Here is a 57,671-nt window from a genome sequence, read left to right on the forward strand (position 1 = left end):
ACAAGAACGCGTTGCGACGACGGCGGCGCCCCTGTCGGATCCACCGTTCTAGGAAAATACCTCGTGCCGGTTTCTGTTTCCGACGAATTCGCTCAGGCGCTTGCCAGCATTTAGGCGCGGATTTGGACCGCCACTAACAACGCTTCGCGTCCCGAGAACAACGTTCCCCGAGAAGCCCCCATCCAGCACTCGCAGTTCCACTTCACGACAGCCACGGAACAGGTAGCGCACGAGACGATGATCGGTATCACTGAGCGCGATCGGGTCGAGCACGCGAACTTCGGGATGTTTGTGACTGAAGCCAATGAGGGGTGTCTCTTCGTCACGCCCACCAAGATACTCGATGAATTCACCCACCGAAGGAATCACGCTCACGCCAAGAATACGCTCCATTTGATCGAGCGCGATGAAGTGATTTTCCCGAGAAGAACTCGCGGTTAGTGCCGAACAGACGGCAAGCTGGAAATTCGGATAACGACTACGCAGGTCGTAGGCGAGAAAGGTTATCTTCGCTTCTGTCCACACGCCCATGAGGCCGATCTGCACAACCTGATCGCGATAGGTGTCCAGCACGGCGGCCAACTGAGCGCCGGTGAAATTACTCAGTGTTGTGGCATCGACAATCGTGAGCCGCTTGTCCTTGTTCAAGTTATCGGCAGAAAAAACGAACTCGGCACCAACGGTGTTTTTAATACAGTGATGACCGAATTGCTCTAGATGACTACGTTGCGTCGGATCAGACGGATCGTGCCAATCCCGCACATGAATGACTTCGAGGACTTGATCTGGCTGCGCATTGGCCCATGCCATCATGCGCGCAACCGGACCCTCGGAAGGGTCCGCGCCGAGAAGACGCAACGATTCGTCATGCCCCACGTGGAGAGCGTTTGGCAACCCGTCAAAACGGCCAATGGGCCCAACGAAATCGTTTTGCAGGCAATCGGTGATAAGAATGGAGCGAGCCGTCGACATATCTAATGACTATTCCGTCGTTTCAAGAACGTTAAGAAACCGATCGATGATATGCAAATGATCCTCGAAGATTGCTACTTCTCGATCGAGCAGTTCGTCAGTCGGAATCCAACGAGCAAACGCCGCGTCGTCGCTCGCTGTTATCGTTGGAAGCGTAGCGATATCCAAATCGAAAAAGAATGCATGCGCAATGGTCCGACCACGAACGCTTCGGTCCGGATGGTCAAACACGGCGTGACCCGTCACAACTTCCTTCAGGACGTCACGCTCGATGCCGATCTTGGTTTCTTCATTCAATTCGCGGATTGTCGCATCGATCAAACGCTCTCTCTGATCGACAAATCCGCCCGGTAACGCCCACTGCCCCTTCCCGGGATGGCGGCCACGCTGGATGAGCAGGATGTGGTTCTTGGCGCGCACAACTGCATCCACCGTAACGAATACCGGCGGATAGGGGGCAACGCTCCACGCCGACTTATACTGCTTCACGGTTTCGTGCTCAGCGGCCAGTTCGGCAAATTCGGCTGATTGTTTGAAATGCTCCAAGAAACTCATGATAGATGGCGGAACCGACGTTTTAACGGATGAAATGTCGGTCACCGAGAACAACGAGCAACGCAAGTCGGTAGCGGAGATATTCGATTCGTTTTCGTGCGAAACGAACTGCCACTCGGGAAAATTCTTTAGATAATAAGACGAGTCATCTTTAGTATGTCCAATGATGCCGACGGTGCTACGAAGGCCAATAGTTGAGGACACTGCCTTGCGTACTGCCGCCTCCCACTTTGCATCATCGTAGTAGTCACGCACCGAGCAGAACACGAGACGTGCAGAGGCCTGCGGCTCCGCCCCGTCTACCGCGGCTCGAATCATTTGTTCCCGTTCTGTATCCGAAAACGGATTTTTGATATTGCGTGCCCGGCGGGCCGAACCGAGCACGACGATGACTTTGTCGGACTGCTCAAGTGCTCGCCGCAGCACTACGAGATGCCCGTTATGGAACGGCTGGAAGCGCCCGATATAAATAAGGTAATCGAAGCGGTTCGTCATTTGCCGACGCTCCCGTAATCCGCGGCAATCGGCATCTGCCGCCCGTTACCAAAGGCCCGCGCCCGACAACGAATAATGGGCGGTGCCTGGCGGCGTTTGAACTCTGCGCGCGCCACCATCTGTAATACTTTTTGTATCAATTCGCCACGCCCGCTATCTCGCAGCTCTCGACTTAGATTGCTCGCACGCTCGTACTCGTCCTTGCGCAAACGAGCACCTTCAATGTGAAGTTTTAGGATTTCATCGAGCACTGGATATGGCGGCAGTGAGTCCGTGTCCCTTTGATTCGGCGCAAGTTCCGCCGACGGCTCTTTGTCGAGAATCGCCCGTGGGATGATCTCGCGATCGTGTAACTCGTTGTAGTAACGTGCCAGCGCATATACCTCGGTCTTATATAGATCGCCGATTAGGTTGAGGCCCCCATTCATATCTCCATAGAGCGTGGCATACCCCACCGACATCTCGCTCTTGTTGCCGGTGGATAGCACTAGGTGACCACAGTGATTCGAGAATTCCATGAGAATCGTGCCACGGATACGGGCCTGCACGTTCTCTTGCGTCAAGCGTGAGGAAGGCGCACCGAAAGCATGATTGAACACCCCGTTGTACGTCTGAAACAACGTACCGATCTCATGACGATAAAGCTGCACATCCAGATTGCTGCATAACGCTTCTGAGTCCTTGACGCTCCCTTCGCTCGAATAAATCGATGGCATCGTAATCGCCTTGACGGCGTCCACGCCCAACGCATCCGCGGCCAACGCAAGCGTGAGCGCCGAGTCGATACCACCGGAGGATCCGACGACGACTCCTTTGAAACCTACCTTGTCTATGTAGTCGCGAAGCCCAAGGAGTATTTGCCGATAGTAAAACTCGGCATCTCCGAGATACTTGGACACCGCATGCTCATATGGAGCGCTGTCATCGAAGAACTTTCCATCGAATCCGATCGTTTGCACCGCCTCTTGGAAGAGAGGAAGCTCGTGAACGACCCCGCTCCTGGGATCGACCAGAAATGACCCACCATCGAAAACGATCTGATCGTTGGCACCAACTTGGTTAACGTAGATCAACGGTATGTTGTGGCGACGGGAAACGGCTGCGAATATTTCATGCCGCTGGCGTTGCTTGCCGACATTCGAGGGACTCGCATTGATGCTAACGACCAGATCGACCTTCGCCTGCGTCAACGTACGGACAGGATTTACCGGGTAGTCTCGTTCCTCGTCGTTCCAACCGTCTTCGCAGATCAGGAAGCCGACGCGCCGACCGTTGATCTCGACGACGGCGGCACGATTCTCGCCCGGCTCGAAGTGCCGTCGCTCGTCGAAGATGTTGTACGTCGGCAGCAATTGTTTGTCGTATGTCAGCTCAATGCATCCATCACGGATGAACAGAAGACTGTTGTGCAACGGTTTGCCGACTCCCGTGTTGCGGGTAACAGCACCGATGACAATCGCCGCCCGCACCTTTTTCGACAGTGCCAGAATCGATGCCAATGCGGCGTCCTGCCGAGATAGAAAATCGGGTTCTTCGACCAGATCCTGTGGATAGTACCCACTGACGGCAAGCTCCGAAAAAACGACGAGATCGGCGTCGGCTGCTTGCTGAATGGTGGTTTTGATCTTGCCGAGATTGCGCTCGTAATCACACAACCTGTAGTTGAGCTGAGCGAGCACAATCTGAATCGGTTTGTTTGTACTCATAAGCTCCTCCCGCTCAGGCAGCTTTCGGCGGCGCAGGAGACTGCACCCCGAAGACCTGCCTGAGATAGTTCACAAATGTTTCGTTATCGCACAACGTTTTACCAGGCGTGTCCGATATCTTGGCCAGGGGATTTCCGTTGCAGCTCACGAGCTTCATGACGATGTTGAGCGGCTCCACGCCGAGGTCATTGGTGAGATTGGTGCCAATGCCGAAGCCAATCTTGGTGCGGTTCGCAAAGCGTCGATACAGCTCGATGGACTTCGGAATATCGAGCCCGTCCGAAAACGTCAGCATCTTGACGCCGGGATCGATGCGCAGCCTGTCGTAATGCGCGATCGCTTTTTCGCCCCATTCGAACGGATCACCCGAGTCGTGGCGCAGCCCGTCGAACAGTTTGCCGAAATAGAGATCGAAGTCGGCGAGGAACGCATCCATTCCGACAACGTCGGTAAGTGCGATACCGAGATCGCCGCGATATTCCTTCACCCAGTTCTCAAGCGCCATCTTCTGGAAGTCGCGTAAGCGATAACCGAAGGCCTGATGGGCCTGCAGATACTCGTGAGCCATGGTGCCGATGGGCACTAGGCCATAGCGACGCGCCATATCCACATTGCTCGTTCCCTTGAACAGTTGTGGTACTTCGTTAGCCAAGGTCGTGACGACTTCTTCATGCCAATCACGATAAGCGCGCCGGCGCGTTCCGAAGTCGAAGACAAGATATGGATGACGATGCGCCGCCTCGTGGCTGAACGCCCTCAACATCTGTACTTTCGCTGCCAGACGTCGCCGACCTTCCGCGAGCAACTTGGCGTTGTCGAACTGGCTGGAATAAACCTCACTCACAATGGCAAGCACAAAAATCTCGAACAACATCACGTGCACGAGCGGTCCACGCGCCGTGATTTCCAACTCATCTGGGTTCGCTGGCGAAACACGTACGTTCAAAAAGCGCCGGCGAAACTGGAAGAGGTCGAGAAAGTCGACGAAGTCGCTTTTTATGAACCTGAGCGTCCTCAAGTACGCGAGCTCTTCCGGTTGGAACCGCAGCGTACACAGATGATCGATCTGTGCCTCAATTTCGTTCTTGAACGAAGCAAGCGATATGTTCGAGCGATTCCGACATTTGAATCGATACTCGCCTTCTGCTCCGGGAAAATGATGCAGATACACCTGGAGCATCGTGAACTTATAAAGGTCGGTGTCGAGTAAACTCTTGATGATTGGTTTTAGTTTCATACATCCTTCCATTCGCTTTTCACCGACGTTCAATTCGCAAGAAAACTCGCCGATGTCGCGGTTCTCATGCCACGTGCGGTTAGTTCCGCCAAGAAATCCTCGCCCAATTTTTCGAAACCACCGACCGAGCTCGTGCAATCGGTTAGCAAGACGAGCTTATGCACATCTTTCGGCGGAAGCTTGTTCGCGATATCACGAACGGTGTTCGCCACACAGTGCGACAGTGCCTCACCGGCGATCACGACCTGGTCGGCCTGCGACAACACTTCGATCAAGCGGCGGTTCAGCTCCGTACCGGGATCGTTCGGATCCGGTACTTCCGCTTGAATAGCCGAATAGTGCTCAGTATTAGGATTCGTTCCCTTAGTAACGAAATCGACGAGCTTGAGCGATTTGCGGGCCCAACGATCCAGTGACGCTTTCACCACTGCGTGTACATTGTGGCCCCAAGAGCCGATCAAGCAGTGTTCCGGCCATACCACCAACAAGTAGCGCTTATTAGCCTCCAACGCTTCGACATAGCTGAGACTGTGTGCCTGTCGTGCTGCATCGCGTGCGCGCCATTTGTCATTTCGGACGTCGTCGGCGGTGATTACAGTGAAGGGTGCCGGCGCGTTTCCGGCGGCATCACTCCACCAAGTTGGGTGCGCGATATCGATCGGATTGTGCGAATCGAGCGTGACATGAATTTGATCGAGCTTGTCGCCGACGCGATCAATGAACGTCGCCAAGCGAGTCATGTCACTATGCGCGCCGGTAACCGGTAACGCCGGTCGCGCGACGGGCTGCGCCTTACCTGCGGCAACGCTCTTGGCATCAACCGGTAATACCGTATCCGGGATATCGCAGAAATCGTTCTGCGGATCGATTACCAGTAACTGAAGTTTTTTGTTATTCATGACATTCCCCCTTTTCTCTTGTTTCACCAACTACTCATTGCGCTGCAAGCACCGGCATCTTTTATGCCGGCATAACCAGGTTCGCCTTTTTTTCGGCGACCCGTATCGTTGCACTTAAGCCGGCCGTGAAAGCGAGATAGTCGGCTTCGACGCCGTCACTGAAGATCACTCCGTTTTCTGCCATTCGTGATGTGAGCACTAACGGTTTGTCACGCGTAATAACGCCATAAACGATGTTGGCGCCGGTAGTCTTGCTCGGCCACGGTTCACGCACGGCATAAATCAACTTGTCCTCGTTCCACGCAAAGCGTCCGCCATTTGGAGGCGGCGTCACTTTCCCGCCAAATCCCTGCACTATTCGCGCGGCACCCGCATAGACAGACCGGAGCCAACCCGTCGACCCGGCACCTGTCGAAATCAGAATGCCGCTCGAGGAATGCTCTTCCGTTTGCTTTCCATGAGCGATCCGGTAACGCGCCGACACATGTGAACGCGCTCCCACAAACAGATCGTTGAACGCTAGCAAGTGCTGACCGTCGTTCAATCGCGCCTCCGCCATCGTGATCGCTTGTACGCGAGCGTTTCCCAATATCGTCGCATTCAGCCCACGTTCAAGCTCACGAATCGTGAAAGGAAGAAGCACGCCTTCGACCTCGTTCGGGTCCGGATTGACCGCGATGATCGGCTGACTCTCCAAATACTTCGCCGTATTGACCACCAGCCCGTCGGGTCCCACTGTAATCACCGCGTCGTCCTCACCGAATGCAAACTGAGGGAGGAACGCGCGATCGATCACTTGATGCTTCACCCCTGACGGTACGAGGCGGCGCACTCCATCCAATGCAGCGTGATAACGCTGATGTGCGGCCTCGATCGGCGCGAAATCCTGTCCAGCGTGCTCGAGGTAAAACTTCGCCTGGCCGGTCGTATTGAAACGAGCAACCAACTCTTCGAGCAACGTCTTGCGTGTCACGATCACGACTTTCTCGCGTCGTGCTCGCAAGACTTTGTTGGGAGATTTCGCAGCAACCGTGTTCACTTTTTATCTCCCATTTTCTTGTTGCCGCTTGCTACCCAACCGACAAGCTGGCCGAGCATGTCAGGCGTGATACTGAGATTGCCGATTTGGCCGCCTGCAGTCGCCCACTCCTTGAGCGCGAGTCCGATTAGTACCTGAGGCTCAAGTTCGCCATAAGGACTGAGCTTCAGTTCTTCGGCCTTGGCGTCTGCCTCTGCGACTGCCAGACGATTCCTTACCTGAGTGTCGACGAGCGCCTTTCTCTGGTTTTCGAGCTCGACATCCGTATCCATTTCACGCTCCTTGATGCGCCGCTCTTCTTCCACCGCGTTGGCGCGGCGAGCGTAAATGGCCTGATCCGCCTTCTGCTGAAGTGCCTCGCGATAATCGGCTTCCAGCGCTTTTTTCATCTCCGGCGTCGTTGCTACAGATGTGAAGTGCAAGCCTTCGATGACCACACCGAACGACTTCAGCATCTGTTCTTCATTCACCTTGGTAAGAACCTTTGCCGCAAGGTCTTTCACCTTGGTGAGCGCTTGCTCTAACGGCAAGTCGAGGACATGTGCACGGGTGGCGGCCTGCACGATATTAATCAACCGATTCGCTAGTTTCTCCGGATCTTTGCTCTTGTAGTTACGAGTCCGCAGATCGATCGTGTAGTCGAGCGACTTGGCTGCCTCACACGGTGCCGTCAACCGATAAGCGAGACTTCCTTGAATCGCGACAGCCTGAAAATCCTTGGTGGTCTCGTTGGAGATGAACTGCGCATCTTGCGTCACGACCGGAACGAGCGCGATCGATGTGTTGTACGGCATGTACCAGAACGCGAGACCAGTGCCATCCTTGATCACTTCACCACGGCGATAGCGAATCACGTGTACGTTAGGTTCGCCTTTGAAATATCTGATTGTCATATGCGCCTCTGCGATGAATTATTTGATGAGTTATTTTATGAAAGTCACTTTTCCCGGATTCTTGACCCGATAAAGTTTGGCCGGCCGGTGTATGCCCCCGCGACGCTCTTCGTCGGTCTCTTCGATCTGTTCCAACGCGAGCACCCATTTCCTGAAATTGCGCTTGTCCATCTCTTCTTGCAGGATGATTTCATAAACCTCCTGCAGCTCGGACAACGTGAACTTCTCGGGCATGAAGGCGAACGCGATCGTGGAGTAATCGAGCTTCGCCACGAGACGTTGATGCGCCATCTTCACGATCTCCGCATGATCGAAGGCGAGGGGCGGCAGTTCCTCCATCCCAAACCAGCCCACCGCTTCCGCGTCCGTCGCAGCGCGAAGCTGCAACTTGTCGGACGGAATGAGCGCGTAGTAAGCGACGGTAATAACTCGCTCGCGCGGATCGCGATCCGGCTTCCCCAACGTGTAGAGCTGTTCTAGATACACGCCTGCCACACCGGTCTCCTCTTCGAGCTCCCGCCGAGCGGCCTCATCCAAACCCTCCTCCATCTGAACGAAGCCGCCCGGCAGTGCCCACTTCCCCCGATAGGGCTCCCCACCGCGTCGGATCAGCAGGAGCTTCAATTTCCGATCGCGGATCGTGAAGATCACGATGTCGGTGGTGATGGCCGGGTGGGGATATTCGTATTGATACATAGCCTGGCTATTTAGTGTTTGTATGACACTAACAATAGTGTACTAGTAACACTATGTCAAGCATGCGCCTGGTCGCCAAGCCGATGCTCCACTAGGCAGGGGCGATACGATTGTTCCTTTGGATCGGGAAGAAAAATCAGGGCTCCGTTGAGGAAGGCCGAAAGTGCCCAACGCGGGAGTAGATATAGGGAGTAGATGATGGTGTTCACTGCTCGGAACCTGCCGTGCATACACACGCTCGCAAGTCCAAGTAGAACAAAGACTATTTCTGATGAGATTAGTGGCGGAGATGCTGTATTCTGCTGGAATTACTGGCAATTACTGCGGGTTGCTCTCAGTTTGAATATCAAAAAACCCAGCAAAGGCGTGAACGGTGGATGCGAAAACTATTGGCCGCGGACAACGGGAGGTGTCCGCTGTCATTAATCTCGACAGCTTTTTCAACAATTGCCACAGTCCACGCTACTAACTAACTCCGATCGGGCCGGCCCGGCAGACTTCTTGAGGAGATGCGAAGGCGGGGGCTCTCCCCTCTGCCCGGTCAAATGGGCCACCAAATTCGCTACATAACTGACCTAATTCCGGTGTCAGCTCCCATTCAAAGTGAAAGCCCCTTGCGAGCAAAGGTACGATGGCTCTGCTATGATATACATGAAATTATGTATATCTACCGGAGGTAACTCCATGCAAGTTTCCAAATGGGGCAATAGCTTGGCGCTGCGCTTGCCCGCGGCGATTGTCGAGGCGCTGGAGCTCAAGGAAGGCGATGACATCGAGATTCACGTGGCGGGCGCTCGCGAGTTTGGGGTAAAGAAGTCGCCCGGGCGGCATGAACTGCTGGCGCGGCTACGAAAGTATCGGGGACGGTTGCCCGCGGATTTCAAGTTTGATCGGCTCGATGCCAATACCCGGCGTTAATGTATTTTTCGATTCTAACGTCGTGTTGTATTTGCTCTCGGGCGATGCGGCGAAGGCGGATAGAGCAGAGACGCTGCTAGCAGACGGCGGCGTCGTCAGTGTGCAAGTATTAAACGAGATCGCCAACGTCGCGCGGCGCAAACTCGGCATGACGTGGGTCGAAGTGGGTGAAATCCTGACACAAGTACGTACCGTCTGCCGGGTCGAAGCGTTGACCGTCGAGACGCACCTGCGCGGCATCGAAGTCGCCGAGCGCCACGGTTTCTCCGTCTATGACGCGATGATCATCGCTAGCGCGCTCGAGGCCGGATGCCAAACGCTTTACACGGAAGATCTTCAGGACGGTCAGAAGATCGAGGACATACTGACCGTTCGAAATCCTTTTCGGTAAATTGCCGCTTGCTGTGCTCCTCACCGATTCCCTGGAAGTCGACAAAAATCTTCCTGAAAGCAATGCAGACAGCTGCAGGAATTAATACCACTTTCTTCGTTAACTGTAGAGGTTACTGCCATTTCGAACGTACTTTCGGCTGCCCAACCGGCGAAAAATATCGATAAAATCAAAGTGGTCCTCTGATGAAAAAGCCGTTCTGCGGTTCTTTTTGGGAAGGCCGCCCGACTGCCAATCTAATGCTGTCGTTGGCCTACACGTCCGACGCCGCCTGGAACGAGTCGTTTTGGAAGCGTGCTGACTTCGACAAGTTGTTGTCCATGGCGCGCGTCGAGCTCGACCCAGCCAAGCGCAAACAGATGTACCACGACCTGCAGGCAATGGTGGTCGATGACAGCGGCGAGATCATTCCGATGTTCAACGACACCATCGATGCCGGTGCAGTGAAGGTGAAGGGATTCGTCCCATCACCGTTGTCGCAGATGGGCGGTGGCCTCGCGCCGCAGAAGGTTTGGCTAGACGTTTAAGTTGATCGACTGAACGCGCCGACCCGTTCTCACGAGCCGGCGCATTTTTGCACCTTACCGATAGGCTCTCCCGCGTTGCCCGCGCAGGTGCTCATAAAAGAACCGGATCATTTCGTGCGTGGCATCGGGACCTTTAGGATCGGTATAAATCATGTGCGGTCATAAACGCCTCGTTACCATCCTGAAGCCATCTGTACGGATGGTATCTCGTTAGAGGACGCCACTAGAGGTTTGTTCAGCGAAGTGTAAAAACAAAATTTATCGGGGATCTTCGGCACAACAAACAAGGAGGAAATAAAATTCGCGTATGAGAATGTAGCCTGGAGGGAGCGCCGCGAAATCCGGGGAGTTTTAATCCAGAATAAAGAGCGCGAACCCTACGGCCCGCGCCCTATGTAACTACAACAACCGGCTTACAAATCTACCCAATTGCCGGTCAATGTCGTCTCGTAACCGCCGATGCCGTCGGCATCTACCTGCAGCTGATAAGTACCATCGCTGTTGGCGATCAACCGTGCATTGCTACCGTTCGCGCCGGTAATAATAAGACTGCCCGACGACGGATAATTTTGACCGGTGTTGACATGGAACGCCATCGGCGTTTGCACATCCACATAGCCCGACGACGGATGATAGAAGCGACCGGAGTCGATGCGCACTTCCGTATAACTGCCAAAATCACCGACTGTTAGCACTACGTTCTCGCCGCGGCAAACGACACCGCTGGCATCACGAATATTAAAAGTTTGCGTGACAGCAATAGCGGCGCCGGTGTCCGAGAACGAAATTTGCGTCGAGGCTTGAATAACGTAACTGTCGCCGTCGTCCGTTACGCTGAGACTGGTCATGCTGGCACTGAGCGAGATCATATCGTCGGTAGCGACATTAAACCGACCGGAGAACGATATCGCGCCGGAAACGGATTGAACGAATTCGTCGCAATAGTTAGTAAATGTCAGCGAGCCGCTAAAATTTCCGGTGCTGTCGTTATAGTTGACGCTCGATCGCACCGTACCGCCGCAACTACCGGCGATCTCATCCTGCTGCACCGCCGCTGTTGCTTGGCTCGGCACCGATTTCACGTCGATCTTGTCGATCGTACGCTCAAGCAAATTCGCTAAGATCAACGAACGCTGCTTAATCGTCGTCGGCGCAACACTCGCCGTAACGCTGGCCAACCCGTTGGTGCCACCACCAACGGCGCTGCCGGAATGATAAGCACTACCGGAAAGCGCACGTGCATTGCTGCTGCTAACACTCGCCTGCGTGGTAGCACCGGAATATTCAACGCCACTGGCAGGAGCATCACCGTCGTCGCTGCCACCACCACCGCCGCCACCACAGCCGATCAATCCCAGCATCAATACAGAAATACTGAAACGACGAAGTAAATCGTTTTGCATACAGCACCTCCCCGTTATCGCTATTGTTGATTCAGGCCAGTGGACCGACCCGTTAAAAGCCCATATATTAGTGCCGCATTTTGCGTGGCGGCACACAGGTGAAACAAGTGACTGGTAGGACAGTCCCGACGAGCGGGCGTCTGGAGACAGAAATAGAGGGGCACCGCGCAAAGCGGCCGGCACGACTGCCGTGGTGCTTACGCGTGAGGAGACAGCGTGTCGGGCTCCTTGGGGCCAATGACTCAGGTTTCGCCGCTCAAATCTGAGAGTTGAATGTAGTTACTGATTAGTTCATTAACAAACGCATCGCCGAGTCGAAAACCGCCGAGCAGCGCACGAGTTCTTTCCCAAAGATCCACGCGGAATCGCACTGCTCAGTGCCTATCAACACATCATCGACACCTAAAACGTCGTCAGCGACGTGACCAAGAGCGTTCATCACTACCCCAGTCGGTACAGGCACGCCGCGACGACGTTCCAGCCAACAGCGCTGCTCACTCGACGGTGAAGCTATCCTGGATATGGACCGGATGATACTTGGGCACGCGGCCCTGGCCGCCCAGACCATCGCCAGGATCTACGCTCGGGATGGGAGCGGTGGCGATTTTTATACCGACGCTCAGCGGCATGTTATGTCGGTGCGGTGTGTGTTGAGAAAACGTCGGCTCCGTAAAGCCCAGTTCGGTGTACGTGCCTGAAATAACCATCGCGTGGTCGATGGCGCCGTCGTAGTGGCCGTTCGGATCCCAGTCGACAAACACCAAGTCGCCCAGCTCGAGATTCCAGATATCGAGGTTGCCATCATCCGACGGCCAGATTCCCTTCTTCTCCCCACGCTTCGAGTTGCTTGCATAGTCAAAGAGCCAAGACGCCACCGACCAAGTCTGCGACGGTCCTCGGAGACCCCACAGGTCAGGTGACCAGTTCACTGGGTTGTCATTTGCCCAGCCATCATGGATTGGCCAGCCGCCGGCGGCCAGAACCTGCGAGGCGAAGTCCGTGCAATCGTTATCCTGGCGTGCCATATCGTAGGCGGGGTTATATAGATCTTCCACCTCACCATTGGACAACTGGATACTACCGGACCAAGCGTTCGCATAGGCCGCGGCCGCCTTCCGATCGTACCAACCGGACGCGGCGGCCGGCGCTAATGCAACAGCCGGAGCGGGATCGCCAATGGGTACGGCAGCGGTTTCGGGCGCGCCGGTCACTGCGGCCATGCGCGTGCGCTTGTTCATGATCTCGGTGCTAGGTATCGGCGCATAGGCAACGTCGACGATGCTCCAGGTTTTGTCCTTGCGTTCCAACTTAACCACATAGACATCGCTAAGCGAGGACTCGCCCACCGAAGCGAAGTTCCATGTAAGGGCCGTCCCAACAGTGACGGTCGCGGTCGCTGTGTTGCCGTGTAACCTGACGTTGTTTTTCCGCGCCAGACCCGTCTGCACCGCAACAGCTTGTAGCCCTCTCTCGCTCACGATCTGCTCGGCTACCGTGGCAATCGCGGACGCCTGTCGTATCGGCTGCGCCTCCACCTGACCACTCGCTAGTTTGCCTTCCGCTAAGGCTGAAGATTCCGCGGCGACCCAACCCTTATCTCGGGCCACGAAATATTCCCGAACGAGCTGCATGATCTGCGCCTTCTGCCCGTTGTAATGTTCTGATTCCACTTGTTTCTCGGCAGCTGGAATTTCATCAGCTAAAGCACTCGACAATGTCACATCGCAAGTGATGATTGAGAGCGATGCAAATACGATACTGAGTATCGATCGACCTGGTAACTCATTACAAAAAATACGCATCGGCTACTCCAAGTTAGTAATTGAAAAATATTCAACAGAGAGACGTGCAGCGGCGAGAAAAATAAGAGATGGCATACCCCGCAAGTATCTAAGTGCACCTTGGAAGAAGCACGACACACTTTCAATCTATACGAAGGTCGGTACAGCAATGCTGTATGAACCGATCGATCGATATTGTCGACTAATGCTCTGTAGTATTACTTCGCACCCTCAAACGCCGCCACCCACTCATTCCCGGCAGCAGCTCCGGATTTTCTCCGTTCACCTGCGCGACTAGCGATATCGACTGGCTCACCGGATCAATACGCGCACCGAGTCGCACAACGCGTGCACGGTAGCCGCGACCGAGTTTGTCGACGTTCACGTTGAAGCGGCTGCCGACTTTGAGCCATGCGAGCCATTTGGAGGGGAGGTCGACTTTCCGACGACGTTCCTGATCAGACTTCAGGCGTTCGATGGCGAACGTTATAAGCACCTCGCTCTAAAGGGCGACAAAAGCTCGCCGTCGACAAGGGCAACTATTCTTGCTGTCCACCAAATCGAGTGATACCTTGGTCAATAATTAATCATTTGTTTAATTATTACCATTGCATGACTGCAGCAACCAAAACGGGTAAGCACCGTGCCCTAATACGCCGCCGACCCGGCCGCCCGAGCGGTACGGACCACGCGCATGAAGTACGCACCGCACTGCTGACTGCGTCGCGGAAACTATTCGCTGAACGCGATTTCAAGTCGGTGTCGGTGCGCGACATTGCGCGCGCGGCCAGGGTCAACGAGGCGATGGTGCATTACCACTTTAAGAATAAGCAGGGGCTTTATCGGGCGATGCTGCAGGAGACCATCGGGCCGATCGTGCGCCAGATCCAGGCGGTTATCGCCGATCCGCCGGCCAACAGCGAATCGAGCTTGCCGCCGCTGATGCGAGCCATGATGACAATGTTTGCCCGCGATCCCTGGGTACCTCGACTCATCGTGCGCGAGGTGCTGGGGCACGAAGGACCATTCCGCGAAATGTTCATCCGTGACTTCGCTTCGCAGGGCGGCGGTCGCTTGCCGACGTTGCTGACATTGGAAATCGGCCAAGGGCGGATTCGGTCGGATCTGGATGTCACCCTCGGGGCGTTATCGGTGCTGGCACTGTGCATATTCCCCTTCATCGCCTTACCCGTTGCCGAGCGCGTGTTGAATTTTGAAATGACGGACGAACTGGTCGAGCGTCTGATTGAGCATACGCAACGACTTTTTTACAAAGGCGCGAGTTAATGAAACCGATCGGCGCTGACGTTGCGACCAAGGATATGAAGATGAGTATATTAAGAATGGTCCTGGTGCGAGGACTGGCGACGCTGCCGGCGTGGTTCGGGGCCGGATGCGCGGTCGGCCCGGACTTTCGCCAACCGGAGGCACCGACGGTAGCGAGCTACACCTCATCGTCGATGCCAGACGCCACCACGAGTTCGCCCGGCTTCGCCGGTGCCGCGCAACGGCTGGTCGTTGGCGATGACATTCCCGCTCAGTGGTGGGAGTTGTTTCACTCCGACCCGCTGAACGAGCTGATACGCCGCGGATTGGCCGACAGTCCATCGTTAGCCGCAGCCCAGGCACGACTGCGCCAGGCGCAGGAAAATCTACGCGCCGAAGACGGCCGGCAATCGCCGAACGTCGACGCCTCGCTGACGGCAACACGTCAGCGCTTCTCGCCCTCCACCATCGGCCAGCCCGGACCTTCGAGCGTGTTCAACCTTTATAACGCGTCGGTCGAGGTGTCATACGCCTTCGATGTCGCCGGCGGTGTGCAACGCGAGCTCGAAGCCTTGCAGTCGGAAGTCAGCTATCAGCAGTTCCAATTAGAAGCAGCGCATCTGGCGTTGGCGTCCAACATCGTCACGACCGCGATCAAGGAAGCGTCGCTGCGGGCGCAGATCCAAGCGACCCAAGAAATCATCGCCGCCCAACAAGCGCAGTTCGACATTAGCCAACGCCAGTTCAAGCTAGGCGGCGCGACACGAGCGGATGTGATCACACAACGCACCGAGCTTTCACAAGTACAAGCCACACTGCCGGCGCTGAACAAAGAGCTGTTCCTTGCACGTCACCAATTGGCGGCGTTGACCGGCAAATTTCCGAACGACGCCGCGTTACCGGAATTTACCCTCGCCTCGCTGGCGTTGCCGCAAGCACTGCCGCTCAGCGTGCCGTCGGCATTGGTACGCCAACGCCCGGATATTCGCGGCGCCGAGGCGCTCTGGCGCCAAGCGAACGCGCGCGCCGGTGTCGCCGCGGCCAATTTATATCCACGCATCACTCTCACCGGCAGCTATGGATCGCAAGCGAACAACGCCGGCGACTTGTTCACCGGTCCGAGCACGGTCTGGAATTTCGGGGCGGCGTTATTGCAACCCATTTTTCACAACGGTGAACTGAGCGCGCGCCATCGAGCGGCGCTCGCCGGTTACGAGCAAGCGGGCGCGCTTTATCGCGACACCGTGCTGCGCGCCTTTCAAAACGTCGCCGACACGCTGCGCGCACTCGAGGCGGATGCCGACACCCTTAAAGCGCAGACCGAAACCGATTCGCTGGCGCGCGAATCCTTGGACTTGGTGCACAAGCAACATCGGCTCGGCGCGACCACCACCCTGGTGTTGCTCGACGCGCAGCGCCGTTACCAGCAAGTGCACGTCGGCTTGATCCAAGCACAAGCGGCGCGGTACGCCGACACCGCGGCGCTGTTCCAAGCGCTGGGCGGCGGCTGGTGGAACCGCGCAACGCCGACTGACACGACATCCGTTACGGAAAATAAGCCATGAAGCAACCTCCGAAGATATTTCTCGTCGTCATCGCGGTGCTATTGATCGGCGCCGCGGTCGGCATGGTGTATTGGTTGGCGCGTGCACCGTTCCGCTATGCCGGCACCCTAGAGGCGACCAAGGTCGACCTATCGGCGCGCTTAGCCGCGGCGATCGATCAATTTCCGGTACGTGAAGGCGACGCCGTCAAACGCGGACAAACGCTGGTGACGCTCGGTTGCGAGGACTACAAAGTGACGGCGCGCTTGGCGCGCGAAACGTACGAACGCAATGTGAAGTTGGCGCACATCGGCTCGGTCAGCGCCGAGACTATGGATCAAGTACGCAGCCGCAAAGAAGACGCGGACGTACGCCTGGCGTGGTGCACGATCGATGCGCCGATCGACGGAAAAGTGCTGACGCGTTATCACGAGCCGGGCGAATGGGTGAGCCCGGGAACCAAAATTCTCACGCTGGCCAACATTCGCAACATCTGGGCTTACGTGTATGTCCCGCAACCCGTGGTGGCGCGGCTCAGCGCTGGCATGAAGCTCAAGGGTTACCTGCCGGAACTGAACAATCGCGAGTTCGACGGCGTGATCGAGAAGATCAACGACGAGGCCGAGTTCACACCGAAGAATGTGCAGACCCGATCGGAGCGCGAGCGTTTGGTGTTCGGCGTCAAAGTCAGCTTCCGCGAAGCCAACGCCGACGAAATCTTGAAACCGGGCATGACCATTGAAGTCGAGTTGCCGCTACCGCCGGCGCCATGACGAATCTGATTTCCATTCACGTCGATGACGTGCGCAAAAAGCTCGGGCCGAACCAGGCGCTCGCCGGCCTCACGCTGCATTTCGCCGAAGGCCGAATGCACGGCTTGATCGGCCCGGAAGGCGCCGGCAAAACAACGCTTATGCGCACGCTGATCGGGCTACTCAAACCGGATGCCGGCAACATCGCCTTTACCGAAAACGGTAATCCGGTGTCGCTCGGGCAAGTGCGCGACCGCATCGCCTACATGCCGCAACAGCAAAGCCTGTACCCGGATCTGTCGATCGGCGAGCATCTCGATTTTTTTCAAACGTTGTATCAAATTTCGCCGACCGCGTACCAAGCGCGTCGCCAAGAACTGTTGGCAATCACTCGACTCGAACCGTTTGTGGATCGCGCCGCCGGCAAACTCTCCGGCGGCATGTACAAGAAGCTCGGCTTGATGTGCGCGCTGCTGCGCTCGCCGGAAGTGATTCTGCTCGACGAACCCACCAACGGCGTCGATCCCATCAGTCGGCGCGAGTTCTGGGAATTGCTTTATCGTCTCGCCGACCAAAAGTTGCTCATCATCGTCGCCACCGCTTACATGGACGAGGCCGAACGCTGCTCGGAAGTTCACCTCATCGATGCCGGCCGGCAAATGGCCGAAGGCGAGCCACGCGAGCTGCTGCGGCGCGTCGGTGTGCGCAGCTTCGACGAGTTGTTTCTCAAACACGCGACTATCGCGTCATGACTAGCGAACCCGCGGTCGACGTTAAAAATTTGTCGGTCAAGTTCGGTGACTTCACCGCCGTCGACAACGTCACGTTCTCGGTCAATCGCGGCGAGATATTCGGCTTTCTCGGCGCCAACGGCGCCGGCAAGACGACGACGATTCGCGTGCTGTGCGGTCTGCTACGACCGAGCGCTGGCGATGTCAGCGTCGCCGGCGTCAACTTCGACAAGGGCGAGATGGCGATCAAGAGCAAGGTCGGCTACATGTCGCAGCGCTTCACGCTGTACGACGACCTGACGATCGAAGAAAACCTCAGCTTCATGGCCAGCCTGCGCAAACTCGAAGAGCAAACCTATCGCCAGCGCCGCGATTTCATTCTCGAATTTATTTCGCTTCAATTGCCATTGACGTCGCTAGTGAAGAACCTGCCGGGTGGCGTGAAGCAGCAGGTGTCGCTGGCGGCGTCGATTTTGCACGACCCGGAAATTGTTTTTCTAGACGAGCCCACCGCCGGCGTAACGCCGGCGGCGCGGGCGCGCTTTTGGGCGTTGATCCAAGAGTTGGCGAAGCAGCACAAAACTATTTTCGTGACGACGCATTACATGGACGAAGCCGAGCAGTGCCAACGCATCGCCCTCATGCGCTCCGGGCGGATCATCGCGCTCGACACGCCGGCGAACCTGAAGCGGCAAGCATTTCCACAGCAACTGTACGAGCTCGAGCCGATCAAAAAAATCAGCTACGCCGATATTGCCGAGCTCAAACAACATTCCGCCATCGAGTATTTCGAACCGTACGGATTGCGCTTCCACGTGGCATTTCGCCGTTCTACGGACGCGGAGGCACTGCAACAAACCTTGCACCGCGACTTCGAGATCCGGCCGATCGCGGCGACGCTGGAAGACGTGTTTATCAAACGCGTCGAGGAGCAAGCGACGTGAATCAAGATTTTCATAGGCGTCCAAGGACAGGGCATGAGCTTCGTTCAAATACCCCCACCCTAACTATTCCCGCCCGGTGCGCGCAACGACAGCGCGCCCGTTCAGCGGCGCGAGTGTCCACTGGACACTCGCGAAAACTCCGCTTCACCCCCCGCAACCGCGGGGGAGGGGATAAAAAGGAACGAGCGCGGGATTTTGCAATCCTGTTACTACAACTCCGTCCCTCCCCCGCTTCGCGGGGGAGGGCTAGGGTGGGTGTCATAGGGAAAATCTGAAATGAAATTCCTCTGGCAACGCGCCGGCGCCATCGCCAAAAAAGAAACTCGCCACGTATTGCGCGATCCGTTCACGCTCGCGTTGTCGATCGGCTTGCCGGTGTTCATGGTGTTCGTTTTCGGCTTCGCCATCGAGTTCAACGTCAAAGACATTCATCTGGCGGTGCACGACGCCGATCGCAGCCAGGCATCGCGTCGCTTGATCGACACCTTCGGTAGCTCACACTACTTCGTTATCGACAACATCGCGTCGCCGGACTTGGCGCTGCGCAGTATCGCCGGCGAGCGCGATCGGGCGGCGCTCATTATCCCGGCAGGCTTCGAGCAGGATCTGCTGGCCAGCCGGCGCGCACGCGCGCAGGTTTTGCTCGACGGTTCCGACAATTCCACGGTCGGCCCGATCCTGAGCTACGTCGCGTCGATTCAAACCATCGCCGGCAAACGCATCGCTAACTTCGATCCGCCAACACCGATCGACTTCAAAACGCGCTACCTGTTTAACGCCGAGCTCAACAGCCGCTGGTTCATCATTCCCGGGCTGGCGGTGGTGGTCATGGCGATCTTGTCGGTGCTGCTGACGGCACTGACGGTCGCACGCGAATGGGAGAACGGCTCGATGGAATTATTGTTGTCGACGCCGACGCAACCGCTGGAAATCATCGTCGGCAAACTCGCGCCGTATGCGGTGCTCGGTCTTACCGCGGTCGCGTTCGTTTATCTCATTTCACGCACCGTGTTCGGCGTGCCGTTCGTTGGCAGCCATCTGGTTTTCTTGGCGGGCTGTATTCTGTTCCTGGCCACTTATCTCGCACAGGGGTTGCTGATTTCGGTCGTCACCCGCAAGCAACAGATCGCCATGCAAATTGCCATCATGTCGGGCCTGCTACCGGCGCAATTGCTCTCCGGTTTTATTTTTCCGATCGAGAGCATGCCGACTTTTTTTCAGTACTTCACGATGATCCTGCCGGCGCGCTGGTTCATGACTATCGCTCGCGAATCGTACCTCAAAGGCTCGACATTTCTCGACATGGCCGGCCCGTTCCTGGCGCTCGCGATCTTGTGCACGATCATGATCGTGCTCGCGACCAGTAAATTCAAAAAGGATCTGGAGCCATGATGTCGACCCTACGGGGATTTTTGCGCAAAGAGTTCAAGCAAGCGTTGCGCGACCCACGCATGCGCATCCTGCTGTTCGTGGCGCCGCTGATCCAACTGACGCTGTTCGGCTTCGCCATTTCCAACGACGTTAAGAATATACGGCTGTGGGCGCAGCCGACCGCCGGCGACACCGTGTTGCGTGACATTTACCAGCGTAGCATCGCCAGCGGACGCTTCGTGCCGGCCAGCATCGACCGTAATACCGATCCGTTCGATTTGCTGCGCGCCGGCAAAATCGATGTGGCGCTGGTGCCGCCGCCCGGCGGTCTCACGCGCGCACTCGGGCGCGGGCGCGCCGATCTGCAAGTGTTGATCGACGCCACCAACGTCATCCAGGCGCAATCGATCGAGGCTTACTTGCGGAGTATTTCGGCGTTGGCGCTAACCGACAACGCTCACATCGTCGCCGCCGAGACACCGATTCAACTCGATAGCCGTGTGCTCTACAACCCGACGCTCGAAACCTCGCACTTCATGATTCCGGGCGTGATGTGCATGCTGATGTGCATGATGTCGATCATCCTCACGAGCATGTCGATCACGCGCGAAAAGGAAACCGGCACGTTCGAGATGTTGATCTCGGCGCCGGTGACAGCGTCCGAGATCATCTTCGGTAAAACGATTCCTTACGTCGTTCTCGGCATGAGCAATCTGCCGCTGATTCTCGGCGTCGCTGTGCTCGGCTTCGGCGTGCCGGTACGCGGTTCGCTGCTAGTGCTGACGCTGGCGGCGTTCGCTTTCGTCTGCACCGCCGTCGCCATCGGCACACTGATCTCGACCATCGCCCGCAATCAACAACAGTCCATGCTCGCCGGATTTTTGTTTTTGTTTCCGGCGATCTTGCTGTCTGGATTAATGTTCCCGCTGGAAAATATGCCGGAAGTGCTGAAGTGGGTTTCCTACCTCGACCCGCTGTCGCATTTTCTCGGGCTGCTGCGCAACATCATGCTGAAGGGCGGCGAACCGTTGTTCGTCGCGCAACACGTCGGTGTGCTGCTGTTGATGGCGGCGCTATCGGTGTTTTTTAGCTTTAAGCGATTCCACACGACGCTGCAATAACCTAGGCACGGGCGCTGGGTCGGCTACGAGATCGACCGCTTGCTCGCGCGCGCGGATTGCCAAGCAGGTTCGGGGCGGGATCCATTGCTGCTTGGCAGAATCCTTTCGACCTGCGTCGCCGGTACCGGTGCACTAAAGAGATAGCCCTGGATAGCATGGCAGCCGCAGTGCTTCACGAAATCGAGATCGGTTTGTGCTTCCACGCCTTCGGCGACGATATACAAGTTCAGGCGCTGCGCCATGTCGACAATGCCGGCATACAGTTCGCCGGCACGCGGATCGGCAACGCTGATGAGAAACGATCGGTCGATCTTGACGACGTCGACCGGGAAATCCTTGATATAGCTCAAGCCCGAGTAGCCGATACCGAAATCATCGATGGCGATGCGAATGCCGATCTCGCGCAGCTGCTGCAGCGTGCGCTGCGCGACCGAAGGGTCGTGCATGATGGCGCTCTCGGTGATCTCCAGCTCCAATCGGTTCGGTGCCAATCCCGTCTCCAGCAATACCTCGCGTACCTGATCGACGATGTCGGCGTGCCGTAGTTGTATCGCCGACAGATTGACGGCGATGCGGCCGACGCCGAAACCAGCATCCGACCATGCCTTGGCTTGCCGACAGCTTGCGCGCAACACCCACCTGCCGAGACCATGAATGAGGCCGGTCTGCTCGGCGATGGGAATCAATTCCGCCGGCGGGATGGGACCAAGCTGCGGATGTGGCCAACGCAACAGTGCTTCCCACGAGACGATCTCGCCGGTGCGCAGATCCTGCTGCGGCTGGAAATGCAGCACGAATTGATCGTTGTCGAGCGCCTGCTGTAGCTCACCGACGATGCGCGCGCGCCGCATCGAACTCACGTGCATTTCGTCTGAGTAGAATTCACAACGCTCGTCGCGGTGACGCTCCTGCGCGTAGTAACGCGCCGCCGCCGCGTTCTTGAGCAACATCTCCGGCGTGTCGCCGCCTTCCGGCGTCAGCGCGACGCCGATCGAAACGCCGACTTCGATCATGTGGCCGTGCATTTCGAGCGGCTGCGACAGCGCGCGGAAAATACGATTGAGCAACGAGCGCACCTCGTCTTTGCCGGCGATGCCGCTGATAACGATACCGATCTCATCGAGCCGCAGACGCGACACCCGCCACCCGAATTTACCGGCACTAGCTGCTGCATCAATCTGGCGCAGCTCGTCTTGCAACCGATTGCCAATGACTTGCAGCAACGTATCGCCGACGCTGGCACCCAGCGTATCGCTGACGCGGCGAAACTGGTTCGGTACGAGCGACATGACAGCGACGCTCTTATGGGTTTGCCGGTGGCCTTCGCGCAATGCGCGCTCCATCCAGTCGATAAATTCCATACGCTGCATGATCGTCGATGCGCCGCTCGCGGAAAGCGCCTGCTCCATGGGCGCCGGCGTAATGCGTTGCGAAGCGTCCAAGACGCTGCTTAAACCGACGCGCTCGCCGGCACGGCGCAGGCTTGGTTGCAGATCGGCCGGCGCTTCGATGGCGCTGCTCCATTGAACGACCCGGTTGCGGCCGGTCGATTTGGCCGCGTATAGCGCCTGATCGGCCTGGGTAATGAGACCGCTGCTGGTGTTGACGCCGGATTGCGCCGACGACAGGCCGACGCTGATCGTGACGGCGAGTTCGCTACCGAAACGCAACGTCGACTTCTCTTCGATCGCGCGGCAAAGTCGTTGGCCAATGACGTCCGCCTGAAAAACATCCAAACCGGGCAACACGACGCAGAATTCTTCACCGCCGTAGCGGCAGATCGAGCCACTATCGTCGACCAGCGACTGGATATTCTCCGCCACCCAATGCAGCACCTTATCGCCGATATCATGGCCGAAGCGGTCGTTGATCAACTTGAAATAATCGATATCGATCATGAGACAGGACAGCGCCATGCCTTCGGTCTCGGTCTTACCGCACAACGGCTCGAACATGGCGAAGAAGGCGCGGCGGTTGAGACAGCCGGTGAGCGGATCGCGCGTGGCGAGTTGATAGAGCTCTTCGTTCTTATTCTTGATTTCGCGCTCGGACTCTTTGAGCAGATCGATCGTGCTGTTCAATTCCTGGTTCTTCTTCTCGAGCGCGGTAACGTCGTCGAATGTGACGATCGCGCCGCGCGGTTGGTGGCGCTCGTCCAGTATCGGCGTGCTGTTGATCACGAACACTTGGGTCTCACCTTGACCACTGGCGGCGAGCCGCAAAAACGCGCGCGCTTGCGTCTCACCGGCGGTCAGCGTCTGCGCCCACGGCAATATTTTCGGCTTCGACTTCTCGACGGCGTCGAGCCATTCGAGCTGTGCTGCCTTTATACCGATCAAGGCATCGGCGGAACGCCCGCACTTTTGCGCGAACACGGCATTGGCGAGGACGATGAAGCCGTCGCGATCGAGAATCAGCACGCCTTCGGCCAGCGCATCGAACGCCGAGCGGATGCGCTGCGGAATCGTTCCGCGCGGGTCGAGCTCGCGTAACGCCCGTCGCAACGTCACATAGAAAATGCCGAGCCCGATCATGCCGGTGAACAACGCCAACCCCCAAACCGAATGACGTAGCCAACCGAGCACACCTTGATATACCGGCGCAAAACTGACCTCGACCGCGCCCCAACGCTGCTCGCCGGCAAACACCGGCACCAACACGTGCGTCAATGTCGATCGATCCGTGTCCGGCGGCGACCAGTATTTCGCATGCTCCGGCGTTTCGCTGAAGATGCTGCCGTCGGCCCGACGTATCGCTGCCGACAGCACGTCCGGATTGCGCGTCGCAAAAACATCCAACGTCTGCTTCACCAGATCAATGTCCGAACGAGTGACGGCGATCGATAGCTGCACGGCGAGCGACTCGCAACTGCGCTTGCGAATTTCGAGCGCGGCAAATCGAGCGTCGGGGACGAAGCCGGCGAGATCGGCAAACAGCACTAGGCTCACGGTGATGAGCGCCATGCTGAGCGTCAAACGAAAAGTCGGTGACAGGCGCATCAGCCGATCTCGTCGGTATCGGTGGCTGCGCCCGGGCGCACCGGAAACAATTTGCGTAACGCGCGCTCGCGGTGATCGTGCATGACGGCGAGATGCTCCTTGGTCGCTTCCTCGCGTTCGTTTTTGCGACGCCGACGGGCGAGGATCGGCAATGGATCGAAACGGTTCCACAGCGGTGTCGTCGCGATCAGGCTCGCGGCCAGGGCGCCGCCGCGCAGGATCCAAGAAATAAAGCCGACGGTGAGAATGGCGCCGCTGAATGTCGTGGCGCTCGTAAACAGCGGCGTTGAACCTTCGCGCAACTGTGTGCGCATATCGTCGAGCGCGCGACCGAGGGCGTTGAACGAATGCACGTTGCCGGGAGCTGGTATCGACGAAGCCGTCACCGGACCCCTTGACGAAACGGATGCGGTGAACGACGCGCTCGCGTTTACGTCAGGCACCATCGACGCCGTTCGCTGGGTGGCGGCGAGACTCGGGTTTGAGGTCGGTTTCGCGCTAGGCAGTGGCCGCCATGTGCTGACATAGGGAACATCGGTCGTTACACCGCCGTCGACTCCCATCACCGGTGGCGTTGATGGCGCCGGCGAACTTATCGGCGCCGGCGGTACCGGCGCTCCGCCGTTTACCGGCGGCGCTGGTGACGTGACCGGATCCGGCGGGATGACGAGCGTCACTGTGATCGCGAAGCTCGATCCGACCATAGCGCCGCTGCCGTCGGCGACGATGAAACCAAAAACGTCAGTCGCCGCGGTCGTATTGTTGTGGCGATAGCTCACTCGATTGGCGTTGAGATCCGCTTGCGTAAACGTGTCATTGAGGCCTAAAGCAACACCGTCGAGCTGCAACACACCCGCTGTCGGCAACGCCGTCAGCGTGTAAACCAATTGCACGTCGCTGTTATCAACGTCGGTGGTCGCGAGCTGCAGCGGTGTTACCGTCGCGTTCGCACCTTGGAGCAGCGTCAGCCCGGTATTCGTCGCCAGCACCGGCGCATCGTTCACCGGTGTCACGTCGATCGTCAGCCGGTTCGGGCTGGCGGCGAAGCACGCGCTTTGATCGCACACCGAGAACCTAATGCTCGCATAGGCAACACCGTTCGCATTTGCCGCCGACGTGTAGACGAAATTACCGGCGACCAGGTCGGCCGCGGTGACGATTTGTCCGGCGCTGACCGCCGCGCCGGCGAGTGTCAGCGTACCGTTCACCGGCAACATATCGATGCGCACCGCGCTCAAGCTGTCGCCGACGTCGGCATCATTGAAACCGAAGTCAGTAACGTCGAACACATACGCGACGTCTTCAGCGGTTGTGATAGTGGCGTCGCTGCCGGTAGGTGCGGTGTTGGCAGTCGCGACACTGACGCTGATCGCTTGCATGTCGGTACCGCCGTTACCGTCGGCGACTTGCACGGTGACGTCGTAGATATTGTCGGCACCAACATCGGTGGGTGTACCGAAGATCGGCGCGACGACGAAAACCAACGCGCCGGTCGTACTGTCGATCGCAAAGTGCGCGGCATCGGCGCCACCGACGATCGAATAGGTCAGCGTCGGCGCTGGCACGTCGACGTCGGTGGCGGTAACGGTGGTGACGGCGGTGGTGCCCTCGGCCACCGAAATTGCTGCCGTCGCGGCGGCGCCGTTCGAGGTGATCACCGGCGTATCGTTGACCGCGGTGATCACGATTGACGCCGTTTCGGTCGTGCTCGAGAACGAGGAGCTACCGCCGTTGACCGAGGTATTGGCGAGCGCGCCGTTGGCGCCGGTCGTCCGGTCCCAGGCGCGGAACGTGAGCACGTCGGAAACGGTGCCGTTGAAATCGGCGGCCGGTCGGAAATAGAGGCGGGTGTTGGCATCGGCGGCGAGCAGCCGCGCGTTGGTGTTGCTGACCGCGCCTAAGTTCAACCAATTCGCGCCGCCGTCAGTCGTGTACCACCAGTCGGTTGTGAACCCGGTAAAGCCATAGGTGGTATCGGCGCCGGTGACGGCGATGCCGAGCAAAGCGCCGGCGTCGGGATCGCTGATGTTGTCGATTTGGCCGCTCGGGCTGGCGAAATCAACCAGACTCGAGACCAAGGTGCCGACAGCGCCGACCGGGGCCGGCGAATCTTCGTTCTCGGTGCTGAGCACCGGCGAGTTCGCGTAGGCGTAGCGCTGCATGAACACGCCATCGTTATCGCCGCTGCCGTTGCCATTCCACACCACCACCATATGACCGATGTCATCGACGGCGATGCGGGCGTTTTGTTGATTGCCGGAGGTCGTCGAGCTAACGCGCGTCTCACCGCTGATCGCGTTGCCACTGGCGTCGTACTCGTGCAGGTACACACCGTAACCGCTGCCGTCTTGGTTGATGCTTTGCCAAGCGATAACGAAGCCGCCGGAGGAACGCATCGTCACCGTCGGATATTGCTGCCAATCGGCGGTCGTTACATTAACCAGGAACTCGCTGCCCTGGGCGGCACCGGCTGAGTTGTAGCATTGGGCGCAGATGCCCCAACCATCGCCGTCATTGTTTCGGCTGTGCCACGTCACCACGAAGTTGCCGGTGGCGTCCATCGCCACCGCCGCGTCCATCTGATCGTTGGCGGTGGTGGTATTGACGCGGAACTCGCCGCCTTGGGCGACACCGGCAGCGTTATAGCGCTGTGCATAGACGCCCCAACCGCTGCCGTCATTGCTTTGCCAGACAACGACAAAATTGCCGACGCTGTCCATCGCCACCACCGGAACGGATTGCCCATTGATCGTGGTATTGACGCGGAACTCGCCGCCTTGGGCGACACCGGCAGCGTTATAGCGCTGTGCGTAGACGTTGTAACGCAGACCGAGATCCAGATTGGTCCAGGCGATGACAAAGTTGCCGCTGGCATCGATCGCGATCGAAGGAGTGCTCTGATCTCCTACCGTCGTGGTATTGACGCGGAATTCCCCGCCTTGCGCCACGCCGGCGGCGTTGTAGCGTTGCGCATAGACGCCGTAAAGGCTGCCGTCTTGACTCCAACTTTGCCAGGCGATGACAAAGTTACCGCTGGCAGCCAATGCAATCGTTGGCGCAAACTGATTGTTTGCCGTCGTCGTATTGACCTGGAACTCACCGCCTTGCGCGACGCCGGCCGCGTTGTAACGTTGGGCAAAGATGCCGGCGCCATTGGCGTCGGCCGCACTCCAAGTCACGACATAATTGCCGTTGGCATCCATCGCCACGGTTCCGCCGCTTTGCGAATTAGCTGTCGTGGTGTTTACCCGGGTCTCACCGCCTTGCGTGGTCGGCACCAACGACGGCGCCTCGTTGGCATCGGTTACGGTCACGCTGATCTGTTGGGTGTCGGTGCTGCCGTTACCGTCGGATACCTGTACCGTCACGTCGTAGACGTTGTCGGTGTTGGCATCTGACGGCACTTCGAAGTTGGGTGCAACGGCGAAGGTCAAGACGCCGGTCACGCTGTCGATGCTAAAGCGCAAACCATCGGCACCGCCGACGATCGAGTAGCTGAGCGTATTCGCCGGCACGTCGACGTCGGTCGCGGTAACCGTGGTCACGGTGTTTGTGTTCTCAGCGACCGATATCGCGGCGGTAACGCCGCCGCCGTTTGAAGTAATTACCGGCGCATCGTTGACGGCGTTGACCACCACGTCAACGGTGCCAATAGCAATTGAGAACGCGGTCGAGCCACCGCACACGACGGTGTTGGCCAGCCCACCGTTGCTGCCGCTCGTTTGATCCCAAGCGCGAAAGTCGAGTGCGGCACCGACAGCGCCGTTGAAATTGGCGGTGGATTGATAGTAGACACGGGTGTTGGCGTCGGCGGAGAGCAGACGAGCGTTGGTGAAAGTACCGCCTAACGCGAGCCAGTTGGTACCACCGTCGGTCGTATACCACCAGTTGCCGCTGCCGATATCCGCGTAGGTCACGGCGATGCCAAGCAAGGCGCCGGCGTCCTGTTCGGTGACGTTGTCAACTTGACCGCTTGGGCTAGCGAAGTCGACGAGACTCGATACCAACGTGCCGACCGCGCCGGACGGCGCCAGCGCGTCTTCATTTACCGTGACCGATATCAATTTACTGGGATCGAGCACCGGCGCGTCGTTGACGGCAGTCACGACCACCGAGGCGGTGTCGGTCACCATCGAGAAGGCGGTGGCACCGCCATTGCTCGAAGCGTCTGCCAACGCGCCGTTGCTGCCGGTCGTTTGATCCCACGCGCGGAACGTCAGCGCTGGCGCAATCGTGCCGTTGAAATTGGCGCTGGGCCGGAAATAAATCCGCGTGTTGGCGGCGGCGGCGAGTTGACGCGCGTTGCTGTCACTCACCGCGCCTAACGCCAACCAGTTGCTGCCACCATCGGTCGTGTACCACCAGGTACCGTTGCTGGTATCGGCGGCGGTCACGGCGATGCCGAGCACGGCGCCGCTGTCGCGATCTAATACGTTGTCGACTTGACCGCTCGGACTGGCGAAGTCGACGAGACTCGAGACTAACGTGCCGACCGCGCCGGACGGCGCCGGCGCGTCTTCGTTAAGCGTCATTGTCGGCGGCGTCCGCGAATAATCGTAACGCCGCATGAAGATGCCGTCGGCATCGCCGCTGCCGTTGCCGCTCCAAACGATGACCGCGCGACCGGTGTCGTCCACGGCAACACTGGGACTTAACTGCCAGCCTGAGGTGGTGGCGTTAACCAGTGTCTCACCGGTGAGCGCGTTGCCGGCGGCGTCATACTTGCGTGTGTAGATGCCATAGCCGCTGCCGTCTTGCTGATCGCTGGCCCAGGCGACGATAAAACCGCCGGAGGGCAACATGGCGATGGCACTGCTTGTCTGATCGTTGTTGGTGGTGACGTTGATGCGGAACTCCGCGCCCTGGGCGACACCCGCGCTGTCGTAACGCTGTGCATAAATGCCCATGCCGCTGCCGTCCTGACCGGCGCTAGACCAGACGACGACGAAGTTGCCGCCGGCTTCCATCGCCACCGACGGCAGCTGTTGATTGTTGGCGGTCGTGGTGTTGACGAGGAACTCGCTGCCTTGGGCAACGCCGGCGGCGTTGTAGCGCTGCGCGTAGATACCATCGCCGCTGCCGTCTTGCCCAGTACTGCTCCAAACAATGACGAAGTTGCCGCTGGCATCGATCGCCACTTTGGCACTTGATTGATTGCCGGCAGTCGTAGTGTTGGCGCGGAACTCGCCGCCTTGGGCAACACCGGCGGCGTTGTAGCGCCGTGCGTAGACGCCGGTTCCGCCGCTGTCCGGACTTTCCCAAACGACGATGAAGTTGCCGCTGGCATCCATCGCGATCGATGGAAGTTGTTGGTCGTTCGCGGTGGTAACGTTGACGCGAAACTCGCTACCTTGGGCAACGCCGCTGCTGTTGTAGCGCTGCGCGTAAATGCCATTGCCGCTGCCGTCTTGCAGAAAGCTCTCCCAGACAATGACGAAGTTGCCGCTGGCATCCATCGCCACCGCCGGGAATGCCTGATTGTTGGCGGTGGTGGTATTGACGAGGAACTCCGCTCCCTGGGCGACGCCGACGGAATTGAAGCGCTGTGCGTAAATACCGTAGCTGCTACCGTCGTGGTTAAAGCTCATCCAGGTGACGACGTAATTGCCATTGGCATCCATCGCCACATTCTTATTGCCGCCCATGTCTTGGGTATCGGTCGTGACGGTGTTCACCCGCATCTCGCCGAAGGTAATCTCCGGCGCATCATTCACGGCCGTCACGGTAACGGGAACAGTGTCGGTGGCGCTCGAAAATTCCGTGGTGCCACCATTGATGGAGGTACCGCTGTACGTGCCGTTGCTACCCGCGGTTTGATCCCAGGCGTGGAACGTCAGCCCGGCGGCGATCGTGCCGATGAAGTCGGCGTTCGGTTGGAAATAGATCCGCGTGTTGGCGTCAGCCGCGAGTTGAAGCGCGTTGTCGGTGGTCACCGCTCCTAACGCAAACCAATTCGTGCCGCCATCGGTCGTGTACCACCACGCACCGTTGCTGGTATCGACGGCAGTCACGGCAATGCCGAACAACGCACCGCTATCGGCGTCACTGACGTTCGCCAACGGCATACCGTTGGTGACGAGATTCGATACCAATGTGCCGACGGCGCCAACCGGTACCGGCGCGCCTTCACTCACCGCGTTCAACGCCGGCGACTTGGTGTTGTCGAGCACCGGTGCATCGTTGACGGCGTTGACGGTAACGTAAGCATTGACCGCGTATTGCGAGATGGCGGAATTACCGCCGCGCCCAGTGGTATCGGCCAGCCCGCCATTGCTGCCCGTCGTCTGGTCCCAGGCGAGCAGCATCATGGAGGCGGTACCGTTGAAATTAGCGGTCGGCCGGAAATAGACGCGGGTATTGGCGTCGGCCGCGAGCAGGCGTGCGCTCGTGCCGCTGACGGTATCTAAAGAGAGCCAATTGGTACCACCGTCGGTGGTGTACCACCACGTACCGTTGGTGGTATCGGTGTAAGCCACGGCGATGCCGAGCAACGCACCGGGGTCGTTGTCGATGACGTTATCGACCTGGCCCAACGGATTGTCAAAGTCGACGAGATCGGAGACCAACGTACCGACGGCACCAACGGGCGCCGGCGCGTCTTCGTTGATCGAATTCAGTAACGGCGTCTGCGTGGTGATGAGGAACGGCGCGATGTTATGCGTGTAGCGTTGCATGGCAACGTCTATGGAGTCGCTGTGCCAGACGACCACCAGTTGGCCGTCGTCATTCACGGCAACGCTCGCGTTCCTCTGATCGCCGACGGTCGTGGTGTTGACCAGCGTTTCACCGGTGAGCGGATTGCCGGCGGTATCGTACTCGCGCAGGTATATGCCGGCTTGATCGCCATCCTGATTCCAACTGTCCCAGGTCACGTAGAAACCGTCGGTCCGGCGCATCGATACCGACGGATTGCTCTGGGCCGAGGCGGTCGTGGCGTTGATTTGAAATTCACTGCCTTGGGCAACGCCGTTGTAGTTGTAGCGTTTGCCGTAAATACCGCTGCCACTGCCGTCTTGGTTATCGCTGGTCCAAACGACGACGAAGTTGCCGAGGGCATCCATCGACACCGACGGGTTGTACTGATTATCGGCGGTGGTGGTGTTGACGCGGAACTCGCTGCCTTGGGCGACACCGCTGCTGTTGTAGCGTTGCCCATAGACGCCGTAGCCGCTGCCGTCTTGGTTCGCGCTGTTCCAAACGATGACAAAATTGCTGACATCGTTCATCGCGATCGCCGGCGTGTCCTGAACGTTCAGGGTGGTGGTGTTGACCCGGAACTCGCCGCCTTGGGCGACGCCGTTGGCGTCGTAGCGTTGGGCATAAATACCGCCGCCGCTGCCGTCCTGATTGTCGCTGCACCAGGCGATGACGAAGTTGCCGCCGGGGCCTGTAGCGATCGCCGGCTGCATCTGGTTGTCGGCCTGCGTGGTGTTAACGATGAACTCACCGCCTTGGGCGACGCCGTTGGCGTCGTAACGCTGCGCGTAGATGGTGCCGATGACGGTGGGATCGACATTGTCGCCGTACCAGGCGACGACGAAATCGCCATTAGCACCCATGGCAACTGACGGCGACATCTGGTTGTTGAACGTCGTCGTGTTAACTCGGAACTCAGCGCCTTGGGCGACACCGCTGGCGTCGTAACGCTGCGCGTAGACGCCATTACCGCTGCCGTCTTTAACGCTGTCTTGCCATACCACGACAGAGTTGCCGTTGCTATCGATGGCAACGTTGCGTGTCTGACTCACGATAGTGCCGGTGCCGGGTCCACCGGTGTCGACCTGGGTCTCACCGCCGTCGGTCGTGACCGCCAGCAGGCCTTGCCAACTCGCTTGCAGCGCCGCGCTCGGCGCCACGGTCGTTTCGATCGCGCCGCTATCGACTTCGAGCAACCAATCGCCGCCGAGCGCGTGCGCACCGGTGGCGTCATCGCTGGCGGCGACGTCGGCGCCGGTAAAACGGCTCAGCGCGTCGATCAGCACATGACCGTTCGGCGTCGCTGCGACATCGCAGCCATAGAGCATGATGTCGGCGTCGTCGGTAAATGCATTGCGCCACTGTTGAATCGCGCCGGCATTGTCGAACAGCGTATTGGCGTCGAGTTCGGTGGCACCGAGCTCGACGGTGCCGGCGCGGCCGTGCGAGATGATGTGCAGCGCCGACAGATCGTGGCGATCGGCGAGCGCGTCGCTGACCTGCTGGATGCCGTCGCGCGTCGGATCGAGCACGACGATATCGATCGAGCGTCCATCCGTGCGCGGACCGAGGAGATCGGAAACGATTTGGCCATAATCGCTAACACGCGGATCGATCAGCACCAGTTCCTTGCGCGCCTCGACGGCAGCGGCGGCGCTGGTCGAGGACGACGGCGCGAATGCAGCGAGATCGATCGATTGGATGATGGCGGGTTCGATGACGGGCGTCGCATCAACGACGAGACCGCTCACGTCGGCGGACAACAGCAAACGCGATTCGAGCTCTTCGAATCGCGGACCACCGACCCTGGCACCATCAACATCCCTGCGCTTGTTATGTTTCTTGAAAGGCATGCTGACAAGAAGCTGTGCGTCGGGTTTACGACTCTGCTTGCAATGTCTATGCCTTTTGCCTCCGGGCGTAACCCCATGATTTCATGGAGCGGCTGTTGCCGACGCTGATGGGGAATAGCCGAATAGCGTCTGTTTTCCGACGCGTTAGGTCAGTGCGGGGCAAAACGCACTTTGCAGCGTAACCCGCTGGGAATCGCCTGGGTTGGGTTCGGAATTTCAAGACGGACGGCGAACGTGCCGCTGGCGCCATCGATCACTTTGTCGACGACGGTAACGGTCGCATTCAACGGCCCGACGCTGCCGAGCTCGGGTTGCACCTGCGCGCTCATTCCTTTTTGAATTTGTCCGAACGCGGATGCCGGCAACACCAGCTCGATGCGCAACGGATTGATCTGCACGAGCTTGAGGATGGTCTTGTCTTTCACCGATTCGCCCGGCGACAAATAGCGCTCGGCGACGACACCGCTGATCGGACTACGGATGATGCGCAGATTGAGCGTCTCGCGCGCGTGGCGCATTTGCTGCTCGCTTATCCGCGCGTTGGCATCGGCTTCGTCTTTATCGCTGAACGGAATCGCGTTCTTGGCATACAGCTGTTGCGCGCGCGATTGCTTGCGCTTGTCGAACTCGGACTTGGTCTCGGCCAGCGCCAACGCCGCCTCCTCAACACCGGCGCGCAACTTGACCAGCTCCTGACCTTGCTTAACGACGGCGCTGCGATCGACCGCGATTGATTCGATAACGCCGTCGACCGAACTGCGTAGCTCCACGGTCATGTTCGGTTCAATGAGACCTTCGAACTCGGATATCGGCGGCGCGGCGAACGCGTTGGTCGCGAGTAGCAACCACAAATAGAATCCTAGGCGCTGCATCTTATTACTCACTCCCCTCTCCCGCTTGCGGGAGAGGGGTTGGGGGAGAGGGCGTCCGCTGCTCAACCACCCCCTCTCCCCTTACCCCTCCCCCCAAGGGGGGAGGGGAATCGGGTTCGTTCGGATTTATCGATGAGATCGGTTGTACCGCTAGATGAATTGCCTCCAACACAGCCTCCGTCCGTTGCAACACGTCATGATTCCAAAACCGAAGCACGCGATATCCCTGTAAATGCAACGACGCATCTCGACGCCGATCCGATTCGGCGTTTTCTTGATGTTGGCCACCGTCTACTTCGATAATCAGTTGGTGTTCATGGCAGACGAAATCGACGATATAACCGCCTATAGGCTTCTGCCGTTTGAATTTCAGACCCAGGAAACGATGCGCACGCAGGTGATACCACAGACGCTGTTCAGCATCGGTTTGGTCGCATCTGAGTTTTTTGGCATTTTCGATTAACGACATTTCCCTCTCCCCCCACCTCTCTCCCGCAAGCGGGAGAGGGGATATAAATACGAATCTATTCAGCGCGGCCGGAGAACGCCATGCGCTCGTCGCGGCGTTCGTCATCGCGCAGCAACGCGCGGCGTGCGCGGCGATGACGGTGCTCGGCAAGCTGCTGCGCTAACCAGACAAAACCAGCGCCGAGCCACGTTGGAATCATCGACACGGTGCGGCGCGTGAACCACCGCGGCCAATTCCCTAACTGTAGTCGGATCACGTCGTCTTCGAGCGAGCCGAAAACTTCATAACTGCCCGGGTCGCCCTGACGCGCGCAGCGGCCGATCAATTGGCGGTCGACGCGGCGCGAGTCGTTAGGCGCGCACAAGATCACATGCAATCCGCCGCGCGCACTGACCTGCTCAGCCAGAACGATGTCGGTTCCGCGGCCAGCCATATTGGTCGCGATCGTTACCTGCGCGGTCTGGCCGGCGCGGGCGACGATCGCGGCCTCGTCAGCATCTTGGCGGGCGTTGAGTATTTGGTGAACGACGCCGGCGCTATTAAGTAAGGCACTGAGTTGCTCCGACTCGACCAACGTGCGCGTACCGACGAGCACCGGCCGGCCGGCGGCGTGCTCGCGCTGAATCGCCTGCACGATTGCCGGCCACTTATCGGCGGCACGTCGAAAATAGTGCGCACCGCTCGTACGCAACTGACTTGGCCGGTGCCGCGGTACTGTCACGACCGATAGGCCGTATACGCGACGCAACTCGCCGCCCACTTCGCGCAGCGTGCCCGACATACCCGCGAGTCGCAGATAACGCTGAAAGAAACGCTGATAGCTGATGCGCGCGAGCGGTTGCGGCGGCGCGCTCGGCGGCAGTCCTTCTTTAACCTCGATCATCTGCTGCAGTCCCTGCTCCCACGAGCGATCCGGTAATGTGCGGCCGGTGTGCTCGTCGATGATTTCGACACGGCCGTTGCGCACCAAGTAATGCCGGTCGCGCTGATATAAATGACGCGCAGCTAACGCCTGCTCGGTCAGCGCTTCGCGCTTGCGTTGATCGGCCCAGACACTACCGAGCGGGCGACCGATCTCAGCCAGTCGACGGGCACCGTTGCGGGTTAAGGCGATACGTCGCGCGGTTTCATCCAGCGTGAAATCGTGACCCGGTTGTAGTTGCTCGGCGAGCCAGAGCGCCGGTCGGTAGTGCTCGGCAAAACCGTTGTCGCCGCCAGCACCGGCGAGAATCAAGGGTGTGCGCGCTTCGTCGACGAAAATACTGTCGGCCTCGTCGACGATGGCGAAGTAGAGTCCGCGCAACAGTAGTTGCTCGGTACGACGTTCGCCGGTGCAGAGCGCGCTCAATTGCAAACGCAGCTCGTCGACATCACCACCGAGCGTCAGTCGATCGCGCAAGTAATCGAACACCAGTTGTTGGCTAGTGCAGTAGGTAATATCGGCGGCATACGCCGTGCGCCGCTCGCGCGTGGCGACGTCGGCGGTGACGACGCCAACGCTCAGCCCGAAGCGCCGGTAAATCGGCGCCATCAGTTCCGCATCACGCCGCGCTAGGTAGTCGTTGACGGTCACAATGTGCACCGGAATGCCAGCGAGCGCGGCGGTGCAAGCCGCGAGCGTGGCCGTGAGGGTCTTACCTTCGCCGGTTACCATCTCGGCAAGCAGGCCGTCGAGTAGCGCCCAACCGGCAATAACTTGTTGGTCGTGGTGTCGTAACCCGAGCGTGCGCTGCGTCAACTCGCGCACCGTGGCGAACGCGCAGGCAATGTTTTCCGGTGACAGATGCGCGCGCCACAATCGCCGGCGCAACGCTTGGATCCAGCGTTCCATGTCCGGCTCATTCAGTTGCCGCAGCGCTCGATCGTAGCGTTCGAGCTCGCGCAAGAATGCCGGCCACTGTCGAACGCGCGCGGCGCGCGGCGGATGCAGCGGTAGCAATAGGCGCTCGAGCGTGCGTTCAAGGCGTTCGTCAGCGGCAAGACGGCGTTGCGGATAAAGACCAAAGCGCACGCCGGGCCGCAGGAACGGCCGTGCTCGCGCCGCGAACCGCGCGGTGATTTCCGCGGGGTCGAGCGGCGCTGACGACGGCGTGGGCGCGGAGCTCATCGGCTGGCGGCCATTTAGTCGGCAACTTGGCGCAGCAATTGACGGCGCAACGCGCGCTGCCAACGAAACACCAACGGTTCGTAACCGTGGTCGAAGCGCGCGTAAACACGCGTGCCGATGCGGGTCCAGGCAACGTCGGCCGGCAACGCCAGATCGATTTGAAAAATCGGCTCGCGCGTGCGCATGCCCGACTCATCGAGCGGATCGACCGTAATACCGTTCGGTGCCGCGAGCGCGCGGCTCGGTAGTCGATCGATAGCGCCACCGACTTGGCGCAACAGGTGCGCCGCCACTTCCGCGCCCGGCGCGTCGGCCGGCATGATCGTGACGGCGCGCGTGTCGCGGCGAATCGAGCCGATGTCGGCTTGCCGCACGACGATGCGCGCGGTGAGCGCGTTCCGATCGACGACGAAACCGATGACCTCGCCTTGTTTGACGAAGCGTCCCGGCAAATTTGTGGCGTCGGGAATTACCAACGTACCGGCGGTACCGGCACGGAGAATTTGCTCGGCGGCACGCTCGCGCAGACGCGCCAATGTTCCATCGGCGGCCCGCAGCTGTTGCTGCATGCCGGCGGCGGCAACGCGATCGGTCTCGATCAGCGCGTAGTAGCGCCGCTCAAGCTCGCGCTGCTCGGCCTCGAGCGCACGCAATTGCAATTCGACGTCGGGATCGACAATACGCACGAGCGCGTCGCCCGGCTGCACCGCGCTGGCGTCGGCCAGCAGCACTTCCTCGACGAAACCATCGGCACCCGCGCGAACTTGGGCTTGCTCCGGCAACCACACCACACCGACCGCGTGCGTCGACAGCGGCAACGGCAGCGCAATCAACGCTAGCAACAACATCGCCGCACCGCCGAACGCCGTCAGTAGCGCGCGCCGCCGCTGACCTTGTAGCAACGGACTACGCAATACGAAGCGCGCGCCGTTGAACAACGGATGCGCGACCTGCACGACCAACAGCCACAGCGCGAGCGCGATGCCGAGCACGAGGTAGCTGGAACTCAAATATAAAACGACGGCGATGCCGATACCGATGCGGTAAACGAACGCTGCCAAACCGTAGACGATGAACCAGCCGCGCTCGCCGGCGACACTGACCGGCGATTCCGTGGTACGCAAACCAAACAAATAGCGTTGCGCGAGATAAGCGTAATAACGCGTGGCGCGTGCACCGAGTCCGGGGATACCGATGGCGTCGGTCAGCACGTAGTAGCCGTCGTAGCGCAGCAGCGGATTGCCGTTGAACAACGCCGTCGACACACCGCCAATCAACATGAGGTCGAGCGCGATGTCGCGCACGACGCCGGGTTGCAGCACGATCCACGCGAACAACGCCAACGCGGCGATGAAAAGCTCGACGCCGACACCAGCGGCGGCGACGATCATGCGCCGTTGCCGCTCAGGAAATGCCGACGCCGCCGACGCGTTCACATAAGGTACCGGCACGAACACGAGCAACATCAGGCCGACTTCGTGTACCGCGCCGCCCCACACTTTAGTGGCGCAGGCATGGCCGAGCTCATGCACTGTCTTCACCAACGGGTAGAGCGCGGCCAACAACCATAAGTTATTCGGCGTCAGCGCCTGATCGGCGGCATGCGCGGCGATGGCCGGGCCGTGCTTGAGCGCGAGCAGCGCGGCGACGGCGACCGTCGCCAGCCACACGATCGCAAACGTCCTACTGAAGAGCGGCCTAACCCACGGCAGCGCCCGCTGCAAGAATCGATCGGGATCGAACAGCGGTAACCGCAGTGACAACGGATTCAACATCAGATTACGCCAACGATGGCGTGCAGCTCGTTGCTGGCGCTCGAATAACGCGGCGGTGTCGGGCGGTAAATCGCCCAACAACAGATCGGCCGCATGCAGTTGGCTGAGTAACTGAATGACTTGTGTCTGCGTCGGCGCAGCATCGCCGAGCTCGGCGACGGCGCGCTGGCAAATCTGCTCGACCGTGAGCACACCATCCATCGGCGCGATCAACGCTTCGGCGTCACGATTAAAGCGATATTGACGGCCGGCGGCGGTGTCTTCGAGCACGCACCAGGCGCCGTCACGGTAGTGATGCCGATGCACACGCGCGTGCGGCGGCAATCGCGGGCGTAGCTTAGCGACGCGATACCAGTGGGGACTGAATAACGGTTCAGCCATGCGTATTCCCTTCAAAAACAGTCGCCTCTCCCCGGTGGTTTTCGGGGGAGAGAGTTTGCTAGCGCTACGGCAACCATGACCACCACTTCAAGCGCAGCCAGTTAATGAGCGAGCGTGTCCAGATGGAAATCAATTGCCGCGAGTCGATATCGATTTTGGCGATGCCTTGCATGCCGGGGCGTAAATAATTCAGCGGTTTGTCGAGCTTGGCCTCGACCCGGAAATAATTGGCATGCGCATCCGTGCTCGCCACCGGCGTGATGCGCTCGACCACGATCGCCAGCGCCTCGTCCGGCATCGCCGTCAACGTCAGCCGTCCGCGTTGACCGGCGCGCACGTCGGCAATATCGGTTTCATCGACTTTCAAGATCACGCGGTAGTCATCGAGCGGCGCCAGCTTGAACAGCACTTGCCCGCGTTCGACCGGCGAGCCGAGCGCTTGGCTGAAGTCGCCGCTGATAACGATGCCGTCGAACGGTGCGATCAGCTGCGCCCGACCGAGCTGCTTCTCGGTGAGCGCGAGTTGCGATTCGGCTTGCGCTAGCTGTGCGTTCAGCACGCCGATTTGGATGCGGTCATGCTCGGCGAGCGCGCGCCGATATTCCTGCAACACCTGCTCCTGCTTCGCCGACCACTTCAGCTGTTCGAGTTTGAGATCGCGGTCGTCCAGCGCCGCGAGCACCGCACCTTGGGTGACGACATCGCCCGGCCGCGCGCTGACGCTTTGCAGAAATCCTTTTTGCGGCGCGGCGACGATGCGTTCGATACGTCCTTCGAGCAACGCGTCGGCGGTGACTTGATACTGACCGGAAATGACCGTCAGCAGCACTAACAGCAAGACGACCGATCCGCCACCGAGCTTGGTAAGTAAATGTCCCGGGCCGAACCAACGTTGCCATTGCGCGTGCGCCGCATCGCCGATCATCGACAGTAATCCACGATCCTCGGAACGACGTAATTGCAAAATCGGGCCAACGAGCAGCGCAATCTGCTCGAACAAACGCGCGTTGTCGGCGTCCCACGACGATTGCGCGGCACTGCGCTCGAATGTCAGCGCACCGAGCAAGCTCTGCCGATGATGCAACGGGATCGTGCAGATCGCGCTGCTTTGTTGCCAGCGCGCGAGTTCGGCATGCGCGATCGGGACGCGGGTGTTCGGCACCGGCGGATGCAACACGGTGGTCTCGTGTTCAAGCGCTTCGTCCATTGCCGCTTCGAGTTGCCGCGCGAGCTGCTGCCGTTGCGAGAAGCCGGCGTTGTTGGCGAGCGCTTGCAGCTTGATATGGCGACCGTGGATCACGCCGAGGCTAACGCGATCGCAACCAAGTCGTGCCGCCAGCTCGGTCACGAGCGTGGTCGCCGCCGCCGCAAACGAATCGGCCGTCAAGCAGGCGGCGACCAGGTCGAGCACAGCGCCCAATTGCTCGGTGCGTTTCGGTGTTGCCGGCAATTCGAGTTGGTCGAGCCATAAACTGCCGACCTGCAACATTTGCGCAAGCGGTGCGCGTTGCTCATTCGTCAGGCGTGGAACCTCGAACACAACGGCACCGTAAATTTTTCCATCGCGCACGAGCGGCGCCGCGAGCATTTCATGTTCGCTGTCGTTGCCGGCGGCGAACAAAAATTGGCCGTGCTGAATCGCGCCGCGCGCGGCGGCGGTCATGACCGGGCTAACGGCGTAGTCCGCCGGCGACACTGCCGTCGCCGTGCAGCTGCCATCGGCTGCGCCGACAAAAACGACCCCTTTGGCCGTGGCGTCGATAAGCCGGCACTGAACCGAAAGCCAATGGTTTACGGGGGCGCTCCCTAGCATGCGATCCGAGACGAGATGCGTGTAATTGGCTAGTTAAATTGCAAAGCCCGTGCCTATTTGCACGGCAAGCGGCAAATGGCATGGATTCTGCTTTCGCACGGGGTAACCGGAGATTTATCCGCCGACCATCTTTAGACAACAACTGATAAGGGAATCAGCGAGATGTGGCGTAAGGCAGTGCTAGTCGTGGCTTCCTGCTTCGTCGTTTTCACACCGGCTTGGTCGGCCGGTGCACCTGGCTTACCCGAAATTTATGCACTGGCGCTGCAGAAAGCGCCGGAAATGCGAGCCGCCGCGGCAGCGTTCGCCGCTACCGATGCGGCACGCAGTCAGAGTTTGCGCGCGTTGCTGCCATCGCTGTCGGCAAGCGCGGAATCGGCCAAGAACCGGCAAGACGTGCTCGAGACCGGCGTGGGTAACACCGGCGAATTTCGCTTCGACAGCAATACCTACACCCTGACCTTGCGCCAGCCGGTGTTTCGCCGCGACTTGTTCACGCATATTGACCAAACGACGGCGCAGATCACGCAGGCGCAAGCGGAGTACCGCGCCGTGCAGCAAGCCTTTATCGTGCGTGTTGCTGAACGCTATTTCGAGGTTCTGGCAGCACAAGATAATCTCGAATTTGCACGCGCGGATCGCACGGCGGTGGCACGTCAGCTTGAACAAATCCGCGTGCGCCACAGCATCGGCGTCGGCGCACTCACCGATTTACGCGAAGTCGAAGCGAGTCACGATCTCGCGATCACGCAAGAGATCGATGCCGAGTCGCGTTTGACCAGCGCCGAAGAAGCGTTACGCGAGCTTAGCGACAACTATCCGCAGCCGTTGCGCCGGCTCAACATCGAAATCCCGTTGCTCGCCCCCGAGCCGGCAACGCTCGATGCGTGGAGCCGACTGGCCGAGCAGGAAAATCAAAAACTGCTCGCCGCCACCGGTGCGGCGCGCGTGGCCGAACAGGAAATCGCTCGTCAGCGCGCCGGTCACTACCCTTCGCTCGATCTGGTCGCGACGTCGTCGAAAACAGAGAGCGGTGGGCGTTTCGGCGACAGCGATATCAAGGACAACGCGATTGCGCTGCAGCTCAACGTACCGCTGTACTCGGGCGGCCAGATCAGCGCGCAAGTACGTGAAGCCCAGGAACGTTACACCGAAGCCCGTGAGCGCGCCGAGCAGCAACGGCGCGCCGTGATCCGCCAAACCAGCGACGCTTACCGCGCCGTGATCGCCAGCATCAGCCGCGTCGGCGCACTAACGCGCTCGATCGCTTCGACCGAAGCGGCACTCGATGCTGTCGAAACCGGATTCCAGGCGGGAACACGCACGGCGGTCGACGTTCTTGGCGCGAAGCGGACGCTACTGCGCACCCAACGCGACCATGCAGCCGCGCACTACACCTATATATTGAATACCTTGCGCCTTAAGGAGGCGGTCGGCACATTGTCACAAGCGGACATAACAGCACTCGCCGGCTGGTTCAATTAACTTCCTGCCACCTTGTCGGTCGCGGCACCTCTACCGTCGCCTGTCGTTGGTCATTCCCGGTAACGACAACTTCACGGTCGCCCGTACGGCAACCTGTTGAAGGAGTATGCCTAACTTAACGGCGCTTACCGTAAACTAGGGCGATCAATAAAAATCCGCTTTTTAAAAATGACCGGGCCGACGACTACCCCATGAGCGCCACTATCTATCAATTAGTGTTGACTACCTGCCCCAATATCGAGTTGGCGGAACGCATCGCGCACGCGCTGATCGAGGAACAGCTGGCCGCTTGCGTCAACATTCTGCCGCCGATGCGGTCGATCTATCGCTGGCGTGGACAAGTAGAGTCGGCCAACGAGCAATTGTTGATCATCAAATCCTGCGTGTCCGACTACGTCGCTTTGGAAAAACGCATTCGGGTGCTGCATTCTTATGAACTTCCCGAGATTATTGCCGTCCCAATTACCGGCGGCTTGCCGGCCTATCTCGCTTGGATCGAGAATCCTGACCATATTCCATGACCCAATATCTCGCTTGCCTGCTGTTGCTGTTCACCGTTGCCGTACAGGCAGCGCCGGAAGCATCGCCCGTTACCGCTAACTCATCGACGCCGGGCTCGCTGCTAAAGACATTCAGTTCAGGCAATAGCGCCGAGCCGGTGGATCCGGAACAAGCGTTCCGGGTGAACGTCACGGCTGCTGGGCCGAACGAGCTGTTGCTGCGTTTTACCATTGCCGATTGCTGCTACCTGTATCGCGATAAGACCAAGATCGAATTGGCAACATCGGCATCGGCGGCGCCGACGCTCGGCAAATACGAACTCCCGCCGGGTACGCCGAAAGCGGATGAATTTATCGGTAGCACCGCGGTATACCACCATTCCTTCGAATTGCGCGTGCCGATCAACGGCCTAACGCAACCGAGCGGTGCGGCGCTTAGGGTGACCTACCAAGGCTGTGCCGAGACACCGGTCGCCATTTGTTATGCGCCGATCACGAAAACGTTTGCGCTCGATTCGCTCGACAACGCCTTGAGCCCATCGCCGACGCCACCACCCGCAAACGGAAAATTCCTGCTCTATCTGCTCGGCGCGTTCGGCTTCGGCATGCTCCTGACTTTTACACCGTGCGTATTGCCGATGGTGCCGATTCTCTCCAGCGCCATCGTCGGCTCGGGCGATAAAAAGTTGACCAAGCTCGAAGGCGGTCTGCTCTCTTATAGCTATGTCGTCGGCACCGCCGTGACCTACACCGTCGCCGGCGCGCTCGCCGGCGCGAGCGGCGAACATCTACAAGCCTATTTCCAAAACCCCTGGGCTATCGGCACGTTCACGGCAATTTTGGGGGTGCTGGCATTGTCGATGTTCGGTTTTTTCGAGCTGCAGATACCCGGCTTTATCCAGTCGTTCCTGCATCATCACAGTCATCACGTGCACCAACGCAGCCGGCATTTGCGCGGCGGTGCGTACTTCGGCGTGTTCGTCCTCGGACTGCTGTCGGCGCTTATCGTCGGCGCGTGCGCCACACCGATCTTGCTGACCGTGCTCGGGGCGGCGATGCAGACCCACGACCCGGTGCTTGGCGGTAGTCTGATGTTCGCGTTGGCGCATGGGCAGGGCGTATTTCTCGTATTGCTCGGTGTGGGCGCGAGCTTTCTGTTGCCGAAGGTCGGCACCTGGATGGAGACGATCAAGCATGTCTTCGGTGCGATGTTGATCGCCGTCGCCATCTACTTGCTCGGCGCACTGCCGGCGGTGCCGGTGCTGATGTTGTGGGGCACATTCTTCATCGTCAGCGGCGTTTATCTCGGTGCCAACCAACGACTGCCCGATAACGCCAGTGGCTGGCGTTATTTATGGAAAGGTCTCGGCACGGTGTTATTGATCTGGGGCATACTGGCGTTAGTGGGCGGCTTCGCCGGCGAACGCGATGTGCTCCATCCGTTGCCGACCCATTGGCAAACCGCCGCCGTTAACAACCCAGCCGGCGCCGTCGTTGAAACAACTCGCTTCATCCGTGTGCGCAACGTCGCCGATCTCGAGCAACACTTGGCGCAAGCCAAAGCCGCCGGTCGGCCGGTAGTCGTCGATTACTATGCCGACTGGTGCACCGACTGCGTACGGATGGAAGGCACCACCTTTCGCAACCCGGACGTCCAAAAAGCGCTGAAGAACGTGGTCGCGCTCCAAGCCGACATCACCGAAAACAGCCATTCAGAAATTCAGGCGCTGAAGCAGCGCTTCGGTATCTATGCACCACCCGCCATGGTGTTCATCGATGCCAGCGGTCAGGAACGACGCGAATTGCTGGTGTATGGCTTTCAATCGACCACCGAGCTGCTAGCGCGGCTCGGCAAAATCTAACGCTATGTCATCGCGCCATCTTCGTTATGCGTTGTTCGCCACCATTGCCGTCGCCGGGATTGCCACCGGCTTTTGGGTCGCGACGCTCTTTAAGCCGGCGCCCGAGCTAGCGCCGGCAACACCGCCTAGCGATTTTGCGCTGCCCGATATCGACGGCTATTCACACCATCTGTCGGAATGGCGCGGCAAAGTCGTCCTGCTTAATTTCTGGGCAAGTTGGTGCGCACCCTGTCGCGACGAAATCCCGCTACTTAAGAACATGCAGACACGCTATGCCGCTCAAGGTCTGCAAATCGTTGGGATTGCCATTGACGACGAGGAGGCAGTAACCGAGTTTCAGGAAAAAATACACTTCAACTACCCCATTCTAATCGGTGAAATCGAGGCCCTTGATCTCCTGGCGCCTTATGGAAATCCTAGCGGCTCGCTTCCCTTCAGCGTCGTCTTGGATCATGCCGGCCAGGTTGTCAGCCGCAAGCTAGGGTCGTATCGCGCCCCCGAGCTGGAAACCGCCATAAAAGCAGCCCTTGCTCGCAAACAAACGCCTTAAAGCCCGCTCTTGTAGCGATCTTCGGCTATCTCGAATTTAATGTCGGTAAAGCAGGCCGGTGCTGGACAACGTGTCCGCTGCCGGGCAGAATGCCTCGCGATCTTAACCCGTCAAACGTCCGGGAAATGCTCCGATCATGGCAGAACTGCTGGTACTGAACGGACCCAATCTCAACCTCCTGGGCACCCGCGAGCCTCAACATTACGGCACCGCGACGCTGGATCAGATCGGCAAGCGTCTCACTGAGCAGGCAAAGACCGCCGGTCATCAGCTGCAGTGCTTTCAAAGCAATGCCGAACACGCCCTAATCGACCGGGTTCATCAGGCAGCCACCGACGGTGTGATGTTCATCATCTTGAACCCGGCGGCCTATACCCATACCAGCGTCGCCTTACGCGACGCATTAGCAGCCACGCGCATTCCTTTTATCGAAGTCCATCTCTCGAACGTTTACGCGCGTGAACCGTTTCGCCGCCATTCTTATTTCTCCGACCTGGCAGTCGGCGTGATTTCCGGTCTCGGTGCCCAGGGTTACGAATTGGCCCTCGCTGCCGCTATCGAACGAATTAAAAAACCCTAAGCAGCGGCCAAGCAACGAACACGTATAGGTTCGTTTCGGTGCGCTGTTAGCCGCGAATCAAAGGCTGGGGTTCGACGAAGATTCAGGTGTCGCTGCCCCGAATGGCAGACGAACGACGATAACGGGGTAACCTTTTTTGGAGTTATTCATGGACATACGAAAAGTTAAAAAACTGATCGAAATGCTGGAGGAGTCCAGCCTCGCCGAGATCGAAATCCGCGAGGGCGAAGAATCTATTCGCATTAGCCGTGCGAGCTCGGTCGGCCACCCGCAAATCGTCGCCGCGGCAACGTCGGTAATAGCAGCCGCCGCACCGGCAGTTAGCAACGGAGGCGCCGGAGAAGGCCCACACTCGCTGGTAAATTCGGGACAGTCGGTAACGTCGCCGATGGTCGGCATTTTCTACCGCAGCCCAAGCCCGGGCGCGAAGCCGTTCGTCGAAATCGGCAGCGAGGTTAAAGTCGGTCAACCGCTGTGCATCATCGAGGCGATGAAGATGATGAACCAGATCGAGTCGGATAAGGCCGGCATCGTCAAAGCGATCCTCAAAGAAAACGGTCAGCCGGTAGAGTTTGGCGAACCGTTGTTCGTCATCGAATAGTCCCGCCCCCATGTTCGAAAAGATCGTGATTGCCAATCGCGGCGAGATCGCGCTGCGTATTCAACGTGCCTGCCGCATGCTCGGTATTAAAACCGTGGCGTTGTATTCGCAGGCCGACCGCGACGCCAAATATGTCCGCCTCGCCGACGAGTCCGTTTGCATCGGCCCACCGCGAGCGCTGGACAGCTACCTTAATGTTCCGGCCGTCATCAGCGCCGCCGAGGTGACCGACGCCCAGGCGATCCACCCCGGCTACGGCTTCCTCGCCGAAAACGCCGATTTCGCCGAGCGCGTCGAGAAGAGCGGCTTTACCTTCATCGGCCCGCGCGCCGAGACGATTCGCCTCATGGGCGACAAGATCTCGGCGATCAAAGCGATGAAGCGCGCCGGCATCCCGTGCGTGCCCGGCTCGGACGGGCCGCTGCCGAAAAACGACCGCGAGATTCTGCGTATCGCCACCCAGATCGGTTATCCCGTGATCATCAAGGCCACCGGCGGCGGCGGTGGCAAAGGCATGCGCGTGGTCCATACCGAAGCGGCGCTGATTAACGCCGTCGCCATGACCAGCAACGAAGCCGGCGCTGCTTTCGGCAACGCTACGGTGTATCTGGAAAAGTACCTCGACAACCCGCGCCACATTGAATTCCAAGTACTGGCCGACACCCACGGCAATGCGATTCACTTGGGCGAACGCGATTGCTCGATGCAGCGGCGCCACCAGAAGGTGGTCGAGGAATCGCCGGCACCCGGTCTACCGGAAAAGCTACGCATTCGCATCGGCGAACGTTGTGCCGAGGCCTGCCGCCGCATCGGTTATCGCGGCGCGGGAACCTTCGAGTTTTTATTTCAGGACGGTGAGTTTTATTTCATCGAAATGAACACACGCGTGCAGGTCGAGCACCCGGTCACAGAGATGGTCACCGGCGTCGACATCGTCCGCGAGCAAATCCTGATCGCCGCCGGCGAGAAACTGAGCTACCGGCAGAAAGACATCGCCTGGCGCGGCCACGCCATCGAATGCCGCATCAACGCCGAAGACCCGCGCAACTTCACGCCGTCACCCGGCCGCATCGTGCAGTACCACCCGCCCGGCGGCCCGGGCGTGCGCGTCGATTCACATGTCTACAACAACTACGTCGTGCCGCCGTACTACGACTCGATGATCGGCAAGGTCATCACCTTCGGCGAGACACGCGACATCGCGTTAGCGCGTATGCGCGTGGCGTTGTCGGAGATGGTGATCGACGGAATTAAGACCAACATCCCGCTGCATCAAGACATCCTCACCGACACGCACTTCATCGATGGCGGGACCAACATTCATTATTTAGAAAAGAAGTTGGGGCTGTAACTCGGCGCTCAAATGAGCGTCTCCCTCCCCCCTTGCGGGAGGTGAGGCGGAGTTTTCGCGAACACACTTAACGTGTGTTCGCGCCGCCGAACGGGTGCAGATGATTTTTCTGTACCCAGGTGGGAATACAACAAGGGAGAGGGGGATCATCTTTAGGAGCCTACTAAGCCCCCTCTCCCCTGCCCCCTCCCCCGCAAGGGGGGAGGGGAACCTGCTAACCACTATTTCGCAGACCGGTGGCGATGCCGTTGATCGTCAACAATATCGCCTGCTTCACGCCATCATCTGTCTCACCCGCGCGGAAGCGGCGCAACAACGTCACCTGCAAGTGATTCAACGGATCGATGTACGGCGAGCGACCGCGGAAGCTGCGCGCGAGCATGGGATTACTTTGCAGCAGCTCGCGTTGGCCGGTGATCGCCAGCAAGTGCTGCACTGTCAGATGCCACTCGGCTTGGATGCGACCGAAGACGTGATCGCGCAACGCTAAATCGTCGACCAACTCGGCGTAGCGCGAGGCGATACCGAGGTCGGACTTCGCCAGCACCATATCCATGTTCGACAACAACACGCGGAAGAACGGCCAACGGGCATGCATCTCGCGCAGCAGCGACAACGCGTTGTCGCCGTAGCGATTGACCAGCGATTGCACGGCAGTTCCAAAACCGTACCAACCCGGCAACATCACGCGCGATAACGACCAACTGAAAACCCAAGGGATCGCCCGCAGATCTTCGATGCGATCGGACTTCTTGCGCGACACCGGCCGGCTGCCGATGTTGAGATCGGCCATTTCCGCGATCGGCGTTGCCGTGCGGAAAAATTTGGTGAAGTCGGGCGTCTCGTACACCAAGCCGCGGTACGCCGTGAACGCGGTCTCGCTCATTTGTTCGAGCGTCGTATGATACGCCGCAAAGTCGTCGCTCTCGGCATGGTTCAGTAACGTTGTCTCGAGCGTGGCAGCGATCAACGTTTCTAAATTGCGCCGGCCGATTTCGGTGTCGGCATATTTACTGGCGATCACCTCACCCTGTTCGGTGATGCGGATCTGGCCGTTGACGCTGCCCGGCGGTTGCGCACAAATGCCTTGGTAGCTCGGGCCGCCGCCGCGGCCGACAGTGCCGCCGCGGCCATGGAACAGCCGCAGCTCGACGCCGTGACGCGCGAAGACTTCCACCAATGTCGCCTCGGCCTTGTACAACTCCCAGTTGGCGGTGAGAAAACCACCGTCCTTGTTGCTGTCGGAGTAACCGAGCATGACTTCCTGCACGTTGCCGCGGCTGTGCAGCAACTGCCGATACACCGGCATGCCCAACAACTCATCCATGATCGGACCGCAACCACGCAGGTCGGCGATGGTTTCGAACAACGGAATGATGTTCATGTCGAGCTGCGGCTCGGTGCCCGGGCGCAGCAAGCCGACTTCCTTGAGCATCAGCGCCACTTCGAGCATGTCGCTGACGCCGTCGGCTTTCGAAATGATGTAGTTCGGCAACGCCACTTTGCCGTAACGCCGGTGCAGATCGGCAGCGGTATCGAAGATCACCAGCTCTTTGGTCGTGTCCTCGCTGTACGGCAGATACGGCGAGCGCAGCGGCCGCGACGTGCTGATTTCCTGCAACAACCAGCGACAACGATCGGCCTCGGGCAACGCCGAATAATCGGCGCTGCTATTGGCTTGGCGGAATAGCTCGCTCACGACTTGCTCGTGCACGCCGCTGTGTTGGCGCATGTCGAGCGGCGCCAAATGGAAGCCGAACACCTGCGCCGCGCGCCGCAGATGGCGCAAGCGACCGCGGGCGATGCGCTGACCGCCGTTGCGTTCGAGCGAGTCGGCGACGACGTCGAGATCGCGTACGAATTCGCCGGCATCGGCGTAAGGCGTCGCTTCCGCCAGCGCGCGGCGCTCGACCGATTGTTGATCGAGCTTTTGTAACGTGGCCGCCAAGCGTGCATAGACGCCGACCAACGCCCGCCGATATGGCTCGTCCAAACGATGGTCCGACGGATCGGGTGAGATCTGCGACAACCGCTCGAGCTCGGGACTGATCGCCGCCAGCTTCCGGCCCATACTGAGCTCGGCGCCGAGCTGATGCACTTCACCTAAATAATGTTCGAGCGCCACCGTCGACTGCCGGCGCATAGCGTGACGCGTCATGTCTTGGGTGACGTACGGATTGCCGTCGCGATCGCCGCCGATCCAACTGCCGAGGCGCAACACCGGCGACAGTTTGAAGGTGGGATCGCTCAAGTGCGCAGCGAGGCGATCTTCGACTTCAGCGTGCAACCGCGGTACTTCGCGCAGGAATGTGTAGCGGTAATAAGCCAGGCCGTTTTCGATTTCGTCCGGTACGGTCAGGCGCGCGGTGCGTAGAATGCGCGTCTGCCACAGCGTCAGCACCACGCGCCGCAGTACTTCTTCGTTCTCGTGCAACTCTTCGAGCGAGAAGTTCATGCGATCGCGCAACGCCAGCAAGCGCGCGATCTCGCGTTGCGAATCGAGAATGCTCTTGCGCTGCACTTCGGTCGGATGCGCCGTCAGCACCGGCGCAATCAGCGCGTGGTCGAAGAATGCCGTCAACGCCGACTTGTCTATACCGGCCACGCGCACACGCGTCAGCGCCAACTCCAACGTGCCATCGCGCGCCGGCGAGCCGGCATCTTGGTGCACGCGCCGGCGGCGGTTGCGATGTAAGTCCTCGGCAATGTTGGCGAGTTGCGAGAAGAAACTGAACGCCCGCACCACCGAGATGACGGTGCCAACACTCAAATTATCGAGCGTCTCGTTGAGCTCGCGCCGGGCAACCGCATCGCTGTCGCGGCGGAAGCGAATCGCCATTTGCCGGATGCGTTCGATGCGCTCGAACATCTCCGCGCCCTGCTGCTCGCGAACGGTGTCGCCGAGCAACCGCCCCAACAGGCGGATGTCCTCGCGCAACGGCGTGTCTTTGTCAGTCGGCGCCAAAAGTGACGGCGTGGCGTATTTCGGAGTAACGGGATTGGTGCTCATGAGTAATAGTAGAACGCATCAGCGCTTGCCGCGCCAACCTAATCACCGCCTCAACGAACCCACTTCCCCTGCCCTTGGGGGAGCGGAGACGCGCACCGGACAGCAACTCGGCTCAAACTCGCGATACGATCACGGGCCCTCGGTAAGTAAGCAGGTACGATAAGATACGCACTATGCCCTGGATACAACTGACACTTCCCGTCACCGCCGAACAGACGGAGACGGCCACCGAAGCGCTGGAAGAATGCGGCGCTATTTCCGTTACCCTGCAAGATGCCGCCGGCGAGATCGTGATCGAAACTCAGTGGCAACAGACGCCATTGTGGTCGAAAGTGCAGGTGACGGCGCTGTACGCGGAAGACGCCGACCTTGATGGAATACGACAGACGTTGGCGCGGTATCTGGCGCTCGACCACCTGCCGGCGTTCTCGGTCGAGCGGGTCGACGATCAAAATTGGGCACACGCCTGGAAGGCGCAGTACAAACCCCTATCCATGGGCGGCCGCCTGTGGATCTGCCCGAGTTGGTGCGAGCCGCCGGAACCGGAGGCGGTCAACATCATTCTCGACCCCGGCATGGCCTTCGGCACCGGTACGCACCCGACGACGGCATTCTGCCTGCGGTGGCTGGCGGAACAGGATCTGCGCGACAAGATCGTGCTCGATTACGGCTGTGGCTCGGGCATCCTGGCGATCGCGGCATTGAAGCTCGGCGCCCGTGGGGCCTGGGCTGCCGACATCGACGAGCAAGCGCTGACGGTCACGCGCGAAAACGCCGAACGCAACGGTGTCACCGATCGGTTACATATCCTGCTGCCATCGGCCCTGCCGACCGATTGCACCGCCGATCTGGTGTTAGCGAATATTCTCGCCGGCGCCCTCATTGAGCTCGCGCCGGCGCTAACGGACTACACGCGGCCGGGCGGCAGCCTCGCCTTGAGCGGCATACTGACGGAACAAGCAGCGGAAGTTGGGGCACACTATTCGAAATACTTCGACCTGCAGCAACGCGAGCATGAGGGATGGGCATTGCTCGCCGGCGCTAAGCGCTTGTAAGCCGTACTAGCGATACTCAAGCCACCATGTACACCCGCTGCCCCGAGTGCCATACCGCTTTCCGCGTCACCGTGGCGCAATTGAAGGCGCGCGATGGATTGGTCCGCTGCGGCCGCTGCGCGGCCGTGTTCCGCGCCGATTTGCGATTGTTTGCCGCACCATCGACGGCGAGCAGCATCGAGGAAATTACCCCGCCGGCACCACCCCCGGCGATAGCGCCGGCCGAGTCCCGCAACGACAGCACATCTACCGCGATCGAACCGACGGTGGAACCGGCGGAGATACCGATCATCTCCGAGCTGTCGCTGTTTTTTCCGAGACCGAAACGGTCGGTGCATCCGGCACTCTGGACGACTGTTATTGGCGCGCTGCTGCTGCTGTTGGCGATACAGTTCGTCTATTTCTACCGCGATGAGATCGCCCAGGTAGCGCAATTAAAATTTGCGATGACGAAATTTTGCAGTTGGTTGAACTGCGAAATCATGCCGTCGAGAACACAGACCACCCCCGAATTGCTGCAAACAACCATCGCGCCACACCCGCGTTACGCCAACATCTTGCGCATCCGTGCGTCACTGGTAAATCGCGCCGATAAAGTCCAACCACTACCGTTAATGGAAGTCAGCTTGACCGGCAGCGACGGTGCGCTATTGGCGCGCCGCAGCTTCGGACCCAATGAATACCTCGCACCACCAGCGGACATGCAATCGCTGACGCCGAACGTCGCCGTTCATGTGTTGCTCGAAGTCAGCAACCCCGATAGCAAGGCAAGTGGATACGAAATCAAACTGTTTCCGTCGGGATTAGGCACCCACCATTGATCTGCTGCCGGTGTGCGTCGGCAAAAAACAACAATCATGCTCTTCCACCCGCAGATTATTTCTGGTTATGATTCCGCCCCCGCCCGCACTGGCTAGCAAAGATCCGACATGAGAATCGGACCTTACACGTTAAGGAATCATCTCTTTGTCGCGCCTATGGCCGGTGTTACCGATCGGCCGTTCCGACAATTGTGCAAACGTCTTGGCGCCGGCATGGCCGCGTCGGAGATGGTTTCGTCCAATTCGCTGCTCTGGGGTAGCGACAAGACGCGTCGTCGCGCCGATCACGCCGGTGAGGACGAACCGCGCACGGTACAAATCGCCGGCGCCGAACCGGCGATGATGGCCGAAGCGGCGAAGCTGAACGTCGACCGCGGAGCGCAGATCATCGACATCAACATGGGTTGCCCGGCCAAGAAAGTTTGCAACGTGATGGCCGGCTCGGCGCTGCTACAGCACGAAGCATTGGTCGCGCACATTCTCACGGCGGTGGTAAAAAGCGTCGATGTACCGGTGACATTAAAAATCCGCACCGGCTGGGATCGCGCGCACAAGAACGGCGTGACGATCGCGCGCATCGCCGAAGACTGCGGCATTCAATCGCTCGCCGTGCACGGGCGCACGCGCGCCGATCTTTACCAAGGCGACGCCGAATACGAAACCATCGCCGCCATCAAAGCGGCGATCAAAATTCCAGTGATCGCTAACGGCGATATCACCACACCGGAAAAAGCCGCGGCGGTGCTGAAACAAACCGGTGCCGATGGCGTCATGATCGGCCGCGCGGCCCAGGGAAACCCGTGGATTTTCCGGGAAATTTGGCACTATTTACAGACCGGCGAGCAGCTGCCATCACCGCCGGTGACCGAAGTGCGCGACACGCTGCTCGATCATCTGGCCAATCTGTACGCGTTTTACGGCGACTACACCGGCGTGCGCATGGCGCGCAAACATATTTCTTGGTACAGCAAAGGACTGATCGGTGGCGCCGCGTTTCGCAATCGCGTGAATCGCGTCGAGACCATCGACGAACAACTGGCATTGATCCGCGAATTTTTCGATCGGCAATTGCACGGTCCGATCGCCACCGAGCTCGCCGCATGAAAGAAAAGAAAATCCTGCTGTCGACCCACGTTAAGAATTCTCTCGAACGGTATTTTCACGACTTAGACGGTGAGAAAACCACCGGCGTTTACGACATGGTCATGGCTGAAGTCGAGCGGCCGCTGCTCGAGGCGGTCATGCGTCACGTCAAGAGCAACCAATGTCGCGCCGCCGAGCTGCTCGGCATCAATCGCAACACCTTGCGTAAGAAGCTTAAGCTCTACAAGCTTAATTAATCGTAAATTGGCGCTTCCTGCGCCGCCGTGCCTCGGCTATAACGTCGATGCACATTCCATTAAAAGCTACAGACAATATGACGATCATCAAACGCGCCCTCATTAGCGTGTCGGATAAAAGCGGCGTTGCCGATTTCGCGCGCGCGCTGGCGGCACGCGGCATTGAAATTATTTCCACCGGCGGCACCGCCCGCTTGCTCGCGACCAGCGGCATTCGAGTTGTCGAAGTATCGGAGCACACCGGTTTTCCGGAAATGCTCGACGGTCGGGTGAAGACGCTGCATCCGCGCATTCACGGCGGCGTGCTCGCGCGGCGCGACGACGAGGCCCACATGCAAGCGCTACGCTCGCATGACATTCCGACGATCGATCTGGTCGTGGTCAATCTTTATCCGTTCGAGCAAACCGTGGCGCAACCGAATTGCGCGTTCGAAGATGCGATCGAAAATATCGACATCGGCGGACCGACGCTGTTGCGCGCGGCAGCGAAGAATCATGCCGCAATTACCGTTGTCGTCGATCATCACGATTATCGCTTGGTGCTCGATGAGTTACGCACGAACAGCGGTCAAGTCGGCGACGCGACGCGCTTTCGGTTAGCGGTAAAAGCGTTCGAGCACACGGCGCGCTACGACGGCGCCATTGCCAATTATCTCGGTACCCTCAGCGCTGACGGTGCGCGCCGTGACTTTCCGCGTACGTTCAATGTGCAATGGGATCACGCGCTAGATTTACGTTACGGCGAGAATCCGCATCAGCGGGCGGCGTTTTACATCGAGCGTCAACCGCCAGCGGGATCGATTGCGGCGGCGCGTCAGTTGCAAGGCAAAGAACTGTCGTACAACAACATCGCCGACGCCGACGCCGCGCTCGAATGCGTCAAATCATTCGACGCGCCGGCCTGCGTGATCGTGAAGCATGCCAACCCGTGCGGCGTCGCCGTCGCGGCCAATCTGTACGATGCTTACGACCGTGCCTACGTCACCGATCCGACATCGGCGTTTGGCGGCATCATCGCCTTCAACCGCGCGCTCGACGCCGCCACGGCCAAAGAGATCCTCGCGCGCCAGTTCGTCGAAGTGATTATCGCGCCGACGATCGACCCGGCGGCGCTGACAGCGTTGGCCGACAAGGCCAATGTGCGTGTACTGGAATGCGGCGAAGCGTCGCCGAAAACGACCGCCGGCTGGGACATCAAACGGGTACAAGGCGGCATCCTTGTTCAAGATTTCGATCACGCCTCGCTCAAGCCCGGCGACCTCAAGGTAGTCACCCGCCGGCAACCGACCGAAGCGGAAATGGGCGATTTGCGGTTCGCCTGGAAAGTCGTCAAATTCGTCAAATCCAACGCCATCGTCTATGGCAAAGACAACCGCACGATCGGCGTCGGCGCCGGCCAAATGAGCCGGGTCTACAGCAGCCGCATCGCCTCGATCAAAGCGCACGACGCCGGCCTCGACGTTCGCGGCAGCGTAATGGCCTCGGATGCATTTTTCCCGTTTCGCGATGGACTGGATCAAGCGGCGGAAGCCGGTATTACCGCGGTGATTCAGCCTGGCGGCTCGCTACGCGATGAAGAAATTATCGCCGCCGCCAACGAGCATAAAATCGCTATGATTTTCACCGGCATGCGCCACTTCCGACACTAAAAAAGTGACGCATTAGGCCTGGTCGGATGGCAAGAACTTGGCCTATTATGAAAGCGATCCCTAGCGGCTTTCGTTTTGCTAATAATTAGTTATGCAAATCCTTGTCATCGGTAGCGGCGGCCGCGAACACGCGCTGGCGTGGAAACTAGCGCAATCGCCCAAGGTCGATCACGTTTATATCGCCCCCGGCAATGCCGGCTCGGCGTTGGAACCCGGCTGCGAACATCTGCGAATCAACGCCGATGATATCGACGCGCTCGCCCGCTTCGCCCACGAACGCGAAGTCGCATTCACCATCGTCGGCCCCGAGGCGCCGCTGGTAGCCGGCATCGTCGATCGCTTCCGGGCCGATGGTTTACGCGTCTTCGGCCCGACCCAAGCCGCCGCCCAGCTCGAAGGCTCCAAAGCCTTCAGCAAAGACTTCCTCGCCCGCCATCGCATTCCAACCGCCGCTTACCAAACCTTCACCGACAGCAGCGCTGCCATTGCTTACGTCAAAAAGATGGGTGCGCCGATCGTAATCAAGGCGGACGGTTTAGCCGCCGGCAAGGGTGTGGTGGTGGCCCAGACCGAGGCCGAGGCGATCGGCGCCGTAAAGGATATGCTCGAAGCCAATGCCTTCGGCGACGCCGGCGCACGCGTCGTCATCGAGGAATTTCTGGCGGGCGAAGAGGCCAGCTTCATGGTCATGGTCGATGGCCAGCACATCCTGCCGCTCGCTACCTCGCAAGATCACAAACGTGCCAACGACAACGACGAAGGCCCGAACACCGGCGGCATGGGCGCGTACTCGCCGGCACCGGTGGTAACGCCCGAGATTCACGCGCGCATCATGCGTGACATCATCGAACCGACCGTGCGCGGCATGGCGGCGGAAGGACGCGCTTACACCGGTTTCCTCTACGCCGGACTGATGATCGGCAGCGACGATACGCCCAAAGTGATCGAATTCAACTGCCGTTTAGGCGACCCCGAAACCCAGCCCATTTTGATGCGGTTGCGCTCGGATCTGGTCGAGTTGGTCGAGGCCGCCGTCGACGGCCGGCTCGATCGCGTCCAGGCGCAGTGGGACCCACGGCCGGCGCTCGGTGTGGTCATGACCGCTGCAGGTTATCCGGGCAATTATCCCAAGGGCGAACCGGTCGGCGATCTGCCGCCCGACACCGCCGACTGCAAGGTTTTTCACGCCGGTACCATTTATAAAAACGGGCTGATCGTCACTAACGGCGGCCGAGTGTTGTGTGTCACCGCCCTCGGCGATACAGTCGGCGCCGCACAACAACGCGCATACGACGCCGTGCGCCGCATTCGCTGGACTCACATGCATTACCGCACTGATATCGGTTACCGCGCGATCACGCGCGAAAAAGCCAAAAAAGCGTAGGCACCCCGATCAGCCGTCGTTGTGGTCACTTTCGCGCAGGCGGGAATGACGAACCTGCGCTTATTAGTTGGGGCCTCCTTAGCCACCGACCCGAATGGCACTTAACTTAAGGAAGTCCTGAATAAGCCATGTAGGATGGGCACAACCCATCGTTGTCATATCTTGATGGGCTACGCCCATCCTACAATCGCAACCTCCTTAAGTAAGAGCCATTGGCCACCGACCTCTTAATCGATCATTTAATTTTTAGGAACACACAACATCATGACCAAACCCTTCGTCGCTATCCTCATGGGTTCGGATTCCGATCTCGACACCATGCAGTCCGCCATCGAAATACTCGACAAGCTCGGCATCGACCGCGAAGTGCGCGTGCTGTCGGCACATCGCACACCGGACGCAACCCACGCGTTCGTGAAAGATGCGGACAAGCGTGGTTGCACCGCCTTCATCGCCGCCGCGGGCATGGCGGCGCATCTCGCCGGCACGGTCGCAGCGCTGACGGTGAAACCGGTGATCGGCGTGCCGATCGAATCGGGGCCGCTCAAAGGTCAGGACGCGTTGTTGTCGACCGTGCAAATGCCCGGCGGCATTCCGGTCGCGTGCGTTGCTATCGGCAAGGCCGGTGCTAAGAACGCTGCCTATCTAGCCGCGCAGATCATGGCGACCACCGATAGCGCGCTGGCGCAAAAGCTGCTCGATGAGCGCAAAGCGAACGCCGCTGAGATCGCCGCTAAGGACAAAGCGGTACGCGAGCGTTTTAATACGCGCGCTTGACCCTACTGCCATACTAACCGCCCCCACCCTAGCCCGCCCCCGCTGCGCAGGGTAGGGAACAGGAAACGGCAATAGAAAACTCGTGCACCATCCTCACATTCAGCGGGCGGCACGCCTCATCAAAAACGGTGGGATCATCGCTTACGCCACCGAATACTGCTTCGGCCTCGGTTGCGATCCGCGCAATCCGTCGGCCGTAAAACGTTTGCTCCAAATCAAAGAACGCGCCGCACGCAAGGGCGTAATATTGCTCGCCGCTGATGTCGAGCAACTCATGCCGTTCGTGACACACATTCCGCCGCAAATCGCTGCTAGCTGGCCCGGACCGTATACCTGGCTGGTAGAACCGAGCGCGCGGGCGCCGCGCTGGATCACCGGCCGCCATCCGCGCATCGCCGTGCGCGTGACCGCGCACGTGCAAGCCGCAGCGCTCTGCCGTGCCGCCGGCATGGCGATCGTATCGACCAGCGCCAACCGCGCCGGTGAACAACCGGCGCGAA

The 57,671-nt window shown here is 59.2% G+C and carries 44 protein-coding genes (1 of these 44 running past the window's edge); 25 read left to right on the forward strand and 19 right to left on the reverse strand.

The features are described from left to right. Window positions 1-48: 48 nt before the first annotated feature. From HY308_07565 to HY308_07600, 8 genes are all read right to left on the reverse strand, one after another. A complete protein-coding gene (locus HY308_07565) occupies window positions 49-972 on the reverse strand; it encodes a cysteine hydrolase (protein ID MBI3898139.1) in 924 nt (307 codons plus the stop codon). Between the two features lie 9 nt (window positions 973-981). Continuing rightward, the gene (locus HY308_07570; GenBank protein MBI3898140.1) at window positions 982-2,022 is read right to left on the reverse strand and encodes a bifunctional nicotinamide-nucleotide adenylyltransferase/Nudix hydroxylase; all 1,041 of its coding nucleotides are present in this window, start codon (window positions 2,020-2,022) and stop codon (window positions 982-984) included. Beyond that, window positions 2,019-3,728 (reverse strand): NAD+ synthase, encoded by a 1,710-nt coding sequence (locus tag HY308_07575; protein MBI3898141.1) that lies wholly within the window; start codon window positions 3,726-3,728, stop codon window positions 2,019-2,021. Before HY308_07575 ends, HY308_07570 begins: the two co-directional genes overlap by 4 nt. Before the next feature lie 13 nt (window positions 3,729-3,741). Then, entirely contained in the window at window positions 3,742-4,965 is a 1,224-nt protein-coding gene (gene pncB, locus HY308_07580) for a nicotinate phosphoribosyltransferase (GenBank protein ID MBI3898142.1), read from the reverse strand. A gap of 29 nt (window positions 4,966-4,994) precedes the next feature. Next, window positions 4,995-5,864: a hypothetical protein gene (locus tag HY308_07585; GenBank protein MBI3898143.1), complete on the reverse strand. Its 870-nt coding sequence runs from the start codon at window positions 5,862-5,864 to the stop codon at window positions 4,995-4,997. A gap of 61 nt (window positions 5,865-5,925) precedes the next feature. Beyond that, a complete protein-coding gene (locus HY308_07590; protein MBI3898144.1) occupies window positions 5,926-6,867 on the reverse strand; it encodes a hypothetical protein in 942 nt (313 codons plus the stop codon). Window positions 6,868-6,899: 32 nt separating this feature from the next. Further along, window positions 6,900-7,757, reverse strand: coding sequence for an SPFH domain-containing protein (locus HY308_07595; GenBank protein MBI3898145.1), 858 nt, complete (start codon window positions 7,755-7,757; stop codon window positions 6,900-6,902). Between the two features lie 69 nt (window positions 7,758-7,826). Then, a complete protein-coding gene (locus HY308_07600; protein MBI3898146.1) occupies window positions 7,827-8,492 on the reverse strand; it encodes an NUDIX hydrolase in 666 nt (221 codons plus the stop codon). 684 nt (window positions 8,493-9,176) lie between these two features. Here HY308_07600 and HY308_07605 point away from each other — a divergent pair. The 3 genes from HY308_07605 (at window position 9,177) to HY308_07615 (ending at window position 10,328) form a co-directional block, all read left to right on the forward strand. Then, on the forward strand, window positions 9,177-9,410 hold the full coding sequence (locus HY308_07605; GenBank protein MBI3898147.1) for an AbrB/MazE/SpoVT family DNA-binding domain-containing protein: 234 nt from the start codon (window positions 9,177-9,179) through the stop codon (window positions 9,408-9,410). Next, window positions 9,391-9,801 (forward strand): PIN domain-containing protein, encoded by a 411-nt coding sequence (locus HY308_07610; GenBank protein MBI3898148.1) that lies wholly within the window; start codon window positions 9,391-9,393, stop codon window positions 9,799-9,801. The genes HY308_07605 and HY308_07610 overlap by 20 nt, the downstream gene beginning before the upstream one ends. Window positions 9,802-9,986: 185 nt before the next feature. Next, a complete protein-coding gene (locus tag HY308_07615; GenBank protein ID MBI3898149.1) occupies window positions 9,987-10,328 on the forward strand; it encodes a hypothetical protein in 342 nt (113 codons plus the stop codon). Between the two features lie 413 nt (window positions 10,329-10,741). Here HY308_07615 and HY308_07620 read toward each other — a convergent pair whose 3' ends face one another. The 3 genes from HY308_07620 to HY308_07630 all read right to left on the reverse strand — a co-directional run bounded on the left by HY308_07620 (window position 10,742) and on the right by HY308_07630 (window position 14,008). Then, the gene (locus tag HY308_07620; protein MBI3898150.1) at window positions 10,742-11,731 is read right to left on the reverse strand and encodes a hypothetical protein; all 990 of its coding nucleotides are present in this window, start codon (window positions 11,729-11,731) and stop codon (window positions 10,742-10,744) included. Between the two features lie 494 nt (window positions 11,732-12,225). Next, window positions 12,226-13,533, reverse strand: a complete 1,308-nt coding sequence (locus HY308_07625; GenBank protein MBI3898151.1) for an amidase domain-containing protein — start codon at window positions 13,531-13,533, stop codon at window positions 12,226-12,228. Window positions 13,534-13,714: 181 nt separating this feature from the next. Further along, the gene (locus HY308_07630) at window positions 13,715-14,008 is read right to left on the reverse strand and encodes an HlyD family secretion protein (GenBank protein ID MBI3898152.1); all 294 of its coding nucleotides are present in this window, start codon (window positions 14,006-14,008) and stop codon (window positions 13,715-13,717) included. A gap of 116 nt (window positions 14,009-14,124) precedes the next feature. On the opposite strand from HY308_07630, the gene HY308_07635 reads away from it, so the two are divergent. The 7 genes from HY308_07635 (at window position 14,125) to HY308_07665 (ending at window position 21,241) form a co-directional block, all read left to right on the forward strand. Beyond that, complete coding sequence (locus tag HY308_07635) at window positions 14,125-14,799, forward strand: TetR/AcrR family transcriptional regulator (GenBank protein ID MBI3898153.1); 675 nt, start codon at window positions 14,125-14,127, stop codon at window positions 14,797-14,799. 41 nt (window positions 14,800-14,840) lie between these two features. Further along, on the forward strand, window positions 14,841-16,343 hold the full coding sequence (locus HY308_07640) for an efflux transporter outer membrane subunit (GenBank protein MBI3898154.1): 1,503 nt from the start codon (window positions 14,841-14,843) through the stop codon (window positions 16,341-16,343). Further along, entirely contained in the window at window positions 16,340-17,095 is a 756-nt protein-coding gene (locus HY308_07645; GenBank protein MBI3898155.1) for an HlyD family efflux transporter periplasmic adaptor subunit, read from the forward strand. The genes HY308_07640 and HY308_07645 overlap by 4 nt, the downstream gene beginning before the upstream one ends. Beyond that, a complete protein-coding gene (locus tag HY308_07650; GenBank protein MBI3898156.1) occupies window positions 17,092-17,826 on the forward strand; it encodes an ABC transporter ATP-binding protein in 735 nt (244 codons plus the stop codon). The genes HY308_07645 and HY308_07650 overlap by 4 nt, the downstream gene beginning before the upstream one ends. After that, window positions 17,823-18,749, forward strand: coding sequence for an ABC transporter ATP-binding protein (locus tag HY308_07655; GenBank protein MBI3898157.1), 927 nt, complete (start codon window positions 17,823-17,825; stop codon window positions 18,747-18,749). The genes HY308_07650 and HY308_07655 overlap by 4 nt, the downstream gene beginning before the upstream one ends. A gap of 276 nt (window positions 18,750-19,025) precedes the next feature. Then, window positions 19,026-20,141 carry an ABC transporter permease gene (locus HY308_07660; GenBank protein ID MBI3898158.1) on the forward strand — a complete coding sequence of 372 codons (1,116 nt, stop codon included), beginning with the start codon at window positions 19,026-19,028 and terminating at the stop codon, window positions 20,139-20,141. Next, window positions 20,141-21,241 carry an ABC transporter permease gene (locus HY308_07665; protein ID MBI3898159.1) on the forward strand — a complete coding sequence of 367 codons (1,101 nt, stop codon included), beginning with the start codon at window positions 20,141-20,143 and terminating at the stop codon, window positions 21,239-21,241. Before HY308_07660 ends, HY308_07665 begins: the two co-directional genes overlap by 1 nt. A gap of 23 nt (window positions 21,242-21,264) precedes the next feature. Here the strand turns inward: HY308_07665 and HY308_07670 are convergent, their stop codons facing one another. From HY308_07670 to HY308_07700, 7 genes are all read right to left on the reverse strand, one after another. Beyond that, window positions 21,265-24,240 (reverse strand): EAL domain-containing protein, encoded by a 2,976-nt coding sequence (locus HY308_07670; protein MBI3898160.1) that lies wholly within the window; start codon window positions 24,238-24,240, stop codon window positions 21,265-21,267. Beyond that, window positions 24,240-32,789 (reverse strand): DUF4347 domain-containing protein, encoded by an 8,550-nt coding sequence (locus HY308_07675; GenBank protein MBI3898161.1) that lies wholly within the window; start codon window positions 32,787-32,789, stop codon window positions 24,240-24,242. Before HY308_07675 ends, HY308_07670 begins: the two co-directional genes overlap by 1 nt. 149 nt (window positions 32,790-32,938) lie before the next feature. Further along, window positions 32,939-33,673 (reverse strand): efflux RND transporter periplasmic adaptor subunit, encoded by a 735-nt coding sequence (locus HY308_07680; GenBank protein MBI3898162.1) that lies wholly within the window; start codon window positions 33,671-33,673, stop codon window positions 32,939-32,941. Next, window positions 33,666-34,130 carry an endonuclease domain-containing protein gene (locus tag HY308_07685; GenBank protein MBI3898163.1) on the reverse strand — a complete coding sequence of 155 codons (465 nt, stop codon included), beginning with the start codon at window positions 34,128-34,130 and terminating at the stop codon, window positions 33,666-33,668. Before HY308_07685 ends, HY308_07680 begins: the two co-directional genes overlap by 8 nt. Before the next feature lie 55 nt (window positions 34,131-34,185). Further along, on the reverse strand, window positions 34,186-36,237 hold the full coding sequence (locus HY308_07690; GenBank protein MBI3898164.1) for a prepilin peptidase: 2,052 nt from the start codon (window positions 36,235-36,237) through the stop codon (window positions 34,186-34,188). A gap of 14 nt (window positions 36,238-36,251) precedes the next feature. After that, entirely contained in the window at window positions 36,252-38,393 is a 2,142-nt protein-coding gene (locus tag HY308_07695; protein ID MBI3898165.1) for a hypothetical protein, read from the reverse strand. A 64-nt stretch (window positions 38,394-38,457) separates the two neighbouring features. After that, window positions 38,458-40,206 (reverse strand): HlyD family efflux transporter periplasmic adaptor subunit, encoded by a 1,749-nt coding sequence (locus HY308_07700; protein MBI3898166.1) that lies wholly within the window; start codon window positions 40,204-40,206, stop codon window positions 38,458-38,460. 162 nt (window positions 40,207-40,368) lie between these two features. Between HY308_07700 and HY308_07705 the strand changes: the two genes are divergently transcribed. From HY308_07705 to accC, 7 genes are all read left to right on the forward strand, one after another. Then, window positions 40,369-41,691: a TolC family outer membrane protein gene (locus HY308_07705; GenBank protein MBI3898167.1), complete on the forward strand. Its 1,323-nt coding sequence runs from the start codon at window positions 40,369-40,371 to the stop codon at window positions 41,689-41,691. A gap of 191 nt (window positions 41,692-41,882) precedes the next feature. Then, complete coding sequence (locus HY308_07710) at window positions 41,883-42,212, forward strand: divalent-cation tolerance protein CutA (protein ID MBI3898168.1); 330 nt, start codon at window positions 41,883-41,885, stop codon at window positions 42,210-42,212. Continuing rightward, window positions 42,209-44,053 (forward strand): protein-disulfide reductase DsbD, encoded by a 1,845-nt coding sequence (gene dsbD / locus HY308_07715; protein ID MBI3898169.1) that lies wholly within the window; start codon window positions 42,209-42,211, stop codon window positions 44,051-44,053. The genes HY308_07710 and dsbD overlap by 4 nt, the downstream gene beginning before the upstream one ends. A 4-nt stretch (window positions 44,054-44,057) precedes the next feature. Next, on the forward strand, window positions 44,058-44,603 hold the full coding sequence (locus HY308_07720; GenBank protein MBI3898170.1) for a redoxin domain-containing protein: 546 nt from the start codon (window positions 44,058-44,060) through the stop codon (window positions 44,601-44,603). 136 nt (window positions 44,604-44,739) lie between these two features. Beyond that, entirely contained in the window at window positions 44,740-45,183 is a 444-nt protein-coding gene (gene aroQ / locus HY308_07725) for a type II 3-dehydroquinate dehydratase (protein MBI3898171.1), read from the forward strand. Window positions 45,184-45,331: 148 nt separating this feature from the next. Next, a complete protein-coding gene (locus tag HY308_07730) occupies window positions 45,332-45,784 on the forward strand; it encodes an acetyl-CoA carboxylase biotin carboxyl carrier protein (protein ID MBI3898172.1) in 453 nt (150 codons plus the stop codon). Between the two features lie 10 nt (window positions 45,785-45,794). Further along, the gene (accC, locus tag HY308_07735) at window positions 45,795-47,135 is read left to right on the forward strand and encodes an acetyl-CoA carboxylase biotin carboxylase subunit (protein ID MBI3898173.1); all 1,341 of its coding nucleotides are present in this window, start codon (window positions 45,795-45,797) and stop codon (window positions 47,133-47,135) included. A gap of 214 nt (window positions 47,136-47,349) precedes the next feature. On the opposite strand, the gene ppc is transcribed toward accC, so the two are convergent. Next, window positions 47,350-50,145 carry a phosphoenolpyruvate carboxylase gene (gene ppc, locus HY308_07740; GenBank protein ID MBI3898174.1) on the reverse strand — a complete coding sequence of 932 codons (2,796 nt, stop codon included), beginning with the start codon at window positions 50,143-50,145 and terminating at the stop codon, window positions 47,350-47,352. Window positions 50,146-50,318: 173 nt separating this feature from the next. Here ppc and prmA point away from each other — a divergent pair, with 173 nt between their 5' ends. From prmA to HY308_07780, 8 genes are all read left to right on the forward strand, one after another. Next, a complete protein-coding gene (prmA, locus tag HY308_07745; protein MBI3898175.1) occupies window positions 50,319-51,200 on the forward strand; it encodes a 50S ribosomal protein L11 methyltransferase in 882 nt (293 codons plus the stop codon). 26 nt (window positions 51,201-51,226) lie between these two features. Continuing rightward, a complete protein-coding gene (locus HY308_07750) occupies window positions 51,227-52,021 on the forward strand; it encodes a DUF3426 domain-containing protein (protein ID MBI3898176.1) in 795 nt (264 codons plus the stop codon). A 108-nt stretch (window positions 52,022-52,129) separates the two neighbouring features. Next, the gene (gene dusB, locus HY308_07755) at window positions 52,130-53,125 is read left to right on the forward strand and encodes a tRNA dihydrouridine synthase DusB (GenBank protein ID MBI3898177.1); all 996 of its coding nucleotides are present in this window, start codon (window positions 52,130-52,132) and stop codon (window positions 53,123-53,125) included. Further along, complete coding sequence (gene fis, locus HY308_07760) at window positions 53,122-53,361, forward strand: DNA-binding transcriptional regulator Fis (GenBank protein ID MBI3898178.1); 240 nt, start codon at window positions 53,122-53,124, stop codon at window positions 53,359-53,361. The genes dusB and fis overlap by 4 nt, the downstream gene beginning before the upstream one ends. Before the next feature lie 77 nt (window positions 53,362-53,438). Further along, entirely contained in the window at window positions 53,439-55,010 is a 1,572-nt protein-coding gene (gene purH, locus HY308_07765) for a bifunctional phosphoribosylaminoimidazolecarboxamide formyltransferase/IMP cyclohydrolase (protein MBI3898179.1), read from the forward strand. 91 nt (window positions 55,011-55,101) lie between these two features. Next, complete coding sequence (purD, locus tag HY308_07770; protein MBI3898180.1) at window positions 55,102-56,394, forward strand: phosphoribosylamine--glycine ligase; 1,293 nt, start codon at window positions 55,102-55,104, stop codon at window positions 56,392-56,394. Between the two features lie 264 nt (window positions 56,395-56,658). Continuing rightward, a complete protein-coding gene (gene purE / locus HY308_07775) occupies window positions 56,659-57,171 on the forward strand; it encodes a 5-(carboxyamino)imidazole ribonucleotide mutase (GenBank protein ID MBI3898181.1) in 513 nt (170 codons plus the stop codon). A gap of 82 nt (window positions 57,172-57,253) precedes the next feature. After that, window positions 57,254-57,671: the 5' portion of a Sua5/YciO/YrdC/YwlC family protein gene (locus HY308_07780; GenBank protein ID MBI3898182.1), read on the forward strand. The gene runs 128 nt beyond the window's last position; the window shows 418 of its 546 coding nt (coding positions 1-418); it begins with the start codon at window positions 57,254-57,256; its stop codon lies off the right edge, out of view.

The organism is Gammaproteobacteria bacterium, from assembly GCA_016199745.1.
GTDB lineage: Bacteria > Pseudomonadota > Gammaproteobacteria > Acidiferrobacterales > Sulfurifustaceae > JACQFZ01.

Coding starts and splice junctions, on each gene's coding strand:
- HY308_07565 (MBI3898139.1), bottom strand. CDS start 972: ATGTCGACGGCTCGCTCCATTCTTATCACCGATTGCCTGCAAAACGAT.
- HY308_07570 (MBI3898140.1), bottom strand. CDS start 2,022: ATGACGAACCGCTTCGATTACCTTATTTATATCGGGCGCTTCCAGCCG.
- HY308_07575 (MBI3898141.1), bottom strand. CDS start 3,728: ATGAGTACAAACAAACCGATTCAGATTGTGCTCGCTCAGCTCAACTAC.
- pncB (MBI3898142.1), bottom strand. CDS start 4,965: ATGAAACTAAAACCAATCATCAAGAGTTTACTCGACACCGACCTTTAT.
- HY308_07585 (MBI3898143.1), bottom strand. CDS start 5,864: ATGAATAACAAAAAACTTCAGTTACTGGTAATCGATCCGCAGAACGAT.
- HY308_07600 (MBI3898146.1), bottom strand. CDS start 8,492: ATGTATCAATACGAATATCCCCACCCGGCCATCACCACCGACATCGTG.
- HY308_07605 (MBI3898147.1), top strand. CDS start 9,177: ATGCAAGTTTCCAAATGGGGCAATAGCTTGGCGCTGCGCTTGCCCGCG.
- HY308_07610 (MBI3898148.1), top strand. CDS start 9,391: ATGCCAATACCCGGCGTTAATGTATTTTTCGATTCTAACGTCGTGTTG.
- HY308_07615 (MBI3898149.1), top strand. CDS start 9,987: ATGAAAAAGCCGTTCTGCGGTTCTTTTTGGGAAGGCCGCCCGACTGCC.
- HY308_07620 (MBI3898150.1), bottom strand. CDS start 11,731: ATGCAAAACGATTTACTTCGTCGTTTCAGTATTTCTGTATTGATGCTG.
- HY308_07625 (MBI3898151.1), bottom strand. CDS start 13,533: ATGCGTATTTTTTGTAATGAGTTACCAGGTCGATCGATACTCAGTATC.
- HY308_07635 (MBI3898153.1), top strand. CDS start 14,125: ATGACTGCAGCAACCAAAACGGGTAAGCACCGTGCCCTAATACGCCGC.
- HY308_07640 (MBI3898154.1), top strand. CDS start 14,841: ATGAGTATATTAAGAATGGTCCTGGTGCGAGGACTGGCGACGCTGCCG.
- HY308_07645 (MBI3898155.1), top strand. CDS start 16,340: ATGAAGCAACCTCCGAAGATATTTCTCGTCGTCATCGCGGTGCTATTG.
- HY308_07650 (MBI3898156.1), top strand. CDS start 17,092: ATGACGAATCTGATTTCCATTCACGTCGATGACGTGCGCAAAAAGCTC.
- HY308_07655 (MBI3898157.1), top strand. CDS start 17,823: ATGACTAGCGAACCCGCGGTCGACGTTAAAAATTTGTCGGTCAAGTTC.
- HY308_07660 (MBI3898158.1), top strand. CDS start 19,026: ATGAAATTCCTCTGGCAACGCGCCGGCGCCATCGCCAAAAAAGAAACT.
- HY308_07665 (MBI3898159.1), top strand. CDS start 20,141: ATGTCGACCCTACGGGGATTTTTGCGCAAAGAGTTCAAGCAAGCGTTG.
- HY308_07670 (MBI3898160.1), bottom strand. CDS start 24,240: ATGCGCCTGTCACCGACTTTTCGTTTGACGCTCAGCATGGCGCTCATC.
- HY308_07675 (MBI3898161.1), bottom strand. CDS start 32,789: ATGCCTTTCAAGAAACATAACAAGCGCAGGGATGTTGATGGTGCCAGG.
- HY308_07685 (MBI3898163.1), bottom strand. CDS start 34,130: ATGTCGTTAATCGAAAATGCCAAAAAACTCAGATGCGACCAAACCGAT.
- HY308_07690 (MBI3898164.1), bottom strand. CDS start 36,237: ATGAGCTCCGCGCCCACGCCGTCGTCAGCGCCGCTCGACCCCGCGGAA.
- HY308_07695 (MBI3898165.1), bottom strand. CDS start 38,393: ATGGCTGAACCGTTATTCAGTCCCCACTGGTATCGCGTCGCTAAGCTA.
- HY308_07700 (MBI3898166.1), bottom strand. CDS start 40,206: ATGCTAGGGAGCGCCCCCGTAAACCATTGGCTTTCGGTTCAGTGCCGG.
- HY308_07705 (MBI3898167.1), top strand. CDS start 40,369: ATGTGGCGTAAGGCAGTGCTAGTCGTGGCTTCCTGCTTCGTCGTTTTC.
- HY308_07710 (MBI3898168.1), top strand. CDS start 41,883: ATGAGCGCCACTATCTATCAATTAGTGTTGACTACCTGCCCCAATATC.
- dsbD (MBI3898169.1), top strand. CDS start 42,209: ATGACCCAATATCTCGCTTGCCTGCTGTTGCTGTTCACCGTTGCCGTA.
- HY308_07720 (MBI3898170.1), top strand. CDS start 44,058: ATGTCATCGCGCCATCTTCGTTATGCGTTGTTCGCCACCATTGCCGTC.
- aroQ (MBI3898171.1), top strand. CDS start 44,740: ATGGCAGAACTGCTGGTACTGAACGGACCCAATCTCAACCTCCTGGGC.
- HY308_07730 (MBI3898172.1), top strand. CDS start 45,332: ATGGACATACGAAAAGTTAAAAAACTGATCGAAATGCTGGAGGAGTCC.
- accC (MBI3898173.1), top strand. CDS start 45,795: ATGTTCGAAAAGATCGTGATTGCCAATCGCGGCGAGATCGCGCTGCGT.
- ppc (MBI3898174.1), bottom strand. CDS start 50,145: ATGAGCACCAATCCCGTTACTCCGAAATACGCCACGCCGTCACTTTTG.
- prmA (MBI3898175.1), top strand. CDS start 50,319: ATGCCCTGGATACAACTGACACTTCCCGTCACCGCCGAACAGACGGAG.
- HY308_07750 (MBI3898176.1), top strand. CDS start 51,227: ATGTACACCCGCTGCCCCGAGTGCCATACCGCTTTCCGCGTCACCGTG.
- dusB (MBI3898177.1), top strand. CDS start 52,130: ATGAGAATCGGACCTTACACGTTAAGGAATCATCTCTTTGTCGCGCCT.
- fis (MBI3898178.1), top strand. CDS start 53,122: ATGAAAGAAAAGAAAATCCTGCTGTCGACCCACGTTAAGAATTCTCTC.
- purH (MBI3898179.1), top strand. CDS start 53,439: ATGACGATCATCAAACGCGCCCTCATTAGCGTGTCGGATAAAAGCGGC.
- purD (MBI3898180.1), top strand. CDS start 55,102: ATGCAAATCCTTGTCATCGGTAGCGGCGGCCGCGAACACGCGCTGGCG.
- purE (MBI3898181.1), top strand. CDS start 56,659: ATGACCAAACCCTTCGTCGCTATCCTCATGGGTTCGGATTCCGATCTC.